This window comes from Shewanella sp. K8 (genome assembly GCF_028823715.1).
Lineage (GTDB): Bacteria > Pseudomonadota > Gammaproteobacteria > Enterobacterales > Shewanellaceae > Shewanella > Shewanella algae.
In genome coordinates this window covers 1-57,671 of the sequence record NZ_JAPEHY010000022.1, presented here as the reverse complement: position 1 = coordinate 57,671, position 57,671 = coordinate 1, and the positions used below count along the sequence as shown (strand labels likewise).

Here is a 57,671-nt window from a genome sequence, read left to right as displayed (position 1 = left end):
CTTATTGGATTGCGTTATGTTATTAATGCCAAACAGAGATTGGCAATGGAGATATAACGATTCGTATGGTGTCCTTAGCGTATCGTTAGGTTCGGAAATGGAATTTCTGACTCCTTATAAAGCCAAGACTTTGATACCGGATGCAATGAAAGAAGCAGAATTTAGCGTCGAGCACGCCAAGTTCTATATTGACCTGCTTGATCGTCTAACCAAATCACTGTCATTGACGGATGCACAAGTGGTTCAACTGGCATTGAATGCTACCGCTGCTCACTTTATGCAAAAACCGCAGATGCCCAAGTCATGGTTCTTCGATACCAGTGCTGTCTGTGTTTACAGTGAGCCGGGAAAGATGTTTGATCTCAAATGTCGTGGAGAGCGTGTGCTGGTGATGGTGGTTGAGACCGGGCTGCAGGCTTCTTTGGTAATGATGTTGGCCAACGAATGTCGACTCAGCGATGTCAAAACCCTGACCCGCTTTGAAACCATCAAGGTGATGCACGATCGTCTGCATCCGCTCAGGGCACAGCAGCAGATAGTTGCTGCCTGACAAAGGTTGTCAGCGAGTATGAACGGGGCCTATGGCCCCGTTTTTGGTTTGTCTTCAGCCTGAGAATGCTTGACTCAAGTGGTCAATCAAGGCCCTGAGTGCCACCGGCATATGCTCTCTTGAGCTATAGAGAGCGTAGGCCGTCATGACTCTCGGTGTCCAATCCGGCAGCAAGCGTTGCAAGCTGCCATCTTTGAGTGCCTCAGCCAGCAGATAATCGGGCAGTTGGGCGATACCGCTGCCGGCCTGAGCCGCCCTGAGTAACACTGTCGCTTCATTGGCCACCAGTTGGCAGTTGACCGCCACAGATTCGTTCTGCTCTCCCTTGGAAAGATGCCAAAGATTGCGATTGAAATGGCGGTAGCCAAGGCACAGGTGTTGGCGAAGATCCCTGGGGTGCTGCGGCGCCGAATACTGTTTGAGGTATTCAGGAGAAGCCACCAGCTGCGAATTCACCTTGATAAGCGGCTTGCCAATCAACAAGGGATCCGGGCTTGAAGCAATACGGATCACCAGATCGACCCTTTCCGCCACCAGATCCACAGCGCGATCGCTCACATCCAACTCGATTTCCACCCCGGGATTAAGCCTGATGAATTGCGCGAGGCTCGCTGCCAGTCGTGCGTGTGCGAACGACATGCTACTGCTTATTCTCAGTTTGCCGGTCAATTGTCTGCGTCTCTCGCTTAGGCTGATTTCCAGTGCCTCACGGGTCGAGAGTAACTGGCGACAATATGTCAGGCACTGATTCCCGGCATCTGTAAGGGTTACACTGCGGGTGGTGCGATTGAGTAATCTGGCGCCCAACCAATCCTCAAGCGCCTTGATATGGCGGGTTACCATGGCGCGCGACATCTCAAGCCGCTCGGCGGTAGCGGTAAAGCTGCCACTGGCGGCCAGATCCACAAAGACTTCGGCGGCGGTTAATCTGTCCATCTGCGATTACTTGTCCGGATTATGCAACAATATTGCGCAATTTTAGCCGTATATCTGCATTAATTGAAATCATAAACTGGCCAACGTTGAAATTCACCGGAGTAAAACCATGCTTAAATCACTCATATTGGCTGCCAGTTTAGTGTTGCCATTTTCTTTACACGCCGAATCGGACGCCCTCGACTTCAAAGTCTATAACGCCGACGGTAACAGCTTTCATGTCAATGCCACCCTGATAAGCGGTGACAAGGAAGCCATTTTGGTCGACACAGGCTTCACCCGCGCCGATGCCTTGCGACTGGCCGCCGAGGTTCTGGACAGTGGCAAGCAGTTGACCACTGTATTCGTCAGCCAGGCGGATCCTGACTATTACTTCGGGGTTGCCACACTCAAGCAGTTTTTCCCTAAAGCAAAATACCTGACGACCCCGGCAGTGCATGCACAAATTTCGGCCAAGCTGGAAGACAAGCTGAGCTTTTGGATCCCCAGAATGGGTAGCAATGCCCCCCTCAAGGCGCAGCTGCCAGAGATATTTAAAGGCCGTCAATTAATGCTTGAAGGCAAGGCGATTGAGATAAAAGGTGACCAGGGAATGCTGGCTGACAGGCCATACCTCTGGGTACCTTCGAGTAAAACCATTCTCGGCAATGTGGCCGTCTCCGGAGGCTTGCACCTGTGGATGGCTGATAGTCAGAGCCAGAGTGAGCGAGCGGCCTGGAAGGCGCAGCTTGCGGAAATGGAGGCGCTTAAACCTGCCAAGGTGATCCCCGGGCACATGTTGTCTGAATCTTTTCTCGAGCAGGACAATATTGCCGCGACACTCAAGTACCTGCAGGATTTCGAACAAGCCGAAGCCGACACGCAAACCAGCGCTGAGCTTATTGACACCATGCAGCGTCTGTACCCGAATGCCGGGCTTGCAATGGCATTGGAGATAGGTGCCAAGGTCAGCAAGGGCGAGATGAAATGGTGAGGCTGCACTACTTTTTTGACCCCTTGTGCGGCTGGTGCCATGGTGCGGCGCCCCTCATTCATGCCTTGAGTGCCAGACTCCCGATATTATTGCATGCCGGCGGCCTGATGGAGGCAACAAGAATAACGCCGGGGCTCAGGCAACATATCCTCAGCCACGACAGCAAAATTGCCAAGCTGACCGGGCAGCCCTTTGGCGACGATTACACTCAGGGTTTGCTTCAATGTCCTGACGCCGTGTTGGACTCGGGACCGGCCATTGCCGCCATCCTGCTGGCCGAAAAGGTGGCGGGGCAGGGATTGGCGCTGCTGGAGATATTGCAGCGTGGTCATTATGTTCAGGGTTTAAGGCTTGCCGAGCCTGAAGTGTTACTGCAACTGCTGAAGGAGCTGCCGAGTCTCCAGGCACTGGGGCGCGAGAAATTGGCTAGCGATCTGACGGCGGTTATGGAAGTAAACTCAGCCGGGCAGATATCGCCGCTGGCGAGCCATATCGCCCAGAGCCGGGCCATGATGGCAAAGCTTGGATTGGCAGGCTTTCCGTCGCTGGTTCTGGAAAGCGAAATCGGTGAGTGGCACCCTGTGCCTTTGAACCGCTTCTACGGCCAGACAGAGGCAATGCTGGGTTGGTTTGACTCAAGTTTTGCCAAACAGCTCTCTGGGATTGACGCCAAGAGAGATAATCCGAAAGCCGCGCCAAGCGCTCCGGCGGCTTGTATCCTGGGAGGCGGCTGCGATTAAGCTTTCCGCATGGATTAGAGAGGGCTTAAAGGCGTTGAAAGGGGCTGCAATCTTAGTCTTGGCTTGAGTAGAAGCAGTGTAAGATTGCGATAAAAGCTGACAGCAGAAGGGGATGAATACCTATTAGCTGCATTCATCCTCTTCTCTTTTTGCCTTTGTTCGTTGGTACTGTGCCACTGCCTTATGTTGGCTTTGCTTTAATCCTGTGCCGCTTTGGCCTGGGTGTGGCGTTTGGCCAGGTTGGCATGGATATCATCGAGGGACAGTTGCTGATCTTCCAGCAGTACCAAGAGGTGATAGAGGAGATCCGAGGCTTCATTCACCAACTCTTCGCGATCATGAGTGGCCGCCGCCAGCGCGGTTTCCAATCCCTCTTCGCCCACCTTCTGGGCAATGCGCTTGGTACCACGCTGAAACAGCGAAGCTGTGTAGCTCTCGTTGGGGTCTTCTTCCTTTCGGGAGGCGATAAGGCTTTGCAGGCGATTGATAAAGGGGTGCACTTCGCCGCAGGCCGGATTATCCCAGCAGCTGTCAGTCCCCTTGTGGCAGGTGGGACCTATGGGGTTGGCCTGCAGCAGCAGGCTGTCGTTGTCACAGTCCACTCCTATGCTGACCAATTGCAGCAGATTGCCTGAGCTCTCGCCCTTGGTCCACAGCCGCTGTTTGCTGCGGCTGTAAAAGGTCACCAGGCCTTTGCTCAGGGTGACATCCAGGGCTTCGCGGTTCATATAACCCAGCATCAATACCTTGCCACTGTGAAAGTCCTGTACTACGGCCGGCAGTAATCCCTGTTGTTTATCCCAGTCCAACTGTTTGAGCCAGTCGGCATTGTTTGTCTCGGTTGTCATATCAAATACCTGTATTGGGTTGTGGGGCATTAAGGAAGGTGCGAACAAGTCCCATGTGTGCTCTGCGCCGGCTTACGGGCTTGGATGCAAGGCGTGGTTCGTAGCAAATGGTCCTAGTTCTTTGCAAGAAGCCTTCCTTAGCTGCGAATGGCGACGCCACTTTGCTTGAGAAATGCTTTCAGCGCCTGGATCTCTATGATCCCCTTGTGAAATACGCTGGCGGCCAAAGCGGCATCGACCTTGGCCTTGGCGAAGACCTCGAGAAAGTGCGCCATGGTGCCGGCACCGCCGGAGGCGATAAGCGGCACATCACAGACGGCTCTCACTTTGGCGAGCTGCTCGATATCATAACCCTGTCGCACCCCATCCTGGTTCATCACATTGAGGACGATTTCGCCGCAGCCCTGGCGCTGCACCTCTTCGACCCAATCCAAGGTGTGCCATTGAGTGTCGCGGGTCGCCGCTTCATCGCCGGTAAACTGTTTCACCTTATAGCTGTTGTCATTGGCATCGAAGAAAGAGTCTATACCCACCACTATGCACTGGCGGCCGAATTCATCCTGCAGCCTGCGAATAAGGCTGGGATCCGACAGTGCCGGTGAATTGATGGAGATCTTGTCGGCACCGAATGCCAGCAGCTCGCGTGCCTGGGCCAGGGTCTTGATGCCACCGGCCACGCAGAAGGGTATGTCTATCTGCTGCGCCACCCGGCTGACCCAGGACTTATCCACCACCCGCGAGTGGGCGCTGGCGGTGATATCATAGAACACCAGTTCATCGGCGCCTTCGGTAGCATATCTGGCCGCCAGCGGCACGATGTCACCTATGGTTTCGTGGTTACGAAACTGCACGCCTTTGACCACCTTACCGTCCCGTACATCGAGACAAGGGACTATACGTTTTGCCAGCATGCGATCGCCTCCTCTACGCTGAATTCACCGGTGAGCAAGGCCTTGCCGATAATCAGGCCGCTGGCGCCGGAATCCCTGACCGCGGCCACATCATCCAGACTGGCGATACCGCCGGAGGCCTGCCAGGCGATATCGGGAAAGGTCTGCGCCAACTCGCGGTACAGGGCTGTGTTGGCGCCCGTCATGGTGCCATCACGACTGATGTCGGTGACCAGGGCATGTTTAAGGCCCAAAGGGGCAAACAGGGCCACCAGAGATTCCAGGGTTTTGCCACCGCCACTCTGCCAGCCGTGAACCGCCACTATTTTCTCGCCCGCGGCATTGATATTGACATCCAGCGCCAGACAGATGGCATCCGGGCCGTATTGCTCGAGCCAGGCGCCAACCAGTTTGGGTTCACGCACCGCCAATGAACCTATCACTACCCGGGAAACCCCGGCCTTGAACAGTTCATCGAGCTGACGCTGACTGCGCACGCCGCCGCCCACTTGCAGTGGTGTATCCAGGGCGGCCGCGAGTGACGCTATCAGGCTGCTCTGGCAGCGCTCAGGGTCTTTGGCGCCGGTCAAGTCCACCAGGTGCAAGAGTGAAGCGCCCTGGGCTTGATAAGCGAGCAGTTGAGCCTCAGGTTGCAGGTTGAAGCGGGTCTCCTGTTGGTAATCGCCCTGAAACAGGCGCACTACCTGACCTTCTATAAGATCGATTGCCGGTATAATCATGCTGCAGCTCCGTTAAAATCATCCTGGGTCAGAGTGAGAAAGTTAGCCAGGATAAGGCTGCCGATAGCGGCGCTCTTTTCCGGGTGAAACTGCACTCCCATAAAGTTGTCTTTGGCAATGGCGGCGCTGAAACGCTCGCCGTAACAGCATTCGGCTATGGTGGCCGCCGAAGGCGCGGCGCAAAAGGAATGGACGAAATAGCAGTAGCTGCCTTCATCGATACCGGTAAACAGCGGGTGTGCCTGGCCGTTGGCATCAAGTACGGGGCTCAGTTGATCCCAGCCCATATGTGGACTGGGCAACCCCTTGCAGTCGAGCTGGCGTATAGTGCCCGGGATCAGCCCAAGACACAGGCATTCATCGGCATCCTCGCCACTTTCCTGCGAGCTGTCACACATGAGCTGCATACCGAGACACACTCCCAGCACCGGCTGTTTCAGCGCCTTGATAACAGGAATTAACTGCTTTTCAGTGAGCGCCGCCATGGCGGCTCTGGCTGTGCCCACGCCGGGAAGTACCACTCTTTCGGCGCTGCGGATAGCCTCGGCATCATCACTGATACAGACGTCGGCGCCGAGGCGCTCGAAGGCGTATTTCACCGAGCTCAAGTTGGCGCAGCCGGTATCAATTATCACTGTCTTGGCGACGGCTTGGGTCATTACAACACTCCCTTACTGGAAGGCAAGGCATCGCCTTCAACCTTGATGGCCTGACGCAGAGTGCGCCCCAGTACCTTGAACAGCGCCTCTACCTTGTGGTGGTCGTTATCGCCCTCGCAGCCAAGGTGCAGAGTGCAGCGCAGGCCGTCGGCAAAGGAGCGAAAGAAGTGCGCTACCATCTCTGTGGCCAGCTCCCCGACTTTTTCCCGCTCAAATACGGCGTTGAACTTGAGGAAGGGACGACCGGAGAGATCCAGCAGGCAGTCGCCGCGGGCTTCATCCATGGGCAGGGAAAAGCCGAAACGGGCAATACCGCGTTTATCACCCAGCGCCTGACGCAAAGCATCGCCCAGCGCCAGCGCGGTATCTTCCACACTGTGGTGATCGTCTATCTCCAGATCGCCGTCAACCTTGACTGCCAGTTTGAAATTGCCGTGGGTGGCAATTTGATCCAGCATGTGATCGAAAAAGCCTATGCCGGTATCTATTTCACTGCTGCCGACGCGGTCGAGATCCACCTCGACCCGAATGTCGGTCTCTTTGGTGGTGCGTATCACAGTTGCCTGGCGACCCCGGCTCAAGAGCGCATCACAGATATCGCCCCAGTTGAGCTTTTCCCTGTCATAGCGATAGCCGCTCAAGCCCATGGCCTCGGCCAGAGCAATATCGGTTTCCCGATCACCAATAACTGCCGAGCGGGTGAAATCCACCAGGCCCTGGGTCAGAAACTCTTTTACCAACCCGAGTTTGGGTTTGCGGCAACTGCAGTTTTCATCGTTGAAGTGAGGGCAAATCAACACCTCGCTGAAGTTGACCCCCTGGCTTGAAAAAATCTGCATCATCAGATTGTGGGGCGCATCGAAGTCTTCTTTCGGGAAGGAGGGGGTGCCCAGGCCATCCTGATTGGAGACCATCACCAAGCGGTAACCGGCGCTTTGCAGTTTGAGCAGCGCCGGAATAACGCCGGGTTCAAACACCAGCTTATCCAATCTGTCCACCTGTTTGTCGGTTTGCGGCTCTTCAATAAGGGTGCCGTCGCGATCGATAAAGAGTATTTTCTGGCTCATTGATGTTTCCTTGTGCCGGCCGCTGCCGGGCTGATTATTATCGTTATTGCACCTGGCTCAGGGCGGCGAGCAGCCGCTCGGTATCTGAGTCATCGCTGAAACTGAAACGTATGGCGTCTACAAGACGCGGATCCCGGTAGCTGCGGGCGACTATGCCAAAACGCTGCAACTGCTCACGCATCTTGGGGGCATCGGCGAAATACGCCAGCAGATAGTTACCGCCACTTGGCAGTACCCGGGCACCGAGTCTTTCCAGCGCCGCAGTCACTCTTTGCCCCTGGGTCTTGAGCAGCGCCACATCGGCCTGCATTCTGGCTATGCCCTCAGGGCTTAATGCCGCAGCCGCCAAGCGTGCCACAGGAACAGGTACCGGGTAGGGGGCCAGCACCTGTTTTACCATCTCGATAATGCCTTCATTGGCCAGCATAAAGCCGCAGCGGGCTCCGGCCAGGGCAAACGCCTTGGAGAGGGTGCGCAGCACGACCAGGTTGGGATACTCCTTGAGCAAAGAGGCGGCGCTCAGCTCGGGACTGAATTCAATATAGGCTTCATCCACTACCACTAGCGTGTCTGGCATGGCCTCGAGCACCCGCAGAATTTCATCCCGGCTTACCCAGGTGCCAGTGGGGTTGTTGGGGTTGCAGATAAACAGCAGTTTGGCGCCTTGAGCCTGGGTTAACGCTTTGGGCAACTGAAAGTTATCATCCAACGACAGCGCCTTGACCTCGACATTGAAGGTCGCGGCGCTGATGGCGTACATGCCGTAGGTGGGGCCAAAGAGAGCGATACTGTCTGCCCCCGGGGTGCAAAAGGTGCGGATCAGCAACTCTATCGCTTCATCGGCGCCGCGGCTGCAGATGAGCTGCAAATCTGAGACTCCGGCATAGGCGGCATAGGCGGCTATCACCTCTGGCGGCTGGCACTCGGGGTAGCGATTGACCCGGTCGATATCCGTGTGGTTGAAGGGGGATTCGTTGGCGTTGATCCAGACTTCCCCTTGGCCGCCAAGGCGCCTGGCGCTTTGATAGGGCTCGAGCGCCAAAAGCTCGGGGCGGGCCAGAGCGGCGGCCAGCTCGCGGCTTTGGCGGGTAACGGCTGCAGTGCTGTTCTTTGGATCCTCTGTGGGGGTATTGATGGCTGCAGGCATGGCTTTTATTCCTCCATACTCGCGGACGGCGCGCGCGATGATGAAACACTCTCGGATAAAGCACTTGGGGATGAAACACTCTCGGTTGAAGCTTCTGCTCCGGATACCCCAAGAGAGGCCAGACGCAGGGCAACGGCATTGCTGTGAGCGTCAAGTTGCTCTGCCTGGGCCAGGGTCATTACCGAGGGCCCCAAGGCGCACAGACCTTCGGCGCTCAGCTCCTGCACGGTAAAGCGGCGGCAGAAATCTGCCAGTGACAGGCTGGATACCGAGCGGCTGTAGCCGTAAGTGGGCAGCACATGGTTGGTGCCGCTGGCGTAATCACCCACAGATTCCGGGGTATAAGGGCCGAGAAACACAGAGCCGGCAGCGCGAATTTGTGCCAGCAGCGCTCTTGGGCTGCGGGTCTGGATGATCAGGTGCTCGGGGCCATAGCGGTTGGAAACGGCTGCGGCTTTATCCAGTGAATCGAGCAGTAAAATACGGCTTTCGGCCAATGCCTGGCGGGCAATATCGGCGCGGGGCAGGGACGCAAGCTGCTTGTCCAGCTCTTGGATGACGGCTTTTGCCAGCGATTCACAGCTAGAGAGCAATATCACCTGAGAGTCGGGACCGTGCTCGGCCTGTGACAGGAGATCGGCCGCCACAAAGGCTGGACTCGCAGTCTCATCGGCGATGACCAGCACTTCGGATGGCCCCGCCGGCATGTCGATACTGACCCGCGCCCTGGGATCCTGGGACAACTGGCGCTTGGCTTCGGTGACGTAACGGTTGCCGGGGCCAAATATCTTGTCCACCGGTGCTATGGTTTCCGTGCCCAATGCCAGCGCGGCAATGGCCTGGGCGCCACCGGATTGGTAAATCTCTTCGATGCCGCATTCGCTGGCGGCGTAGATGATGGCGCTGTCTATCGGAGCCGGGCTTATCAAGACCCGGCGGCGACAACCTGCGATTCGGGCCGGCAGCGCCAGCATCAACACAGTGGAGATCAGCGGCGCGCTGCCGCCCGGTATGTAGAGGCCGACGCTGTCTATGGGCTCACTTCGGAGCTCACAGCGCACTCCGGCCTGGGTATTGATATCCAAAGCCTGGGGTTGCTGCGCGCTGTGGAACACATCTATGTTGGCCATGGCGGTCTTGATGGCGTCTTTGAGCTCAGGGCTAACGTCCTGGGCAGCGGCCTTTATTTGCGCCTGACTGAGGGCGATATTCTCAAGGGGGATATTATCAAAGCGCTCGCTGTACTCCCTGAGGGCTTGGTCCCCCTTGGCGGCGACGGCCTCAATGATCTCGCCGACGCTCTGCTCGAGCACTTTGCTGCTTACCAAGGAGGAGCGCTGGAGCGCGGCGGCCTGCTCGCTTTCGCTCAGTTTGTCCCATACCAGATACTGCATGCTTCACCCCATCATCTTTTCAATTGGCATTACCAGAATCGAGCTGGCACCGAGCTTGGTCAGCTCTTCCATTGTGTCCCAGAACAGATCTTCTGTGCTGACCGCGTGGATGGCGACCCGGTTGCTGTCATCGTTGAGCGGCAACACAGTGGGGTTCTCGGCGCCGGGCAGTAGGGCAACAATCTGCTCCAGGGTTTCAGTGGGAGCGTGCAGCAGGATATATTTGCTTTCCCGGGCGCGGATGACGCCGTTGACCCGGCTCATCAGCTTGTCGATCAAGGCCTGTTTGGCCGGGGTTTGGGTTTGCTGTGATTGGATGACACAGGCCATAGAGCGGAAGATAACTTCGGTCTCGTACAAGCCATTGGCTTCCAAAGTGGCGCCGGTGGAAACCAGATCGCAGATCCCGTCGGCGAGTCCGGCACGGGGGGCGACTTCTACCGAACCCTTGAGCATACAGTCGCGATAACTTATGCCTTTATTTTGCATAAAACGGCGAAGCAGGTTGGGGTAGGAAGTGGCAATTCGCAAGCCTTCCAGTGAGGCGGCGTCCTGATAAGGGAACTCACTGGGTACCGCCAGCGACAGACGGCAGGCGCCGAAGTCCAGTTGTCTGAGTTTGTTGCAGGCCGAAGGTTTGCCCAGTGTCTGCCGTTCTATCTGCTCCTCTTCCAGCACATTCTCGCCAATGATCCCCAAATCGACCACGCCATCCATGACCAGGCCGGGAATGTCGTCATCACGCACCCGCAGCAGATCCAGTGGCATATTGTCGGCGTGGGCTATCAGACGCTGTTCGTTAACGGTGAATTTTACGCCGCAGTTTTTCAGCAGTTGTTGTGATTCTTTCGAAAGCCGGCCCGATTTCTGGATGGCGATGCGCAGTCGATTTGAAGTCATAGTGGTCATTCCTGTTGGTCAATTCAATCTTGGTTAAAAACTCAAATCCGGAAACGAAAAACCCCCGGAATTCCTTCCAGGGGTTTTCAGATCTTATGAATCAACCGCCAGAAGGAATGAACCTTCGGCAGTCAGCTCCGAAGGCTACCGCTCGTGGTGGTGATGGTGGATAGCGTTGCGAAGCTGTGTCATGTAATAAATCCTGTGATTTCACGCTGTAATTTGGCAGCGCATAAACATTCAATTCTGAGCCGATTCGGCTGGTGTGTTTTTAAGCTAATCCCTTTGGCTGGAATTTGCAACACCCAAAATCAAAAAATGTCTGCTGCTTGAAAAGGATTCATCAAGCGGCCCGCTTGGGCATAAGTTTGCGAATCGTTAGCTAAAGAGTTGGTGTAAGTGGCTATGTTAACTATGTCAGCTATGTCAATGCCAACTCTGTCAACTATGCCAACTCTGTCGGGTAGAGCGGCTTGGCGATAAGGTTTGTCCCTTGTATCCGTCACTCAAATAGCGATAATGCACGCCATACCCCAGGGCAAAATGGAGCACAATGCGTAATCGACTCGTCAGCGAAACGGCACTGGCCTTTGCCCCGGGCGGCCCTTTGGCCACCAATATCAGGGGCTTCAAGCCTAGAGAGCAACAACTGGAGATGGCCCGCGAAGTGGCCCAGTTACTCCATGGCTCAAGCGGCGCTGCAGTGCCTTTGGTGCTCGAAGCCGGCACCGGGGTTGGCAAGACCTTCGGTTATCTGATCCCGGCGCTGCTCTCCGGCAAGCAGGTGATTGTCTCCACCGGCTCAAAGAACCTGCAAGAACAGCTATTCTATAAAGATCTGCCGGCCTTGCTGCAGATGCTGGATCTGCAAGTTCGGGTGGCGCTGCTCAAAGGGCGCAACAATTATCTGTGTCAGTTGTTGCTGGAGCAGCAGTTGGATGGGGCCCAGAGCCGCAGCCCGGAAGTGCTCGATGATCTGCTCAGGATAAATCAATGGGCCGCGGCCAGCACAGATGGCGATCTCGGCACTCTGGCTACGGTTTCCGAACAGTCGCCGGCACTGGCGCTGGTGGCTTCTTCGAAAGAGCGCTGCACCGGCAAGCGCTGCGCCTTCTATGACAGCTGTTTTACCCGCAAGGCCAGACAGAAGAGCCTGGAAGCCAGGATTATCGTGGTTAACCATCATCTGTTTTTTGCCGACAGGATCCTCAAGGATACCGGCTTTGCCGAGTTGTTGCCCGATGCCGATGCGGTGATTTTCGATGAGGCTCACCTGCTCGCCGATATTGCCGTAACCTACTTTGGTCGCCAGCTGTCGCTCGCGGCCATGCAGCGAGTGCTTGAGCGGGTGGAAACGGTATATCAACAGGAACTCAGGGATACTTCACAACTGAGCGATCTCGCCAGGCGCTGCGGCTCTCGCCTGGCGGATTGGGCGCAGATGACCCAGGCGTCCGGGCAAAGCGACTGGCGCCCCTTGTTGGCCGATAAAGAACTTGCGAGGCAATGCTGGCAGCTGCTCGAAGAGTTTCGGGCGCTGGAGCGGGTAATGCTGGCCAATATCGGTCGCAGTGATGAACTGGATGATTGCCTGGAAAAATGGCTAGATTACTGTGTGCAGCTGGAGCAGTTTTTCAACTGTGAAGACCAAAGTGCGGCTTACAGCATAGAGCAGGGCAGTCGCCTGCCGACGCTGAGAATGGCGCCTATTGATGTTGCCAAGGCGTGTCAGGCGCTGTTTGAGGTGCAAACCCGATGGCTATTTACCTCGGCAACGCTACAGGTGAATCGCAGCCTGAACCATTTTTGCCGGACATTAGGGCTTAAGGGGGCCAGGGAGCTTATTCTGGACAGCCCCTTTGACTATCGGCGCCAGGCTATTTTGTGTGTTCCCAGGGAGCTTGGGGATGTGCGCTCTGAAGGGGATTATCAGTTTCGGCGCCTGCTTGAGGTGTGTGAGCAGGCGATTAATGCGGCCAAGGGCCGAACCTTTATTTTGTTTACCAGTCACAGGATGCTCCAACGGGTGGCGCAGGCGCTTCATGGTCGCAGCCGCTATCCACTCCTGGTGCAAGGCAGCGCCGGCAAGCAGACTCTGCTGAAAAAGTTTCGTCAGCTGGGTAATGCCGTGCTGCTGGGCACTGGCAGTTTTTGGGAAGGCGTGGATGTGCGCGGCAAGTTACTCTCTTGCGTGATAATCGACAAACTGCCCTTTGTGTCTCCGGACGATAATCTCTATCGCGCCAGAGCCGCAGAGATCAGTAAGCGACAGGGTGACCCCTTTATGGAGTTGGCCTTGCCCCAGGCTGTGATAGCACTCAAGCAGGGTGTTGGGCGGCTCATTCGTGACGAGAGCGACCGCGGTGTGCTAATTCTCTGTGATAATCGCATCGTCAATCGCAGTTATGGTCAGGCATTTCTCAACTCCTTGCCGCCCATGTACAGGACCCGCGATTTGCAATCTGCCTTGTCTTTTCTTGAAAGAATAGATTGATTAAAAACAGTTGGATACTGTATTTGAGAGTATTAATTCAATTTTTGGAACAAATAAATTGATAGTAAAAAGGCGCCTAAAACTAGGCGCCTTTTGCTCTCTGTCTCTCTGTACTAGCTATTAGCCGCGATCTGCGGCCAGCCAGGAAGCAAATTGCTTGGTGTAGTAACTGACAATCAAGCTGGCACCGGCGCGTTTGAACCCGACAAAGCTTTCGGTAACCACAGCTCTTTCGTCCAGAGCGCCGGCCAGAGCCGCGAACTTGATCCCGGCATATTCACCGCCCACATGATAAGCCGCCAAAGGCAACTCGGTACGCTCTCTCAATTGTGACAACACATCCAGATAAGGCGTACCTGGTTTCACCATCAGAATATCGGCGCCTTCCTCTTCATCGAGCAGAGCTTCCAACAGCGCTTGCCGGCCATTGGCGCTATCCAGTTGATAACCTTTACGATTGCCGCTGAGTTCACAATCTACCGCCGCCCGGAATGGGCCGTAGAAAGAGGAGGCAAACTTGGCCGAGTGGGCCAAAATGGCGACATTTTCAAAACCGGCCGCATCCAGGCCCTCGCGTATGGCCCGGATCTGGCCGTCCATCATGGCCGAAGGGGCCAGCATGTCGGCACCGGCGCGGGCAGCGCAGACAGACTGCTTGACCAGGTTTTCCACAGTCGCGTCATTACAAACTTCATTGTGCTCAACCACACCGCAGTGGCCGTGATCTGTGTACTCGCAGAAACAGATATCCGGGATCACCAGCATCTCGGGCGCTTCCTGCTTGATGGTGCGGATCATCCGTGCCAACAGGCCGTCATCGTTCCAGGTATCGCTGCCGATGGCATCTTTATGGTGTGAAATACCAAAGGGCATCACATAGCGGATCCCGAGGGTCTTCAGCTCACGGATCTCAGCTGCCAGCATGCTCTCGGGCAATCTGCTGATCCCGGGAAGGGTGCTGATGGCCACAGGCTCAGTAATGCCTTCTTCGATGAAAAGCGGGTGTACCAGATCTGTCAGGGAAACTTGCTGCTCGCGAACCAGATCCCGCATGGCTTCTGAGCTGCGAAGACGGCGAAGGCGACGAAGAGGTTTGGTGAAGCTGCCGTGACGGCAATGACTGTCTGACATGAGATTTCCTTTACTGCTATGGTGGGTGCCTGTTTGCCGAATATTGTCCCAAGACCCGGTAACCAGCACTAAGCTATTGAGGTTAAAGGGGCGCGAGTGCCCAAGTGCCCAAGTGCGCCTAGGATACCCTTTGCAGGAAACGCGATACTATGACAGGGATCACAGTTCATCCAGGCAGATGTTGGCAGGTGCAATACTGGTCTCACAGGGATGTGTTCCCTGTTGCCAATGCTGTTTGTCGAGCTTGGCGGTACAGCCACTGTCTTCCATCAGGGCCCGCTCACCGTCTGCGCTGCAAAGCAACAAGAGGGCATGATCCTCGATACGAAACAGGTGCAGTTGGTATTGACTGAATGGCTCGAGCAGGGAGGCGTCATGGGTTGTGGCCAACGCCAATAAAGTTTGGCCGTCGAGGTTGGCCGGATGATTTTCATAACGTATGGTGGCTTCGGCCGCGCTGGTCACCTTGGTCAGTGCCGGTGCCAGTTGTTGGTATTCCTGATCATGCCTGTCACCGAGTCCGCAGCCACCAATTGTCGGTAGCAGCACCAGCAGCAGGCAGACGATTGGGCCTTGATGGAAAATTGATTTCATCCTTGAATCCTTATCTACAAATAGTGCTAGGTCGGCGTTAGTTCTTGCCAAAAGGCCAGTTTACCTGCGGCATCCCGGCCCGTGTCCAAATTCCAATCTTTGATACTTTCCAGATAGGCGCTGTCTTGCTCCAGCACACCGCTGGCGATAAGCTGCCAAAAGTGTTTGACGTTTTCTCTGGCGCGCAGAAAAATTGCGTCATAGTGCATATCGCCCTCAGGGGTAGCTAGGGTTAAATACGTTTTTTCAATCTGCTCTTGGTTCGGGTAGAGGACGGCGAACTTGACGCCCAGGTGGCGGGCAAACGGTAGCAGTCTGTTGCCTTCCTCGGCAATCTTGTCCACCACAGTGATAAAGCCTTTATGCCAGTCATTGATGGCCGGCGGGTTACTGGCCCATTCCTCTATATAAACATCTTTGAAGCAGTTGTCCCACAATTTCTCTATGACAGGATCCAGCTTCTGGCCTGTGGCATCGCAGCAGGCGGCAATGCCGGAATCCAAGTGTTCGGACAGACCGATTGCCCCGAGATTGAGCTTGGGATAGATGTAGGCATCCTGATGCATTTCACAATGCCTGTGGGCATCGGCGTTTTCTTTGTAGGGGCCTACTTTCATCTCAATAACCGGATGGACAGTGACATCTGTGATCACATGGGCACAATAGCCCAGCAACCAGGCCAGGCCCTTGTCGCGTTCTTCCCCTTCACTGCAGGCCAGGTGACGAACGCCGGCTTTGAGCATTTCGCCGCTATGCTGGTAATGCATCTTGTCGGCCCAACTTTTGGCCTGTTTGCGGTCATTGAGAGCGAGATAGGGATAATCCGGGCTGACAGCCCCGAGCTCGCAGTACTTGAAGTGCTTCAGTAAGGCGCGAATAGCGTCCTTGGGCATATGGGTAACCGCCTCCAGCTCAAGTGGCTGTCTGAGGCTATTGACCAGTGTGAGGTGTGCATAGGCGCCTGGCATTCCCTGGCCTCCAATCCTTTGCTGTTGCGTGCTGTTCCTTGGGGTTAACCTTAGCCGCTGAAGGTGAAAACGGCCATAGCCCGAAGCTACTATCAAGCGCAATTCACTCAAGAGTAAATCAGACTGGCCGTTTTCCTTGGTTGATACCCGGAAACCACCCTTAGGAAACGGCCGGTGAGACCTGGGCTTTACTGCGGCGAATATGGCGTTCCACCAGAGCGCCTATCAGGTACATCATCAAGTAACCGCAGCCGAGGGCGAGGATCACCGCCACCACATTGGCCGTCAGTTGCCTGAGCAGGAAGAAGGCGCCTACCAGAGTAATGATGCCGGCCATGCGGATCAGCAAACTGGCATTGAAGTAGCCTTCGGCTTTGATATAGGCCAGTTGATAACCGTTGAGCATCAGAAAAATGAAGAAAATGGCATAATGCAGCAGTACCGGCACGGCGCCGTGATACTGGGGCGGAAACAGCATTCTGAATAGACTCTCGCCGCCCAGCAGCATGACAACAAAGAAACTGATGCTGACAATCAGCGCCAGCTTGTAGAGCCAGTGTTTGATGGCGCGGATCTGTTCATTGTCCCGGGCGCGAACACAGACCGCCAATTCCGGCAATACGAAGCGGTAGATAGGGAATACAAACAGCAAGGTCATGTAGGTAAATACCGGCCTGACCACCACTTGGAAATCCCCCAGCTCTTCGACACTGAAATAACGTATGGTCAGCAGTACGGTAATATAGATCATCAGAATGCTGGAGCCTGCCTCGAGCGAGGCCGTGACACTTCGCTTCATAAAGCTTTTCAGCGCCGGCTCCAGATTGACCTTGGCGAGCGGCGCGGTGGCGATTTGACGCCGCCTTCTCAGATACATAAAGGCCGCGATAATCAGAGACGACAGCGTCGTAGCGTAAAAGAGTGCCCCCAGTGGCGCCATACTCAGCCCGTAGTAACACAGGGCAAAGGCCAGCACCAAAGACAGCGGCTCCATCCAGGTTACCTTGTTACTGATTTCATAGAGACGATACATGGCAACCAGGTTGGTAAAGTACACCTTGAGCCCCATGCTGACTATGATGCCCACCAGTTGCAGGTACTCCACATCTATGGCGAGTTTGTGCTTGATATAGGGCAGTATGATGCCCCAGGTCAGCAGCACTACAAGGATCAGCACATAGCGGAAAATATTGATGATATCCCTGTCGTTGCGGGTCTGGCTGTAAGACACCACCATAGACGAGCGAAAGCCTGTCATCAGGATCAGTGACAGCGAGATGATATCGATAACCGTGTGGTAGATAGCCAGATCCGCCTTGGGAACCCAGCTTGCGAGCCAGACTTTAAAGGAAAACCCAATTGCTATGCTGATGAGCGTGGCCCAAATACCGGCGACAAAGGCACGTTTCAACCGCGAAACTGCGGTTTCATTGGAAGACTGAGAGAGGCTGGACATAACAGACGCTAACCGAAAAGGGGACTCCATATTAGTTGAGAACTGTTCTCATTGTCCATGATAAGGATCACAAGGGCAGATCCGGGCTTGGTTTCGGCGTATTTGATGGTATGATCCCGCCGCTATTAACTCGCCGAAGGCCATACCTTCGCCCATCAAGGTTGAACCCATGACATCGACTACACTTGCCAATTCTCCTGTTATTCTGGCTCTGGATACCTGTACCGAACTCTGCTCAGCGGCGCTGGCATGGCAAGATGGCAGCATTGCGGAATCTGTCGATGCGCCCCGTGAACACAGCCAAAGATTGCTGCCCATGATAGAGAACTTGCTGAGCCAATCCGGGCTCAAGATGCAGGATATCGGCCTTATCGCCTATGGCCGTGGGCCGGGGAGTTTCACCGGTATCCGTATCTGCACCTCTATGACTCAAGGGTTGGCGCTGGGGCTGGATGTCCCTGTAATCGGCATCTCTACCTTGGCCGCCATGGCGCAGCAAGCGATAACTGAACATGGTGCGCAGCAGGTGATTTGTGCCATAGATGCCCGCATGGGCGAAATCTATTGGGCGGCGTTTGAACAGGAATCCGGTATGGCCAAACTGGTTGGCATAGAGCAAGTGAGCGCCCCTGAGACAATGACCTCGCCCTTTGCCAATACGGACAAGGTGTATTGCTGCGGCACCGGGTTTGATGCCTACCCGGCACTTTTACAACATGCCGAAAACTTGACCTTGCTGGATGCGGTGAAATATCCTCAAGCCAGTGCTATGCTTGCTTTGGCAAGCCTAGGTTGGCAACAAGGGCAGGCCACCTCGGTCGATGAGCTGGCGCCTGTGTATTTGCGAGATACAGTTGCCTGGAAGAAACTGCCGGGAAGGGAATAGGGCTTCAGGCGGGTTAACTGCCTCAAGGGCTTGGGGCAAACGGGGATCAAACCAGTATCATGATGATCAAGCAGACGGGACATCCGGGTGCAGTTCAAAGTCTGTCGCAGGCGGTAGCCGGCAACAGGCCTCCTGAGCGTGCCCAGCAAACCGTTGAGACTCAGGATGAAATCCTTGTCAGCCCATCCAGGCAGTTGGTCGAGTTTGACAGCCAAGCCCTTAACGACAAATACCAACAAAGAGAGCAGATGAAGCGGGAAACCGCAGGTCATTCTGATGCTATCGCCCTCTATCTGAATACCCAACACGCCGCGCAGCGGGACGCTATCTCAGCCATGGTGGGCATAGATGTCTACGCCTGACAGTCCCGCAGCCGATAACGCTTTTGTAAAACCTTCCCGTTCTCTGCCGTTACCGGGAAGAGGCCAGTTTCTGCTGGAACTCCTACTGGCCTTGATGTTGACTCATCTGCCCTATGTCTCTGTCCCCTTCAAATGGTTGGAAAGCTATTTCCATGAATTGTCCCATGCGCTGGCAACGCTGTTAAGCGGCGGGATTGTCAGCCATATCCAACTCTTTCCGAGTGGCGCCGGTTTCTGCTTCAGTCAGGGCGGCTGGCCGCTCCTTATCGGATTCAGCGGTTATTTGGGGGCGGCCTTTTGGGGCTGCCTGCTTTACCACCTGGCCACTTGGCCGCGGGGGATCCGTATAAGTTTTGCCTTTATCGGCGCCTTGGTGCTGCTCACCATACTGCTGTGGGGGCGGGACGTACTGACCCTGAGTATCCTCATTAGCCTGAGCGTTCTGTTTCTGCTGCCGCTGAAATTTGGCGGCAATCGATTGCTCAGCGGCAGCCTGCGCCTAGTGGCCTTGATGGTGATGCTCAATGCGCTTGCCAGTCCTGCTGTGTTGCTGGGGCTGTACGATAGGGGGGATGCGGTATTGCTGGCTGAGCACAGCTGGGTGCCTGCGTTCGTCTGGGTATTGCTGTGGTTCGCTTCCGGCTTATTGGCGCTACTGCTTTGCTGGCGCCGCATAGATGGAAAATCAAACTGATCCTTGGCAAGTCTGCCGCTCACTGTTAGCTTGAACTGCAATCTTATTTGGCACCAGTGCGTGCCAAAAAGTCGTTTCGGCGGGTCTGTTGCCGCGGCATAAATCCACATTCAAAGGAGAAGGGAAATGGAATACAAGCAATTTAATCGCAAGCTGGCAACGCCGCTTGGCAAGGCTTTGTTGGTGGCTGGCATGCTGCTTGGCAGCGGTGCGGTGCAGGCTGGCGAACCAGCTTTGCTGGAGGCGGTTAACAGTGACTTTCGCCGGGAAGCCAATGTCGAGCGCGACCAATATCGTCATCCAGAGCAGACACTGGCTTTTTTCGGGATCACTGCGGAGCAAACCGTGATTGAGCTCTGGCCAGGCGGCGGCTGGTACACAGAAATCCTAGCGCCTATGTTGGCGGACAAGGGGCAGTATATTGCCGCCGGTTTTAACACAGCGCCGCAAGAAGACACCTCGGGCAGCCGTTATCGGGCCAAAGCGGGCAAGCGTTATCTAGAATGGTTGCAAGCCCACCCCAAAGAGCTTGGCAAAATCGAACTGGTGGTTTTGGATCCTCCCGCACAGGTTAAACTGGGAGAAGATGCCAGCGCCGATGCTGTACTCACTTTCAGAAACCTGCATAACTGGGCCAGTCAGGGGCAACTGCAAACCGTGTTTCAGTCTGCCTTTAATGTACTTAAAGATGGCGGCGTCTTTGGTGTGGTTGAGCACAGGGGCAAAGCCGGTAACGGCCCTGACAGCGGCTACATGATGCAGGATGAGATGATAGCACTGGCAGAAAAGGTGGGCTTCACCTTGGAAGCCAGTAGTGAGATCAACGCTAATGCCAAGGACAGTAAGGATTACCCCAAAGGCGTCTGGACCTTGCCGCCGACATTGCGACTGGGTGAGCAGGACAGGGACACTTATCTCAAGATAGGAGAAAGTGACCGTATGACACTCAAATTTATCAAAAAAGCGAACTGATACACTGACAACAGAGGCATTATGTGGCAACCTTCCGCCCCCGTAAAAGCACTGAAGATCCCGCTGCGGCACCTCACGCTGGCGGCCCAATGGTGGGGAGCGGAAGATAAGCCGCTGTTACTGGCATTGCATGGATGGCTGGATAACAGTAACAGCTTTGCCCCTTTGGCCGAGAAGCTGATGAATGATTATCGTATTCTTGCCATTGATTGGCCTGGACATGGTTTATCGGAACACAGGCCAGGGCGTTATCCGCTGCACTGGATTGATTATCTGTACGATCTTGAGCTGCTGCTGGACAGCTTGGCCGGTGATGCGCCAGTCACTCTGTTGGGGCACTCCCTTGGGGGGATCGTTGCCAGTGCTTATGCTGCAGCGTTTCCTGAACGAGTCGATAAGTTGCTGTTGATTGAAGCCTTCGCTCCTCTCTATGAGGCGGTGGAGCAGGCCAAACCCAGGCTGAGAAAAAGCTTTGCTGCCCACAAGCGTATGCTCGGCAGCAAACGTAGCCAAGTGGTTTATGACAGTATCGAGCCGGCCATCAAAGCCAGAGTGCAGTTGACCGGATTGGCCGAGCCCTGGTCCAGATTATTGGTGACGCGCAATATGCAAATTGATGCGCAGAGTGCCAGTTGGCGCAGTGACCCAAGGCTACGACTCGACTCGCCGATGCGACTTTGTTTTGAGCAGGTAGCATCCCTGATGCAGGGGATCGCCATCCCCAGCTTACTTATCACGGGTGAACAGGGATTTCCTGGACTGGTGCAGAGTTTACCTCAGGCCCGCGCCTGGTACAGGGATTTGCAGATAGTACAACTACCAGGGGATCACCATCTACATATGGGGAACGCCGATGAGGTAGCGCAAACTCTGGCCGGATTTCTCCAAGGTAGAAAATCCAATCCGGGGGACTAGGCAAATAAAAGCTTTTATGTGATGATGATCAAAATTTTAAACGCCCGTATGATTTTTGCGGCGCGAAAGTTAACTACCAAGAGTCGAGGCCAAAGGCCTTAATAAGAACTTTATAAAAATACTCAGTGCTTTGCCCGCAGACGCTGCGGGCTTTAACGACAGAGAGAGTCGTTTCCGCTGAAGACGGAATTTTAGGAGAGATTTGTGGACCAGCCCTGGATTAACAGTTTGCCTGCCGACGTGCCTGCCGAAATTGATGCCAGCCGCTATGCTTCCTTGCTGGAGATGTTGGAATCAGCGGTCAATACCTATGCCGACCAACCCGCATTCGTCAATATGGGCGCAACCCTGACGTACCGAAAACTGGAAGAGCGCAGCCGTGCCTTCGCCGCTTATTTGCAAAATGATCTCAAATTGCAAAAGGGCGATCGGGTGGCGATCATGATGCCGAACCTGCTGCAATATCCCATCGCCCTGTTTGGTGTGTTGCGGGCCGGCATGGTAGTGGTCAATGTCAATCCGCTCTATACCCCAAGAGAGCTCAAGCACCAGTTGGTCGACTCCGGCGCCAAGGCGATAGTGGTGGTGTCCAACTTTGCCAGCACACTGGAGCAAGTGGTCGATCAAACTCCGGTCAAAAACGTGATTATCACAGGGCTTGGCGATCTCTTGAGTGCGCCTAAGCGTACCCTGGTTAATTTTGTGGTGAAGTACATCAAACGCCTGGTGCCCAAATACTCTCTGCCACACGCCATCTCTATGCGCCGGGCACTGCGAGCCGGTAAAAAGGCACAGTACGTCAAGCCTGTGGTCAAGAGTGATGATATCGCCTTTTTGCAGTATACCGGCGGTACCACTGGCGTTTCCAAGGGCGCCATGCTCAGCCATGGCAACATAGTTGCCAACGTATTGCAGGCCAACGGTGCTTATGCCCCTTTGCTCAACGACGGCAAAGAGTTTGTGGTAACCGCCTTGCCGCTTTACCATATTTTTGCTTTAACGGTGAACTGTTTGTTGTTCCTGCATAAAGGCGCCAACAATTTGCTGATCACCAATCCCAGGGATATCCCGGGATTTGTGGCCGAGCTCAGAAAGACGCCTTTCACTGCTCTCACTGGGGTGAACACCCTGTTCAACGCCTTGGTCAACAGCGAAGAGTTTGCCGCTCTGGACTTCTCCCGCCTCAAACTCTCTATTGGTGGCGGTATGGCGGTGCAGCGCGCCGTGGCTGACAAATGGCAGAACATCACCAAGACTCGCTTGCTCGAAGGCTATGGCCTGACCGAAGCTTCACCTCTGGTAGCTTGCTGCCCTTACGATCTGGCCGGTTACAACGGCTCTATCGGCTTACCTGCACCTTCGACGCAAATTCAAGTGCGGGGTGATGACGGTCAGGTATTGCCTCAGGGTGAGACGGGCGAACTTTTTGCCAAGGGGCCTCAGGTGATGTTGGGATACTGGCAACGTCCGGAAGAAACCGCCAAAGTGATCGACAAAGACGGTTGGCTGGCCACAGGCGATATCGGCTATATGGATGAAAAAGGCTTTTTCTATATTGTCGATCGCAAGAAGGATATGATCCTGGTTTCCGGCTTCAACGTCTTCCCCAATGAAGTGGAAGAGGTGGTGGCCTTGCATCCCAAGGTGGTTGAAGTGGCCGCCGTGGGCGTGCCGCATGAGGTCAGTGGTGAACTGGTGAAGATTTTTGTGGTGGCAAAAGACAAATCTTTGACCGAGAAGGAGCTTATCAAGCACTGTCGCCATCATTTAACAGGATATAAGGTGCCGAAGCTGGTAGAATTCAGGGACGAATTGCCGAAAACCAACGTAGGAAAGATCCTGCGCAGAGAACTCAGAGATGAGGCCAAATCTGCATAATATAGAGAGCCGGCGCCAGCCGGCTCTTGTGTTTCCGGGACCTGGAAACTCGCGCAGGATGGGAGTTGAATTTGCAAGATTACCTGTATGTAAAAGATGACGCCACTCTGGCGCAGCTGGTGGAACAGTATCGCGAGGCTAAATTGCTGGTACTGGATACCGAATTTGTACGCACCCGCACTTACTATGCTTGTTTAGGGCTCATTCAGGCCTATGACGGCAAGACCCTGGCTCTGATAGATCCCTTGGCCATCTCGGATCTGTCGGGATTTTGGGCCTTGCTGACCGATGAGAAGATCACCAAGTTGTTGCATTCCTGCAGTGAAGACTTGGAAGTGTTTGCCCGCCAAGGCCAGTGTCAGCCCAAGCCTTTGTTTGACAGCCAATTGGCGGCGGCCATTGCCGGCATGGGCCATGGCCTGGGTTATGCCAAGCTGGTGCATGAGTGCCTGGGAGTGGAGCTCGACAAGGGCGAGTCCCGCACCGACTGGCTGAAACGACCGCTATCAGAGGCGCAGCTCAGTTATGCCGCCAATGATGTCTATTATCTCTACCAACTCTATCCTCAGCTGCAGCAGAAACTGGAGCAGCAGGGCAGGCTCGAGTGGGTATTGGAAGAAAGCCAGCGCATGACAGAAGGGCGTCTGGACGCGCCGGATGAAGACACGGCCTATCTTAGGGTCAAGAACGCCTTTCAGTTGAGTACACCACAATTGACTGTGCTCAAGGTGCTGGCGGCTTGGCGTTTGCGTAAAGCGTTGGCAAAGGACATGGCGCTGGGTTTTGTCATGAAAGATCATGCCCTTATCGGCTTGGCTAAGCGTCAGCCAAGAGGGATCAATGATGTGCTTTCCATGAAAGAGCTGACGGATCATGAAAAGCGTCTCTACGCCAAAGATGTGCTCAAGGTCATGGCCAAGGCGGATATGAGCAATCTGCCGGAGCCCTTGGATGTGTTGGCTCTCAAGCCGGGATACAAGAGCGCCTTCAAGAGCATTAAGCAGTGCTTGACCGAGATTGCTGAATCCGAAAGTGTGCCTATGGAGTTGCTTGGATCCAAGCGTCATATTCACGAATATCTTGAGTGGGTATGGGACGGCAAACAGGAGCCCACACCCTTGGTGTTGCTGGGCTGGCGTGGCCAGCTGGTGGCTGACAAATTGGCCAAGCTGGCACTCTGAACCTGGTTGATGAAAGTGAAAAGGCGCCCAAGGGCGCCTTTTTGTGACTGCAGCAGTACTTTACATAGATACTTTATTCATACTTTGGCTTCAAATGTATGCTCTTGAACCTCTTTGCTTTTTATCGAAAAAGCTTGCCTCAAGGGCGGTCCGGCAGAGTTACATTGAGCTCGAGTACCGACAGGTTGTCATCGTTTTGATCCAACTGCACAGATACCTGTTCTTCAGAGATATGCACATACTTGCGGATCACTTCAATTATCTCCTGCTTCATCTGCGGAAAGTAATCCGGTGCCCCGCGCTCGCCGCGTTGATGGGCAACGATGATCTGCAAACGTTCCTTGGCGGTTGCCGCGGTGCTGCTTTTCTTGCTGCTTCTGAAATAATCGAGTAATGACATAATTTAGCTACCAAATATTCGTTTAAGGAATCCCTTCTTCTCTTCCGCGACGAAACGCAGCGGAAGCTCTTCACCCAGCAGACGAGCCACAGTGTCCTCGTAGGCCTGTCCGGCATCGCTGTCGTGATCTATGATCACCGGCACCCCTGAGTTGGAAGCCTTGAGCACTGCCTGAGACTCAGGAATAACTCCGAGCAGTTGTATTGCGAGAATTTCCTGCACATCTTCCACACTGAGCATTTCGCCGGTTTTCACTCTGGCAGGGGAGTAGCGAGTCAGCAGCAGATATTCCTTGATGGGCTCAAGCCCTTGCTCGGCACGACGGCTACGGCTTTGCAGCATGCCAAGGATCCTGTCTGAGTCTCTGACCGAGCTGACCTCAGGGTTGGTTGTCACTATGGCAATATCGGCAAAATAGAGTGCCATCATGGCGCCGGTTTCAATACCTGCCGGAGAGTCACAGATGATGTAGTCAAAGTCTTTGCTCAAATCATCAAGTACCCTGCCGACACCTTCTTTGGTCAGGGCATCTTTGTCCCTGGTTTGGGAAGCCGGTAAAACGAACAGTTTATCGCAGCGTTTATCTTTGATCAGCGTTTGGTTCAGATTGGACTCGCCGTTGATGACATTGACAAAATCGTAAACAACCCGACGCTCACAGCCCATGACCAAATCCAGATTACGCAGGCCGATATCAAAATCGATAACAACAGTCTTGTGTCCTTTAAGCGCCAAGCCGGTAGCGATAGCCGCGCTCGATGTGGTTTTGCCCACACCGCCTTTACCTGAGGTGACAACAATAATTTGTGCCATGTTCTATTTTATCCTTTCCATCTGCCTTATCCGGGCAGCGATTCAACGATTAATGACTCACCGCTGAGCCTGATACAACCACTCTTGGCGGTACAGTGTTGCTGCAGGTTTTCAGTCAACCAGTACTGTCCCGCAATCGAAACCAGTTCAGCTTCCATGGACTGGGCCAGGATCACGGCATGTTTATCACCGCTGGCTCCAGCCATTGCCTTACCACGCAGTGCCCCGTATACATGAATGCTACCATCTGCAATGACTTCTGCGCCATTCCCTACTGCACCAAAAACGATTAAATCACCGTCTTTGGCATAGATTTGTTGCCCGGAGCGCACGTTTTGTTTGACTATCTTGGTGACTCTCGGGGGGGGCGGTGGCAATTCCGACTGTTTCCCGGCTTTGATGCTGGCCAATCCCTGCGCCTTGGCGGCTTCATTGAGTGCCTTATCGGCGGCAGTCACACCAACTATCACCAGTTGTCTTTCGGTCAGTCCCTGGCGCAGCCCTTTGAGATCTATGTCCGTGCCGTTGACTTGACTTAAGTTGAGCACCAGTGGAGCGTTGAGGAAAAACTGGGGAGCCTGGGCGAGCTTGCCATCGAGCTCTTTAAAAAGGGCGTCCAGATCTGGGGTATTGATATGAAGTACAGAGAGCGTAAAAGAAGAGCCCTTTAGCTCTAGACTAGGTTTTGGCATCCCGGCGTCATTCTCCAGAAAATGAGCAGTCAGATTGCGTGACAGCGTTATATTCCAAGGCGTCCATGTTATAGTGTGCCCTGATGAGTGGCAAGTTTGAACCCATGGAAATTGATACAATTATGATCTGTGCTGTCTATAAGAGCCTGAAAAAAGCCGACACCTATTTATTCGTCAACAAGAAAGGCCAGTTTGATGATGTACCTGCTCCCTTGATGCAGGTATTTGGGCCGCCACAACTGGTAATGCTGTTGCCGCTGCAGAAAAGGCAGCAACTGGGTATCGCCGATATCAACAAGGTAAAAGCAGAACTGGCGGAAAAGGGCTATTATTTGCAATTGCCGCCACCGCAGGTGGATATGCTGAAGGAGCTGAGACGCAGCAAGGGCCTGGATGATCATTCTGCTTAAGGAATAACGCGTTTTATGGATAGACTTTCCCTGGTGTTTATTTCGCTGCTGGGCGCGTCGCTGACCAATGTCTGTGCAGCGACCGAAGGCAGTTTTGAGCTGTATCTTGATAAATTAAAACAGGACGCAGCAACGCAAGGGATAGATCAACTCGTATTGGATAAGGCCTTCAGCCAGATAAAATTGTTTAAAAAGGCCTCCAATGATGACAAGACAGCCCCCGAACCGCCAAAGGATCTGGAGCACTATATCCCCAAGGCGATCAGTGAGGAGATGGTGGTAAAGGGTCGGGTACTGGCCGAAGAATATCGACCGCTGCTGGTCAAACTTGGTAAACAATATCGGGTGCAGCCCAGGTTTATTCTGGCCCTTTGGGGGCTCGAGTCGGATTTTGGCAATCAGCAGGGCGGTTATCCTGTGCTTTCCGTGACGGCGTCACTGGCCTATGAGGGACAAGAGGTTTACCGCGATGAGTTTTTTGCGGCGCTGAAAATTCTCGCGTCACAATCGCTCGACTTTAACGAGCTCAAGGGCTCGAGTACCGGTGCCATGGGGCCTTTAGGATTGAGGCCAAGCGCCTATCTGCAATACGGCAGCGACGGCGACGGTGATGGCAAGATCGATATCTGGAACAGCTTTGCCGATGGCTTGGCATCTGTGGCCAACTACCTGCAGCAAACGGGCTGGGATGACACCCAAACCTGGGGACGCCAGGTCAAAGCGCCCGAGTCCATAGAGAACAGCCAACTTGGAGTGGATTATCAGGCGAGTTTCAGCCATTGGCAGCAGTTGGGCGTTCGTCGTTACGATGGCGGCGATCTGCCTGGCCGGACCGATATGCAAGTTTCATTGATCATGCCAGATGGTGTCACCGGAAGGCACTATCTGGTATACCAGAACTACCGCGCCTTGCGAAGCTGGCAAAATTCAGACTATTTCGCTTTGGCGGCGGCTTATCTTTCCGAGCGGATCAAGTATCCACCCCGGAAATAGTGTAAAATAGCCATCACGCAAGCTTTCAAGAACGAACCAACAAATTTATGTCCTTCTGGTTAACCAAGACCCTGGCCGAAATGACTCCGGATGAGTGGGAGTCTCTCTGTGATGGCTGTGGGAAATGCTGTCTCAATAAGCTCATCGATGATGAAACCGATGAGCTTTACTATACCAATGCGGCCTGCAAATTGTTGTCTGATAAAGACTGCAGCTGCATTCACTATGAAAAACGCTTTGAATTTGTGCCTCTGTGCACCGCGGTGACGGCGACGAATATCGGTGAGCTGGACTGGCTGCCGGATAGTTGTGCTTATCGGCGTCTGTATCTGGGGCGGCCATTGCCTTCCTGGCACCCACTTTTGACCGGCTCCAAGGATGCGATGCACGAAGTAGGGATGTCGGTGAAGGGCAAGACGCTTTGCGAGAGTAAAGTGCGCGATCTTGAAGATCATATTGTACTCTGGCCACTGAAGGACTTGGATTGATGTCATCCAGACATCAAGAGTAAAAAGCCAAACACGATTGTTTGGCTTTTTTATGTTTATAGGAAACCCGCTAGCTTGAATTGAATACCTAGTTACGGCCCTTGCTCAGAATAGGTACAACATAGAGCATCAGTGCTACCAGATATGTGGCAAAAGCAACAATCATCCACTGCGACATAGTGATGCCGATAAAGCTCCAGGGAATATCAGTGCACATGCCTGTTGGCATAAATATCGAAGGCAGCCATTCATGCAGTGGCATCCAGGAGGGGAAGTCCGGCAGGAATGAACAGGTGGAAAAAGGCGATGGGTTTTGCTGCATATCGTTGAGTTCAATGGCCAATCTCAGCCCCCAACTGGCGCTTAACCCCCACAGCAAGGCCGCCACAAGTCGCACTGGACGTACACTCGGTGCAAGAAAGCCTATGATGCCGGCCAGCAGCAATCCCAATACGGCCAAACGCTGGTAGATACACATGACGCAAGGTTCGAGCTGCATCACATGTTGAAAGTACAACGCAGCCAGCTCCAGAGACAGGGCGCTGAGCGCCAGAATTCCCCAGGCCATGCGGGAGTGGGCGAAACGTATCATTGCTGTCAAAACTATTCTCCATTGATTACCCATCAGTCCAAGGCGAGGTGGGGTAACTCCTCAGATGGATATGACACCCATAAAAAAACGCCCTAGAGGGGCGTTTTTTGGACTCTACTGAAACCAAAAGGTTCAGTCAATACATAGACTAATGGCCTACGGCCGCACCCTTACCCAGTACTTCCTGGGCACTGTGGTGCAGGATCATGCCTGAGTCGTAGAAGTATTGGGTCATCTGCTCCAGGAAACCTGTCTCAATTGCCAGTACACCAACAATGGACAACACGATAGTGTAAGGCAGTGCCATCCATACCATGCGGCCATAAGAGAGACGAATGAGGGGAGCCAGAGCGGAAGTCAGCAGGAACAGGAAGGCCGCCTGACCGTTAGGGGTAGCCACTGATGGCAGGTTGGTTCCTGTGTTGATGGCAACGGCAAGCAGGTCAAACTGATCGCGGGTGATTTGGCCATCAATCAGCGCGGCTTTCACCTCGTTGATATAAACGGTACCCACAAACACGTTATCACTGACCATGGACAACAAGCCATTGGCAACATAGAAGATAACCAGCTGCATATTGCCTTCAAAGCCGAGAGCCCATTGAATAACAGGAGCAAACAGGCCTTGGTCAATAATCACACCCACCACGGCGAAGAATACTGCCAGCAGAGCGGTAAAGGGCAGGGCTTCTTCGAAGGCTTTACCCAGAGCGTGCTCATCGGTAATACCGTTGAAGGCTGTGGTCAGGATGATAACTGAAAGACCAATAAGACCAACCGATGCCAGGTGGAAGGCCAGACCGACAATCAGCCATACACCGACCAGAGCCTGGATAACCAGCTTCATCTTATCTTTGCTGGTTCTGTGGGCATCTTCATGGGCGGCAAATTCCACCAGAATTTTGTGTACAGCGTCTGGCAGTTGGGCGCCATAACCACAGATACGGAATTTTTCCACCAAGACACAGGTGAGGATACCGGCAAAGAATACGGGTACAGTCACAGGTGACATCCGCAAGGCGAATTCAGAGAACTGCCAGTTAGCCTGGGCGGCGATGATCAGGTTTTGCGGCTCACCTACCATGGTGCACACACCACCGAGGGCGGTACCGACACCGGCGTGCATCAACAGGTTACGCAGGAAGCCCCGGAAGTCTTCCAACTCCTGGGCGTTAAGCTGGTCATTCCCGTCAGAGGTATGGTCATGATCGGCGCTGAAATCTTTACCGGATGCGACCTTATGATAGATGGAGTAGAAACCGACTGCTACAGCGATGATAACCGCAATAACAGTCAAGGCATCGAGGAACGCAGACAGGAAGGCTGAGGCAACACAGAACATCAGGGATACGACCATTTTGGAACGCACCTTGGTGATCATCTTGGTAAATACATAAAGCAGCAACTGCTTCATAAAGTAGATACCGGCCACCATGAATACCAATAGCAGCAGTACTTCGAGGTTGGCTTCAATCTCGTGCAGTACCTGGCTGGGACTGGTCATACCGATAAACACGGCCTCAATCGCCAATAAACCACCGGGTTGCAGAGGATAGCATTTAAGCGCCATGGCCAGAGTGAAGATAAACTGCACGACCAAAAACCAGCCCGCAACAAAGGGGTTGATACTGAAGAGTATCGGGTTGATGATAAGAAAAATCAGTATCGCAAGCTTGTACCACTTGGGCGAGTTGCCCAAGAAGTTACTCATAAAAGCCTGAATCGGTGTAGCAGGCATGTCTTCCTCTCTAATCTGTTATAAGTGAATCTGTTATTAAGTGTGGTAGTTACGTCTTTGGTTGACGAACGGTAAAATTTGCGTAGTTCAGTCTAGCCTAAAGATAAACTCAATGTAATGATTAGGGTATACAGGGATTTCAAAAAGCGGATCTCTAACGCAAAATTCAGTGACAACTGATTTGAACCTGGTCACTTTTATAGCGGTTTTTGAGAGCTTGGCAGGGTGGGATTTTTCATCAGTGATCTGGTGGTTTTCATTTTTCGTCGCTCTGGTATGATCTGTGGCCAGAATAATGCTAACAATCGGAAAACCGGGCTGATGATAATCAATGCCAAAGGACCTGCAAGTTTTGCAGAGAAATATATAGTGCGTTCAATCTGGGAAAATAAATTTCCCCCCGGCTCCATACTTCCTGCGGAGCGGGAATTATCAGAGCTGATAGGTGTGACCCGTACAACCCTCAGGGAAGTGCTGCAGCGTTTGGCCCGTGACGGTTGGTTGACGATTCAACATGGCAAACCCACCCGGGTGAATAATTTCTGGGAAACCTCTGGCCTGAATATTTTGGAGACCATTGCCGATCTGAATCCCGAAGGTTTTCCGGTATTGGTTGACCAACTGCTGTCGGCCAGAACCAATGTCAGTGCCATCTACTTCCGTGGCGCACTGCGACATAATCCTGATACGGCGGTGGAAGTGCTGTCAAAAATCCACGAGCTGGAAGATGATGCCGAGGCCTATGCCGAATTTGATTACCAGTTGCATCACACCTTGGCGTTTTCATCAGGTAACCCGCTGTACGTGCTGATCCTCAATGGTTTCAAGGGGCTGTATGCCAGAGTCGGGCGCTACTACTTCAGCAGTCAGGAAGCAAGAGCCTTGGCACTGGCCTTCTATCAAAAGCTTGAAATCCTGGCTAAAGATAAAAACTATACCCAGGTGCCTGCTTTGATGCGCGCTTACGGTATCGACAGTGGCATTATGTGGCAGAAACTGCGCGATGCCATGCCGCTGGAGATGGCCCAGGACAATCAATAGTTGCCGATGATCCGTTGGCACATAATAAAAAAGACCGCTATCGGCGGTCTTTTTTATTGTCCAGGATTTTCTATGCTAGATTAATTCGCTTCTGTCCGGACACGAGGCCAGTACTCTTATCTCGCCATCATCTTCTTTCTGCTCCAGAGTGACATCAAAGCCCCAAAGCCGGTGCAGGTGTTTGAGCACTTCCCGGCAACTGTCTGCCAGAGGGATGCCCTTGCTGGGGATGTACCTCAGTGTCAGCGAGCGATCGCCATTGACCATGACATTATGAACCTGGATATTGGGTTCATTATTGGACAGGTTATATTGTGAAGACAAAATTTGCCTGATCTCCCGGTATCCCTGTTCATCATGAATGGCAGATACCGACAGATAGTTTTTGCTTTCATCATCAAGCACACCAAACAGCTTGAACTTGCGGATGATGGTGGGGGAAAGATACTGGCTGATGAAGCTTTCATCCTTGAAGTTTTCCATGGCGAAATGCAGCGTTTTCAACCAATCGCTGCCGGCGATATCCGGGAACCAATATCTATCCTCGTCTGTTGGCTGTTCGCAGATACGGCGAATGTCGCAGAACATATTGAACCCCAGGGCATAGGGGTTAATGCCGTTGTAATAAGGGCTGTTGTAGGGGGGCTGAGCCACCACATTGGTGTGACTCTGTAAAAACTCCAACATAAATCTGTCGGTAACCAGACCTTCGTCATAGAGGTGGTTGAGCAAGGTGTAATGCCAGAAGGTGGCCCAGCCCTCGTTCATCACCTGGGTCTGGCGTTGCGGGTAAAAATACTGCCCCATCTTGCGTACGATACGCACCAACTCCCGTTGCCAGGGCTCCAGCAGCGGAGCGTGCTTCTCGATAAAGTAGAGAATGTTTTCCTGTGGCTCTGACGGAAAACGTTTTTGCTGTTTGGCTTCCTCCTTGGTCTGCTGAGAGGGGATGGTGCGCCAGAGATCGTTGACCTGGGTTTGCAGATAGGCCTCGCGCTCTTTCTGGCGTGCCTGCTCTTCACGAAACGAGATTTCTGTTGGGCGCTTGTAGCGGTCGACGCCATAATTCATCAGGGCGTGGCAGGAGTCCAACAGGTTTTCCACCTCATCTATGCCATATTTACGCTCGCATTCACTGATGTATTGCTTGGCAAAGACCAAGTAATCAATGATGGAGCCGGCATCTGTCCAGGTGCGGAACAGGTAGTTGTTTTTGAAGAAACTGTTATGGCCAAAGCAGGCGTGAGCTATCACCAAGGCTTGCATGGTGAGGGTGTTTTCCTCCATCAGATAGGCGATACAGGGGTTGGAGTTGATGACTATCTCATAGGCCAGCCCCATCTGGCCGCGCTTGTAACCCTGCTCGGTTTCGATAAAACGCTTACCGAAGGACCAGTGAGTATACCCTATGGGCATGCCTATGCTGGCGTAGGCGTCCATCATCTGCTCGGCGGTGATCACCTCTATCTGATTGGGATAGGTCCCCAGACGATAATGCTCCGCGACCCGGGCGATTTCCTTTTCATAGGTTTCCAGCAGCTCAAAAGTCCATTCAGGCCCGTCACTCAATGGCTGGCGTGTTTTCTTTTTGCTCATAATCGCTTCCCCCTAAACCGCCTGCTTCTTGAACAACTCTCTGAATACGGGATAGATATCCTCTGCCTGACGAATATGTTGTACCGCCATATTGTCGAATTGTTTTTGCAGGGTTTCATATTCACGCCAGAGCGTCTGATGCGCCCTGTTGGTGATTTCTATGTAGCTGAAATAGCGTACTACGGGCAGCAGTTGTGTTTCGAGGATCTGATAACAGGTGGGTGAATCATCGGCCCAGTTGTCACCATCGGATGCCTGGGCGGCATAGATATTCCATTCATTGGCCGGATAACGCTCCTGTTGAATTTCGTACATCAGTTTCAGTGCACTGGAAACTATGGTGCCGCCCGTTTCCTGGGAGTAGAAGAACTCGTGTTCATCCACTTCTTTGGCCTGGGTATGATGACGGATATAAACGACCTCAAGATTCTTATAAGTGCGGGTCAGAAACAGGTACAGCAATATATAAAAGCGTTTGGCCATATCCTTGGTGGCCTGATCCATGGAGCCGGAGACATCCATAAGACAGAACATCACCGCCTGACTGGTGGGCACTTCCCGCTTGGCAAAGTTGTTGTAGCGCAGATCGAAAGTGTCGATAAAGGGCACCTTGGCGATGCGCTGTTTAAGCTCTTCAATCTCCTCTTTGAGCTGCAATATCCGCTCGGCACTGGCACCCGGAGTGTTTTCCAACTCTGCCAGTTCGTTTTCCAGTTCATGCAGTCGCCGTTTCTTGTCTGCGGACATGGCGGTGCGCCGCGCCAGAGAGGATCTCAAAGAGCGGACGATATTGATATTTGAGGGCACACCATCATTGGTATAACCGGCTCGGTAAGTTTGATATTCCACCAGTTTGTTCAGGCGGTTTTTCTGCAGGTTGGGCAACTCAAGATCTTCAAACAAGAGCTCGAGGTACTCATCTTTGGAGATTTGAAATACAAAGTCATCCTGACCCTCGCCTGAGTCCGAGGCATCGCCCTTGCCGCTGCCACCACCGCCGCCTCCCTGAGGCCTGTCTATCTTGTCGCCGCGGGTAAACTGGTCGTTGCCCGGATGCACTCGCTCACGGACGCCGCCGCGACCCTGATGGAATACGGGTTCGCTGATGTCCTTGGTGGGGATACTGATTTTTTCTCCCTTGTCGACATCTGTGACGCTACGGTGAGTGACGGCATCACTAACCGCTTTTTTAATTTGTTGTTTATAACGGTTAATAAACCGCTGACGGTTAACCGTGCTCTTTCCTTTGGCATTCAACCGCCTGTCGATAAAGTTCGCCATACGCACCTCCCAAAGCAAATACCGGGGCCCGAAAGCCCCGGAAAGGGCACAGCTATGAGGACTTACGTACCCGTAAGTACCACTCGGACAACAGGCGCACCTGTTTCTTGGTGTAGCCTTTCTCCATCATACGATTGACAAAATCATCATGCTTGCGCTGATCGTCTGTGGAGGTCTTGGCGTTGAAAGAAATGACCGGCAGGAGATCTTCCGTATTTGAGAACATCTTCTTCTCTATCACGGTTCTGAGTTTCTCATAGCTGGTCCATTGCGGGTTGTTGCCATCATTATTGGCCCTTGCCCTGAGCACAAAGTTGACTATCTCATTGCGGAAGTCTTTGGGATTACTTATCCCGGCCGGCTTTTCAATTTTCTCCAATTCGGCGTTGAGTGCGGCCCGGTCAAACAGTTGGCCGGTTTCCGGGTCTCTGTATTCCTGATCCTGGATCCAGAAGTCGGCATAGGTGACATAGCGGTCGAAGATGTTCTGACCATATTCCGAGTAAGATTCCAGATAAGCGGTCTGGATCTCCTTACCGATAAACTCAACATATTTAGGGATCAGATAGCCCTTCAGAAACTCCATATACCTTTCTGCGGTATCGGAAGGGAACTGCTCTTGCTCTATCTGCCGCTCCAGTACATAGAAGAGATGCACCGGGTTGGCGGCAATTTCAGAGTGGTCGAAGTTAAAGACCTTGGAGAGGATTTTGAACGCGAAGCGGGTCGACAGTCCGTGCATCCCCTCATCGACCCCGGCATAGTCTCGATATTCCTGGTAAGACTTGGCCTTGGGATCGGTATCCTTGAGGCTTTCACCGTCATAGACCCGCATCTTGGAGTAGACAGAGGAGTTCTCCGGGGTTTTGATCCTTGAGAGCACGCTGAATTGAGCCAAGGTCTCCAGTGTGCCTGGGGCACAGGGCGCCTTGGTCAGTTCTGAATTGGCGATAAGCTTGCGGTAAATCTGGATCTCTTCCGACACGCGCAGACAGTAAGGCACCTTAACGATATAAACACGGTCGAGGAAGGCTTCATTGTTTTTATTATTTTTAAAGCTGCTCCATTCAGACTCGTTGGAGTGAGCCAGAATAATGCCGTTAAAGGGCAGGGCCGATAAGCCTTCGGTACCGTTATAGTTACCTTCCTGAGTGGCGGTCAGCAGTGGGTGCAGCACCTTGATCGGCGCCTTGAACATCTCCACAAACTCCATTAAACCCTGGTTGGCACGGCACAGTGCTCCTGAATAGGAGTAGGCATCGGCATCATTCTGGGCAAAGTGCTCCAGTTGGCGAATGTCGACTTTGCCCACAAGAGAAGAGATATCCTGGTTGTTGTCATCACCGGGTTCAGTCTTGGCGATGGCAATTTGATCCAGCACCGAAGGGAATACCTTAACGACCCGGAAGCGGGAGATATCGCCGCCAAAGTCATGCAAGCGCTTGACCGCCCAGGGCGACATTATGCTGCGCAGGTAACGGGTCGGGATCTGGTATTCTTCCTGCAGCAACTTGCCATCTTCCTCGGCATCAAACAGGCAGAAAGGGTGGTCGTTGACCGGACTTCTGACTCCATCGGCGCTAAGAATATAGATGGGGACTTGCTGCATCAAAGCCTTGAGCTTCTCTGCCAGCGAAGATTTACCGCCACCGACAGGTCCCAGCAGATAGAGGATCTGCTTGGATTCTTCCAGCCCTTGGGCCGAGTGTTTAAGGTAGGAGACTATCTGCTCTATGGCATCTTCCATGCCGTAGAAGTCTTTAAACGCGGGATAGCGAGAGATTAAGCGGTTGGAAAATATCCGGCTCAGAACCTGATTCTTGGAAGTGTCGACCACTTCCGGCTCGCCGATGGCGATAAGCAGTCTTTCTGCAGCCGAAGCGTAGGCGCTGCGATCTTGCTTACAGATATCGAGAAACTCCTGTAATGTGTATTCTTCATCGAGTTTCTTCTCATAGCGCTGTTGGTAGTGCTCAAATATGCCCATTTTAAACCCCCTGAAACGCCAAATATGTCTGGGAAGGGAACTGTCTTTAGCAGTTGCCTACCATTAATCTTAGACACTAATTCATGCTTCATGTCAAAAAACATAAATAAAAACAAAGGCAAATAGTTGCAAAAGCAATAGTTGCACTTGTGAATTGCTGCCGGAGGGTGAGCTTGTTGATGTGCGGTCGGCTTGTTGGAGAGTGCTTATGGGCAATAAAAAAGGAGCCATAAGGCTCCTTTTCAGGCACTCAGTTTGAGTATTATTAACCGGCGAAGTTTTGGTTAACAAAGTCCCAGTTCAGCAACTGCCAGAAGTGCGCCATGTAGTCAGGGCGAACATTACGGTAGTCGATGTAGTAAGCGTGCTCCCAAACGTCAACGGTCAGCAGTGGGGTCACTGAAGCATCAGTCAGCGGAGTGGCCGCGTTGCTGGTGTTAACGATAGCGACAGTGCCATCAGCCTTTTTAACCAGCCAGGTCCAGCCGCTACCAAAGTTGTTGACAGCAGACTCAGTGAACTGAGTCTTGAAGGCTTCAAAAGAACCGAAAGCAGCATTGATAGCTTCGGCTACAGCACCAGTGGCTTCGCCGCCGCCGTTAGGCGCCAGACAATTCCAGTAAAAAGTGTGGTTCCAAACCTGAGCGGCGTTGTTGAAAATACCGCCGCTGGAGGTTTTTACGATCTCTTCCAGGGTCTTGCCGGCAAATTCAGTGCCTTCGATCAGACCGTTCAGCTTAACCACGTAAGTGTTGTGGTGCTTACCGTAGTGGTATTCGATGGTTTCCTGAGAAATGTGGGGTTCCAGTGCGTTCTTGGCATATGGTAATGCAGGTAATTCGAAAGCCATTAGTATCTCTCCATGGACTTGGTTTATCATTTTCAGACTTGCTCACTGCCATCTATTGTACCGATAAAATTTGTGAAGTGAATCATTGTTTGAGTGATTGAGCAGATTGACATCATTGAAAAATCAAATGACTAAATAACCTTACAAATAGTGTGATTTTGTTCTGCGTTTCTCTCGCGTACAATAGTGAATCAAATATAGTGTCGTACTCAGGAACGTAAATGGAAACTGTTGAAAAAATTAAGCAGCAAATCGCTGAAAACCCCATCATCCTTTACATGAAAGGTTCGCCCAAATTACCCAGCTGTGGTTTTTCCTCTCAGGTGGCTCAAATCATGATCAATATCGGCGAGCAGTTCGCGTTTGTTGATATTTTGCAGCATCCTGATATCCGTGCTGAACTGCCCAAGTATGCCAATTGGCCAACGTTCCCTCAGTTGTGGGTTGAAGGTGAGCTGGTCGGTGGTTGCGATATCCTGACCGAGATGTACCAAAAAGGTGAGTTACAGACCTTGATCAAGGACACTGCTGCCAAGTACAAGCAGGATGAAGCCTAAGGTTAATTTCAGTACCTTTAAGCATTTAAAAGATGAGGCCGGATATATTCCGGCCTTTTTTCTGCCCGTTTTTGCGCGCCTATCTTCGATAGGTGTCATCATCTTAAATTACCTTTCATTTTAACAATCTACTCTGATTTTTGTTTTATTGGCCACTTATCTGCCGATTAAATCCTGTTGTTTGCAGCATAAAAGACTACCAAAGCAGTTTGGGGTAACCTCAAAACAAAACAAGATTGCAACAAATGTATTATCTGTATCGTTTTATTACTTACCAAATGTGACTGGTCAGGCTTGTTGTATATGCAATTAAGGCTTTTGCGATGATTCAAGGCAGGGAATTGTATTGAGAAAAATTTCGACTATTTACTGTGATGTATCAGTGTGGAAATAATTAAAAGTGTGACACCCATCACACTTTGCGAGATGGGTAATGTTAATTAATATGCTGAAAATTAACAAAAAATCAAAGTTTATTTTTTAACAACTCTCGGTAATTGGCTGCATATCTATTCGCTGTAGGATAGGTGGGTTCTATTTGTCATTAAATAAAACAAATGTAAAACATAAATTAAACATTTGCGGGTTTGTCAGATTAAAATCCTGTTATTGACGATGTTGAAACGAGGCGACAGTATCTTGGCAACGCCGTGTTAATAAGCGCGGTGAAAATAAAAACAAACCAGGAAGTAAGGGAGTTTAAAATGACAAGAACCAATAAGCTGACTGGCGCAGTCAGACTGGCTCTGTTTGCTGCGGTTTCAACGGGAGCTGCATCTGTGTCTCAGGTGGCTTACGCCGCAGAAGACGGTGCCAAGGTAGAACGTATCGAAGTAACAGGTTCACGTATCCAGCGTCAGGATATGGAAACCGCTTCTCCAGTGACAGTGATCAGTGCTGATGCTATTCGTGCAGAAGGCTTCACTTCTGTTGACCAACTGCTGCAGGCTCAGACCTCTATGGCCGGTGCGGCTGTAGGTTCAACCACCAACAATGGTGCCAATGGCGCGGCTCAGGTTGATCTGCGTGGTATGGGTGCTGAACGTACTCTGGTACTGCTCAATGGCCGCCGTATGGTGAACTCAGGCTCAGGTGCAGACAGTGCAGTGGACTTGAACTCAATCCCAGTAGCGATGATTGCCCGGGTAGAGATTCTTAAGGATGGCGCCTCGGCGGTATACGGCTCAGATGCTATTGCCGGTGTGGTCAACATCATCACCAAGAAAGATTTTGAAGGCTTCCAGCTGGATTTCAACGGCAGCGGAACCGATAAGGGCGACGGTGAAAACGGCGAACTGAGCCTGCTGTACGGTTTCAACACAGACAACGGCGGTAACTATACCTTTGGTGCGGCTTACTCTGACCGTCGCGGTGTTATTCAGGGCGACCGTGACTGGACCGAGCCAGGTGCCAGTTCCTTCATTCCAACCGGCTCTCTGGCTGGTATGGTTAAAGATGCCAACGGCAACTGGGTTGAGCGCAGCACAGGTTACGACTATACCCAAGACAGCTGGTTCCAGACGCCTAGTAAACGCTATAGTCTGTTTGCCAACATGATCCAGGAGCTGGGCAATGAATTGGTACTGACAGGTGATATTCTGTACACCAAGCGTAAGTCAGATCAGCAAATGGCCGCTCAGCCTGCCGATATTATGCTGGGTGTTTGTGGCCAAACAGGGATAGATCCTGACCGTTGTATCACCCTGGATCAGTCCATGCTGGACGCCGGCATCAAGGCCGATAAAACCGGCCGTGTTAACTACCGTCGCCGTACCAATGATGTGGGCGCTCGTATCTACAACCAGGACATCGATACTCTGCGCGCCTCTATTGGCCTGCAGGGCACACTCGATGTCAACACAGGTATGACTTGGGATCTTTCCTACACTTATGGCAAAAACAAGGCCGATACCTGGGTTGAAAACTCCATCAATGCCAAAAAGATGGAAGAGTCCGTCTATAACAATCTGGATGCCTGGCTCAGTGGTGCCCCGCTGACTCAAGAGATCATCAATGACATCGGCTTCACCGAGCGCAATGATGGTGGTAATGAACAACACGTTGTTGCCGGCGTATTGAGTGGTGAGCTGTTTGATCTGAGTGCCGGTCCTGTCAGCTTCGCTATCGGTGCCGAATACCGTTACGACAGCGGTTATTACAACCCTGATCCTGTGATTGTTGCCGGTGAAGGTACTGCCGCCCAGCAAGACCCAACTGATGGTAATTACGACGTTATCTCTATCTATCAGGAAGTCAGTGTACCTTTCACTGAAAAACTGACCGGTGAATTTGCCCTGCGTTTCGATGACTACTCAACTTTCGGCAAGGCAACGACCTGGAAGATAGGTCTGACCTATGAAGCCACAGATGATTTGATGCTGCGCGCCGTGGCGGCTACCGGTTTCCGGGCGCCAAACGTCAGCGAACTCTACGGTGGTAACACAGGGTCTTATGACTATCTGGATGATCCATGGGGTAATGAACAAGATCCACAGATCCTGGTTAACTACACCTCAGATACGGGTCTGAAACCGGAAGAGTCTGAGTCTTACACTGCCGGTCTGGTTTACTCGCCACGCTTTATCGATGGCATGTCTCTGACACTGGACTACTGGCGCTTCCGGGTGAGCAATGCCATTACCCGTCTGGATGCCCAGAAAGGCTTGAATGACTGTCATGCCAAAAACCAAGTTGCTTGCGATACCTTCAAGATCACTATGGATGGCGATCTGTCCAACTTCACCAACCCTCTGACCAACGTGGGTAGCCAGAATACCAGTGGTATCGATTTCAACCTGGCTTACAGCTTTGAAGGTCTGGGGCTGGATTGGAAGATCAACAATGACCTGACCTATCTGCTGGAGTTTGAGCAAGATGGCGTTGCCTATGACGGTACTATCGATGGTAACTTTGGCGCTTATGCAGAAGTTCGTAACAACTTCAGTATTCAGGCAAGTCGTGGCGATTGGAGTTTGATGTATTACAACCGTTATATAGGTAAGATGGATGATATCTATACTGATTACGATCAGAATGATAAACCGTTCACTGCAGTTGCAAAGGCTGATGCTGTAATGTACCACAACATTGTCGGTACTTATCACTTCACGGATGGCTTCACAGCTTCACTGGGTGTTAAGAACTTAACTGATGAAGAACCTTCATTTGTGTCCAATGGTAGTGATGCGGGTACGGTACCTGAAGTCTATGACACTATCGGTCGTCAAATCTACGGTGGTGTGACTTACAAGTTCTAAGCCATATCATGGAATGAAAAAAAGCGCCTTCAGGCGCTTTTTTAATGTCTGATGGTTTAACCCAAGCCGTGCTCAGCCGAGCTCATTTGAATGAGCTCGATTTTGTAACCGTCAGGATCTTCAACAAAAGCGATTTCAGTGGTTCCGCCGGCAACAGGGCCAGGGGCACGGATAACCTTGCCACCGGCGGCGCTGATGGCGTCACAGCGGGCGTAGATATCTTCTTCGCCTATGGCAATATGACCAAAGGCATTACCCATATCATATTGCTCTGTTCCCCAGTTGTAGGTGAGCTCTATGACTGCCTGGCCGGTTGATTCTTCGCCGTAGCCGACGAAGGCGAGGGTATATTTATATTCAGGGTTTTCTGATTGACGCAGCAGCTTCATTCCCATGATTTCTGTGTAGAAGTGGATGCTGCGTTCAAGGTTACCGACCCTGAGCATGGTATGGAGAACTTGTGACATTGCTACCTCTTTTGGTTCTATAACGGAAACCCAGTTGAGCTTCCGTAGCGTGGATGATCAAGCGAGATCCGGGGAGATGGGAATCACTCCCAAATAGAGTGGTTCCGGCCGCCGTTAACTTGATAGCCAGTTCACAAATCCATGAAATAAACATGGTATTTGTGTCTGCTTCATTAATAATGGTGTCAACCCTATCTTAGCTGGATGCAGGAGACAAGCATGACTACAGAATTGAAAATGGCTATTGGATCTACCTTGGTAATTGCAATCGTTTTCGCCGCTATGATTGTACAGATTTTTTGATTGGCGCTGAGCAAGAATATGTAAGCCAATGCCGCCTTAGGGCGGCATTGTCGTTTCTGGATTAATCTTCCGGATAGATTTTTTCTTTGAATTCACACAGATCTTCAATCAAACAACTGCCGCAGCGGGGCTTTCTGGCGATGCAGGTATAGCGCCCGTGAAGAATAAGCCAGTGGTGAACGTCAACTTTGAACTCGGCTGGCACCACTTTGAGCAGTTTATCTTCCACTTCCTGCACATTTTTCCCCGGCGCAAAGCGTGTGCGGTTGCTGACCCGGAATATATGGGTGTCCACGGCTATGGTTGGCCAACCAAAGGCGGTGTTGAGCACCACATTGGCGGTCTTGCGACCAACCCCAGGTAGTGACTCCAGCGCCTCGCGGTTTTCGGGGACTTCGCCGTTGTACTTCTCTACAAGGATCTTGGACAGTGCCACCACATTGATGGCCTTATTGTTATAAAGCCCTATGGTCTTGATATATTCCTTCAGCCCTTCAACCCCGAGATCGGCAATCGCCTGTGGGGTATTGGCCACCGGAAACAGCTTGTCAGTGGCCTTGTTGACACTGACATCTGTTGCCTGCGCCGAGAGCGTTACCGCAACCAGTAATTCAAAAGGGCTGGAATAATTCAGCTCTGTCTGGGGATGAGGATTGTTGTCCCGCAGGCGTTCGAGTATCGCCCGTCTCTTGTCTTTGTTCACTCAATAACCTCAGTTGACTTTGGTGATCCTGGCGCGCTCCACAGGGGCAGTTTGCACTCTGGGTTGGCGCTCAGCGAGTTTCTTGTCGATCACGTTTTTCAGCGCAATCAGCAAACCCATTCCCAAAAAGGCGCCGGGCGGTAACATTGCCAGTAGGAAGGGAGTGTCTACTTGCCAGACTTCAATGCGCAGGCTCGCAGCCCAAGGTCCCAGCAGCTGCTCTGCACCGTCAAATAGGGTACCTTGCCCCAGTATTTCCCTGCCTCCGCCGAGCACCATCAATACCAAGGTAAAGCCAATACCCATCATTAAGCCATCAAAGGCGGCGCTCATTGGTGAGTTGCGTGAGGCAAAGGCTTCGGCGCGGCCTATGATGACACAGTTGGTCACTATGAGTGGCAGGAAAATACCGAGCGAAACGTATAGGCCATAGGCGTATGCGTTAACCAGCAATTGTACGGCAGTCACCAGTGCGGCAATAATCATTACGAATACGGGAATGCGGATCTCTTTGGGCACAAAATTGCGTACCAGGGATACTGTGGTGTTGGAACCTATCAACACCAGCGCAGTTGCGAGCCCAAGCCCCAAGGCGTTGGTAAAGGTGGAGGTCACTGCCAGCAGAGGACAGAGTCCCAACATCTGCACCAGTCCGGGGTTATTTTTCCACAAGCCTTGCCAGGCGATATCGCGATATAAACTCATTGGCTTGCCTCACATGTCTGTGATTGGGAAAAAATGGTCTTCTTATTGGCTTCAAAGAAGGCCAGGGTGTTTCTCATCGACTTGACGTAGGCCCTGGGGGTAATGGTCGCCCCGGTAAACTGGTCGATTTCACCGCCGTCTTTTTTCACATACCAGGCCTTGTCATCACTGCCTTGAAGCTTTTTGCCGATAAATCTGTCCACCCAATCAGATTTCTTGCGCTCAATCTTGTCACCCAGCCCTGGGGTTTCCTGATGCGACAGAGTGCGAACACCAAGCACAGTGCCATCTGTCTTGATACCTATGATCAAGCGTATTTCACCATTGTAGCCATCCGGCGCTATGGTTTCGATGGCAATAGCGACCGGCTCGGCATCTTGGGTGGCGATATAAGCCGGCATGGGCTGAGTTGTGCCCAGGGCGTCTTTATCCTGCAATAGAATGCAGCTTTCCTCGAGCGGATTGTCGTGCAGTTCATTGGGAATGATCTGCTCCAGGGTGCGCCTGAGTTCCAACTTTTGCTGCGCCAGGATCGCATCTCGGGTACTGTCATTGACAACCGCCACCACCGCGGTGCATATCAGGGCAAACAGGCCCAAAAGCAGACCATTTTTCAACATGGATTTTTGCACTGTCTATCTCTCTTGCTATCAATGTCCGGCGCGATGGCCATAGGCTCGGGGTTTGACATAGTAGTCGATCAAAGGGGCGCACAGGTTGGCCAGCAACACCGCAAAAGCAAAGGCGTCAGGGTAACCCCCAAAGCTTCTAATAAGGTACACCACCAGGCCGATAAGGGCGCCGAAGATAAATCGGCCCTGATTGCTGGCCGGCGCGGTTACAGGATCCGTGGCGATAAAGAAAGCCGCCAGCATGGTGGCGCCACTGAACAGGTGAATAAGCGGGCTGACATGGGTATCTGGCCCAAGCGCATAGGCAAAGCCGCTGCAGATAAACAGCGAGGCCAGTACACCGACACTGATATGCCAGCGGATAAGCTTCATCTTCAACAGCGCCAGACCACCGCACAGGTAGGCCAGGTTGACCCAAAACCAGCCACTGTTGATAGTGCCGGCAAAAATTGGTTTTTGCAGGCTCTCGGTAGTGGTCATTCCCATAGATAGATCCGTTTTCAGCGTATCGAGTGGTGTCGCCATGGTGACGCCATCGATACCGAGCTGGAAGTACTCGGCAACGCTGCCTTGGCTGGCGCCGAAAATCACCTGCAAACTGGTGAGAAAATCCGGAGAGTGCTGGGCAACAGTCGCCGGTGCGACCCAACTGGTCATTTGTACCGGGAAGGCCACCAACAGCAGTACATAGGCGGCCATGGCCGGATTGAACAGGTTGTTTCCCAAACCGCCATACAGCTGTTTGACCATGATGATGGCAAAACTTGTACCTATCACCACCATCCACCAAGGGGCGAGTGGCGGTACGGCAATACCGATAAGAACTGCTGTCAGAGCCGCGCTGTTATCCGACAAAGTCGAAAGTACCTTGCGCTTACGCAACTTGAGGATGGCGGCCTCTGAAATCAAAGCGACCGTCACAGCCAGCAGTACCTGAATAAGGCTGCCCCAACCAAAAAATACACACTGCACTACCAGGCCGGGCAGGGCGCAGAGCAGCACCCTTTGCATCACAGTGCTGGTTTGCAGCGGCCGGCTGACATGGGGGGAGGAGGCTATTTTAAACGCCATATCAATCTTTCTCCTGTGCGCTGAGCGCCTTCTCTTTGGCCTTTTGTTTGGCTTTGGCTACTGCCCTGGCAATACGCGCCTGTTTACTGTCATCAGACGGGGTACTACCAGCGGACGAGGGCTCGGTAGCGGTTGTCGACTCGCTTGGAGGCCGACTTTCAGCCGAAACAGGCGTATTTGCCGCGCCTTTGTCCTGTGGTTGTTCACTTGCCGCCGCGGCTTTCTTGGCCTTGGCTTTGGCAACCGCTGCCGCGATACGAGCCTGCTTGCTATCATCGCCTGCGGTTTGTTTTGCTGCTTGGCTTGCGACTTGGTTTACTTCGGCACCTTGCGCTTGTTCCCCACCATTATCATCGGCCGCAATTGATTTCGCTGACTCAGACGCCGCCGCGGCTTTCTTGGCCTTGGCTTTGGCAACCGCCGCCGCGATACGAGCCTGCTTGCTATCATCGCTTGTGGCTTGTTTTGCTGCTTGGCTTGCGACTTGGTTTACTTCGGCGGCTTGCGCTGATCCTCCGTCGAAATCCGTTGCTGGAGTTGACTCAGATGCAGTCGCGGCTTTCTTGGCCTTGGCTTTGGCAACCGCTGCCGCGATACGAGCCTGCTTGCTATCATCGCTTACGGTTTGGCTTGCTTCGGAGGCTGTCGCTTGAGTGCTGCTGGCCTGTGCATCTTGAGTTTCGCAAGTGCCAGTTTCGGCCTGCCCTGAGGCTGCAGCGGCCTTTTTCGCCTTGGCGCGGGCGATAGCGGCTGCGACCTGAGCTTTCTTGTCCGAGCTAGGTGTTGTGCCTTCAGCTGCATTATCTGTAGTCGCATCAGCAACTTCTTCAGCAGGAACAGTGCCTTGTGCAGCGGCCTTTTTGGCCTTGGCCCTGGCAATCGCTGCCGCGACATCGCTCTTTCTCTTGTCCGCCTTTGGCTGGATAACTGCCGAGTCAGTTTCCACGGCTTTTTCTACCGGGCTTTCGGTGGCCACCACAGAGGCTTCTGCGGCTTTTTTCGCCTTGATCCTGGCCATGGCTTCGGCAACGGCGTCTTTCTCACCACTGCCCATGGCGGCGCGGCGCTTATCGGCTGCGGCCTTGGCTTTGGCTTCCCGGGCCTGTTTCTCGGCCTCCAGCCGTTTGAGCCTGGCATCGAATCTTTGCTTGGCCTGCTCGGCCAGCTGTTTCTCTTCGTGATTACGCTTAATGGCCGCCTTGGCAACTCGGTAATACTCCACCAGAGGAATATCCGATGGACAAACATAACTACAGCAGCCACATTCGATGCAGTCTCTGAGGTTGTAGGCGCTGGCCTTGTCATATTCCTCGGCTTTACTGTGCCAGTAGAGTTGCTGGGGCAATAGAGATGCCGGGCACACCTGAGCACATTCACCGCAGCGAATGCAGGCCTTCTCCTCGGCTGGAGGGCTGATCTCGCTGGCAGATGGCACCAGAATACAGTTACTGCCTTTGAGCAGCGGCACCTTAATAAGGGGTAAGGTGTGGCCCATCATGGGGCCGCCTATGATGACGGTATCCTGACCGCTGGGGGTGAAGCCACTTTGCTCAAGTATATGGGCTATGGGCGTGCCCAGTGGCACCCAGTAATTACCCGGCTTTGGAATATTGCCGCCGGTCACTGTGACGACCCGCTCTATGAGAGGCTTACCCAGGCAAACGGCTTCACGAATGGCGAAGGCGGTGCCTACGTTGTGCACTACTATCCCAAGTTGCGCCGGAATGGCGCCGGAAGGCACTTCCTGCCCGGTAATGATCTGGATCAGCTGCTTTTCACCGCCGGAAGGGTATTTGGTCGGGATCACAGTGATCCTGATACTTCCCTTGGGCAGGTGGCAGCTATCAAGCGCCTGCTGCATTGCCTGTACGGCTTCGGGCTTGTTATCCTCAATGGCGATAATTACCCGTTTGGGATTTAGCAGCCCGTGAACAATTTCAATACCATCCAGAATTTCCCTGGCGTGTTCGCGCATCAATCTGTCATCGGCGCTGATATAAGGCTCGCATTCCACGCCGTTGATCAACAGCAGTTCAATCTCACTGGCGGGGTTGAGTTTGATGTGAGCCGGAAACATGGCGCCGCCCAATCCGGCTATCCCGGCCTGGCGAATGCGGCTGAGGATCTGCTCGCGGCTCAATGCTGCGATGTCTTGCTGATCAAAATCTATGGCTTGATCCTGGCCATCGGCTTCCAGCACACAGGTCAATACCGGCAGGGCTGAAGGGTGGTTGCTGGGTCTTTGCTCTATGGCGCGAATTATGCCTGAGGTTGGGGCATGCACCGCCAGATACATGGCGCTCAGTCCGAGGGTCAGCGCTTGGCCCTTGAGCACTCTGTCGCCAACTTTGACTTCGAGCACGGCGCTGTCACCAACCTGAGGTACGGGCAATAAGAATTCACTGGCAAGCGGTAGACGCCCAATAGGGCTGCCATTGGAGAGGTCTTTCATCTGCGGCGGATGAATTCCGCCGGTCAGGCGCCACTGAGTTCCTTTATCCAACTGTTCGAGTAATGTCAGCACGGCTTGTCCTCTTCCACCAACTTCACTGGAATTGCGTTAAGCTGCCAGTCCCAGGTTTTCAGATCCTGTTTCACCGGGATCATATCGATACAATCCACAGGGCAGGGTTCAACACAGAGATCGCAGCCGGTGCAGTTGCTGGTCAGGACTGTGTGCATCAGCTTGCCCGTTCCTATAATGGCGTCTACCGGACAGGCCTGAATACACTTGGTACAGCCGATACATTCCTCTTCACGAATGTAGGCGACCTTTTTGACCTGGGTTTCAACACTGGCATCGAGAGGCTCGGGATCGACCCCCATAAGATCGGCCAGTTTCTCCATAGTGGCGGTACCGCCCGGAGGGCAGCGATTGATCTTCTCGCCGTTGGCTATGGCCTCGGCATAGGGGCGGCAACCAGGGTAGCCGCATTGACCACACTGGGTTTGTGGCAACAGGGCTTCGACCTGATCCACTATCGGATTGCCCTGAACTTTAAACTTCTCGGCAGCGAAGCCGAGTAAAACGCCGAATACCAGCGCCAGCAGAGACAATAAAATGACTGCAATTAGCATGGAAGACATAACTCTATTTGACTAAACCGGTAAAGCCCATGAAGGCCAGCGACATCAGGCCGGCGGTGATCATGGCGATGGCACTGCCTTTGAAAGGCGCTGGGACATCGGCCGCTGCCAGACGTTCGCGCATCGCCGAAAACAGGATAAGCACCAGTGAAAACCCGGCGGCAGCGCCAAAACCATAGATGGCACTCTGCATAAAATCGTGGTTTTCATTGATGTTCAGCAGGGCTACACCCAACACGGCACAGTTGGTGGTGATAAGCGGCAGGTAGATCCCCAGCGCCCTATGCAGAGTCGCACTGGTTTTCTGTACCACCATTTCGGTGAACTGTACCACCACGGCGATAACCAGAATAAAGCTCATGGTGCGCAGGTAGCCCAGATCGAATGGCAGCAGCAGATACTGGTTGACCAGATAGCTGAGAATGGCTGCCAAGGTCATGACAAAGGTGGTTGCCATGGACATACCTATGGCAGATTCCAGCTTGCTGGACACCCCCATAAACGGGCATAAGCCAAGGAATTTCACTAATACAAAATTGTTGACCAGCACAGTGCCAATCAACAACAGGAGATACTCACTCATCTCATTACAGGCGTTGTGATTTCTTAGCGGTTATTATCAGTGTTTCAGTGGTCATAAACAACATATAGAAAGCAGGGTTTACCTTCTTTGCGCCCGTATTTGGCCATAAATGGCATTAATTTCTGTTCATTTCGGCGGGATCCAACTGTTGTGGCTTGGCGATGTAGAAGCCCTGCATGCCATCGACCAGCAATTTCTCCACCACCATCTTCTCTTCCTGACGCTCGATGCCGCAGGCTATCACCCTGACACCACTGCGACGGGCCACATCGACCAACATACGGACAAAGAACTGGTTATTGGTGTCTTCATCTATGGCCTGGGTATAGCTGGGATCCAGTTTGATATAGTCGGGGCGCACCTCTCGGAAGAATTTGAATGAGGTAAAGCCCATGCCGAAGCGTTCTACCGATACCCTGCAGCCGACGCTGTGCATGGCGCGAACGAACTTGTGACTGGCGGCCAGATTGCCCTGCATACCTGCTTCATTGATCTCAAACACCAGCCTTGAGGCCAATCTCGGGTGTTTGGAGAGCAGATCTCGGGCCCAGGCTATAAAGTTTTCTTTGGAGGCTGAACCCGGGCTCAGATTGACACCGATATTACCGCTGAGGTTTGGCAGGCTCTGCAGTAGTTTCAAGGCGCTGAGCAGTACCAGTTTATCCAGTTCCTGACTCATGCCGTGACGTTCGGCCATGGCGATCACCGTGGCTGTAGGTAGAAACTTGCCTTCACTGTTGTAAAAGCGTGCCAGCAGCTCTCGATAACCATCTACCTCGCTGCGACAGGGTTGAATGGGTTGTTGGTAAAACTTGAGCGCCCGGCGCTTCAACAAGTCTTCAATGGCCAGTTTCCAGCGGTTATCCCCGAGTTTTTCATCCAGCATATTCTTATCCTGGAACTGCACCGCATTAGGGCCCAAGGTTTGCGCGACGTTGGCGGCGGTATCGGCCATGGCGAGAATACCCATGGGATCTTTGTCGCTGGCGTAGGCCACTATACCTGTATGGGCAATGGAGTCTGTTTGCAGTTCTGCTTGATACTCTTCCAGCTCACGCTTGAGCTGGGTGGCAAAGGTTTGCGCGTCTTTCAGCACAATTGAGGGGATAAAGATGGCAAAGTCAGTACTGGCAATACGAAAGCTTTCGCTATTTTTGTAGCCCTGGAGTGCCCGGCGAATGCAAACCGCGACACGGGCAAGATAGTCATCGCCGCCCTGACGGCCGTGCAGTTGATTGATATGACCAAGCTCAGTGGCTTTTACCAGGATTAACACTCCAATTTGTGATTTGCCGGAAAGAGACAGTTGCTGCAGTTTTTCGGTGAAGTGCTGGCGGGTGCCAAAGCCGGTTACCGGATCTTCATAGGCGAGCTTCTTCAGTGCCAGGTTTTCCGACTCAAGTTTGTCAAACTGCTGCTTGAACAGCTGCCGACTTTGCTCCAATGCTTGCCCCAAGGGCTTGAGTTCACCCCGAAAGCGGCTCTGTGCCAGAGAATCAAACTGGCCTTGGGACATCTTGGTTAAATACTCTGCCGCATATTTGAGGACGCGTTTATGACGGCCCATCATCAAGGCAAAGATTAACGCCAGGGCCAGATAAAGAGGCAGTAAGCGTAATCCTGCTAGCCAGAGTGTATGGATCCCTTGATCTCTAAGAGGGCTGAGGTCGGGCTTAAGTAAAACCCGCCCGGAAGCGGAGCGGTATTGGGATTCGAGTTGCAACGGCAACAAATAATATTGCCAGTTCATCTCAGGCAGGAAACTGCCTCTGGTAAGATTATTTTGGCCGTCGGCGTCATCTGTATATTGGAAAAACTGCAGCGGCGCAGTGTCCTGCAGCTGCCGGTAAAGGATTGCGGCATCATCTGCGTCCTGGGCTTGCTCCTGCGCTTGTTGTAATCGCTGCAACAGGGCATTACCTTCCTGCTCCAGAATCTGCCGCTCCTGCTGTAGCAGCACCATGCCGGTAGCCAGAAACCCCAATAATAGTAACAGTTGAAAAAAGCGCGAAATGCCCATCTTTATCTGAGTTCAGACCAATGTCGAGACGATTGTCGAAATTGTATACGTATTTGTTATAAATACAAAACGCAGAAAGAGGTGAGGTGGCTCCCCTGACTGGACTCGAACCAGTGACATACGGATTAACAGTCCGCCGTTCTACCAACTGAACTACAGGGGAATAGAATATGATGCTGAGCGAAAATCGAAGTGGCTCCCCTGACTGGACTTGAACCAGTGACATACGGATTAACAGTCCGCCGACCAGTGACATACGGATTAACAGTCCGCCGTTCTACCGACTGAACTACAGGGGAATCGCAATTTCTCGCTTGTCTCGCTGAGAACGGAGCGCATAGTAAATCGCTCTGTGGGTGGAGTCAACTCGCATCCCCAAAAAAAGTGTCATTAAGCTGTTAATTGCTTATCTAATGCTCACAGTGATGGATAAAACTGCTTTATGGATATTTTTTGCTTAAAAAATAACGGCTAAACACTTATGTGCCAGGCGTTTGACTCAGACCTCTTGCCATTTGCAACAAGGATATCGACCTTAATGAGCCCTTTTCTAGCGATTGAGCTGCCATGCCATAGATAAATATCATGGGGGATTATGAAAGGGGCATCAAACTGAGCGCTTCAAGCAAGATAGAACACCGCTCAAAAAAGGGCAGCACAATCATTTTGTGTTCATTTTTGGTGCAGCTTAATCCGCTTTGTGAGTACCACACTTTCATATGTTCTTTTATTACAAAATACCCACCAGGGTAGGATAAATGGAACTGGATGCCTCAAGCCCCCATGGCTAAAGGGTTACACTGACTTATCCACTAAATCTGTGGATAAACCTGTGAGCTTCCCCGCTTTATGGGCTGCAAACCCTTGTGGCATCAGCATTGAACTTAAAATGGTCAATTTGGGAGGCTAAAATATAAACATAACAAAAACAGCAAGATATAAAAGTCAAGCCGCTTTGGTTTGCTTGGTGATTTTTGTAACAAAGCTGTAAGGAAGTATCTGCCAATCCTTGTGCATTAAATCCATCTCAGTGATTCATTCGGATGGATTTTTTATATTTGGCCGCCACATCTGCCGTCTCGTTGCTGAGTTTCAGCACAAGCTGCTGCTGACATCATGTTGGCAGGAGTAATGCGGCTTTTGGCTTGGCGTAATTCGGCCCAATGAGTAAAATGAAAGGCTTAACCGAAGGAGCATTAAAGTGTCAGCTACGCCGTTTCGTTTGGAGTCTCAGTATTCTCCTGCTGGAGATCAGCCCACCGCCATTGCCAAACTGGTTGATGGCCTGGAATCCGGGCTCGCCAACCAAACTTTGCTGGGGGTTACCGGCTCAGGAAAAACTTTCACCATTGCCAATGTGATTGCCAATCAAGGGCGGCCAACCATCATTATGGCGCCCAATAAAACGTTGGCGGCGCAACTCTACGGTGAGATGAAAGAGTTTTTCCCCCATAACGCGGTGGAATACTTCGTTTCCTACTATGACTACTACCAACCGGAAGCCTATGTGCCTTCGACCAACACCTTTATTGAGAAGGATGCTTCGGTCAACGCTCATATCGAGCAGATGCGGCTCTCGGCCACCAAGGCCTTGCTGGAGCGGCGTGATGTGGTGTTGGTGGCCTCGGTCTCAGCCATTTATGGTCTTGGCGACCCTGATTCTTACATGAAGATGCTGCTGCACCTGCGCCAGAGCGACATCATGGGCCAGCGGGATATATTGCAGCGGCTCAGCGAGTTGCAATATAGCCGCAACGATATTGAACTGCAGCGCGGTACCTTCAGGGTGCGCGGTGAGGTAATAGATATCTTCCCGGCCGAATCGGACCGGGATGCTATTCGGGTCGAGTTGTTCGATGATGAGATAGAGCAGCTGTCGCTGTTCGACCCCTTGACCGGTCAGGTGCGTAAACGCATTGCCCGGGCCACGGTTTACCCCAAGACTCACTACGTGACCCCGAGAGAAAAAATATTGGCGGCCACAGAGCAGATAAAGGCCGAGCTCAGAGAGCGCCGTCAGCAGTTACTGGATGCCAATAAGCTGATTGAGGCACAAAGGATCAGCGAGCGGGTGCAGTACGATGTGGAGATGATGACAGAGCTGGGTTATTGCTCCGGTATCGAAAACTACTCCCGTTATCTCTCCGGGCGTGCACCGGGAGAAGGGCCGCCGACTTTGCTGGATTATCTGCCGCCGGATGGTCTGCTGATCATCGACGAGTCCCATGTAACCGTGCCGCAGATAGGTGCCATGTACAAGGGCGACCGTTCGAGGAAAACCACTCTGGTGGAGTACGGTTTCCGCCTGCCATCGGCACTGGATAACAGACCGCTCAAGTTTGAAGAGTTCGAGTCCTTGATGCCGCAGACGATTTATGTGTCGGCCACACCGGGCAGTTATGAACTTGAACGCAGCGGCGGCGATGTGGCAGAGCAAGTGGTCAGGCCTACTGGTTTGTTGGATCCCGAGCTGGAAGTGCGGCCGGTGGCGATTCAAGTGGATGATCTGCTGTCTGAGGCCAACAAGCGCATTGCCGTCAACGAACGTGTGCTGGTGACCACGCTGACCAAGCGGATGGCGGAAGATCTCACCGAATATCTCGATGAACACGGCGTTAAGGTGCGTTATTTGCACTCGGACGTGGATACCGTGGAGCGGGTAGAGATCATTCGCGATTTACGTAAGGGGGTATTCGACGTGCTGGTCGGCATCAACTTGCTCAGGGAAGGGCTGGACATGCCGGAAGTGTCTCTGGTGTGCATACTCGACGCCGATAAAGAGGGCTTCCTGCGCTCCGAGCGCTCGCTTATTCAGACCATAGGCCGCGCAGCCCGTAACATTAACGGCAAGGTGATCCTTTACGCCGATAAGGTGACTCCTTCAATGGCAAAGGCCATGGATGAAACCAATCGTCGCCGCGAGAAACAGCACGCCTTCAACCTGGCCAATGGCATAGTGCCCAAGGGCTTGGTGAAGAAGATCACAGATGTTATGGATGTGGGAGATTCCCCCTCATCGGCAGCACCCCAGCCGGGTGCCCGCAAGGTGGCGGAGCGCAAGTCGGCTTATCAGGTGGACGCTGCCAATCTGGCGCATGAAATCGACAGGCTGGAAAAACAGATGCACCAGCATGCCAGGGATCTGGAGTTTGAGCAGGCCGCTGCGCTGCGTGATGAAGTGGCAAGGCTCAGAGAGGAGCTTATCAAGGCCTAAAGCACACATGGGGCTTGTTCGCACCTTCCCTAAAATCGCCCCATTGACAAAGAACCCGGCAAAAGCCGGGTTCTTTATGCTGTTCATCTGTCAACGACTTTAAAAAGCTTGATTTAAAAGCCTAATTTAAAAACCCCTATTTAAATGCTTAGGCTTGGCATCAAAGTTTCGGCGCTTTATAAGCACTCAGTCGCCACAAGCCAAACAGTGCGATACCGCCAATCAGGCCAACAAGATGCGCTTCAACCGCGACTCTGGCGCCAATCAGTGCGCTGACTTCAGCGGCCGCCCCTTGCCATTGCTCCCAGCCGACCTTGGCGATAACGCCAGCAAGCAGCAGGTAACCGGAACTGCGACCGCTGCGAATATCGGCCAGGGCGCCGAAGGCAAACAGGCCGTGCAGTATGCCACTTAGCCCCACATAACCCATAAGCTTTGGGTAGCAAAGATAAAGCTCTACACCTTCAAACAGACACAGTGCCAGGGTCAATATCAATACGCCCAGGGCGTTATAGTGTTCCTTATGCAGATAAAGGATCACCCAAAACCCGGCGAGGTTCATCAGCAGATGCCAGAAGTTGGTGTGCAGCAGATTGCCGCTGACAAGCCGCCACAGCTCACCTTGTTCTATGGCGCTGCGGCGAAATGCCAACAGCTCAGTGAGCGGCAGAGAATACAGCAGCAGTGCCAGGGCTGTTAACACTGCGCCTGAAAAATAAGCGGAACTCGGCTTCACGCAGTCTTGGCCGCCAGTATAGCCTGGATGCTGTCCGGGCTCGCCAGATACTCATCCAATCCTTTTTGACGCAATAAACAGGCGGGGCAGGTGCCACAACCTTTGCCAAGAATGCCGTTATAGCAGGTAAGGGTTTCATCCCTTACCAGTGGCAGTTGCTGGTATTTATCTGCCAGTGCCCAGGTTTCGGCCTTGTTGAGCCACATGAGTGGCGTAACCAAACGCAGCTGTCTGTCCATGCCTTGTACCAGCGCAGACTCCATCGCCTTGATAAAGTCATTACGGCAGTCCGGGTAGCCGGAGAAGTCGGTCTCGCAGACACCTGTGATGACGGCATCGGCGCCTATCTGATAGGCGTAGATCCCCGCCAGGGTCAGAAACAGAATATTGCGTCCGGGAACAAAAGTATTGGGCAGACCATTGTCCATCAAGTCGTTTGACACCGGGATATTGTCGCGGGTGAGGGCCGAGATGGCCAACTCATTGAGCAGAGTAACATCCAGCACCTTGTGACTGGCGGCGCCGAGTTTTTGCGCCAGTTGTTTGGCAACTTCAATCTCCTGGCTGTGGCGCTGGCCATAGTCGAAGGTGATGGCATGTACTTCATCATACTGAGCCAAGGCCTGAATAAGGCAGGTGGTGGAGTCCTGACCGCCGCTGAAAACGACTATCGCCTTGGAAATAGCTGGCTTAGTGCTCCGGGGCGGCTCTGCGGTTTGGGTTTGCGGTGCGTTTGATTCTGATGACATAAGCGATTGATTGGATGAAGACATAAGTGTCTATTCAAAGGGATGACTCAATTGTCACAGTTTACCCTAATTTGGCCGGCTGTCAGCGCCGGCGGGGTAAAAAACGGAAAATTCGCTCATCCTTGCGCTTGGGGCCAAATTCCTCTATAAATGCCGCCCCGGCAAATATGAGGAACCCCGATGTACTACCCCGTCAACGAAGTCTTTGAAACCCTGCAGGGAGAAGGTGTGTTTACCGGCGTTCCGGCCATTTTTGTGCGTTTGCAGGGGTGCCCTGTGGGGTGTCCTTGGTGTGATACCCGCCAGACCTGGGACAAGCTTGAGCATAATCAGGTGAAACCTGCCGATGTGATCCGCACCGATGGCAGTATCGGTCGCTGGGCAGAGCATGATGCCAAGTCTTTACTGGAGGCGTTCAAACAGCAGGGATTCAATGCTAAGCATATAGTGATCACAGGTGGTGAGCCTTGTCTCTATCCGCTCACTGAAATGACAGAAGCATTTAATGCCGCAGGCTTTCGCACTCAAATTGAAACCAGTGGCTCCTTTGAGGTGAATTGCAGCGCAGATACCTGGGTCACAGTCTCGCCCAAGGTCGGTATGAAGGGGGGGATGCCGGTACTGCGTCAGGCGCTGGAGCGGGCAAATGAGATTAAGCATCCGGTGGCGACCGAGGCTCATATTGAGGAACTGGATCAACTGCTGCGGGGATTGGATCTCAAAGACAAGGCTATCTGCCTGCAGCCCATCAGTCAGAAGAGCCGGGCGACGGCGCTGGCGATGAAAGTCTGTATCGAACGCAACTGGCGTTTGTCTATCCAGACTCACAAGTATCTGGATATCGATTAATCCGTAGTGATAATCGACAAAAAGCCGCATTGATGCGGCTTTTTGTTATCTGAAGCGCGTTGTTAGCAGCAGAGTTCACCCGTGGTTTCAAACAGCTTCAGTTTGTTTTGATACTGGCTGATATCCCCTATGTTGGCGGCTATCCACTCGGGGTTGTAATAAGTGTCCAGATAGCGCTCACCGGGATCGCAGATCAGGGTCACTATTGAGCCCTGGCGGTTGTCGCGTTTCATTTCGGCCGCTAGCATCAGGGCGCCATAGAGGTTGGTGCCGGTCGAGGCCCCGGTCTTGCGGCCGATGATCTGTTCCAGCCAATGGATTGTCGCCACAGAGGCGGTATCGGGGATCTTCAACATGGAGTCGACAACCCCCGGGATAAAGGAGGGCTCAACTCTGGGCCGGCCTATACCTTCAATCTTGCTGCCTTGCTCGCAGGTGATGGTCGCATCTCTATGTTGAAAATAGTCATAGAACACTGAGTTATCCGGGTCGACCACACACAGCTTGGTGCAAAGCTGTTGATAGCGGATATAACGGCCAATGGTGGCCGAAGTGCCGCCGGTACCCGGGCTCATCACAATCCACTCGGGAATAGGGAAGGGCTCGCGCTGCATCTGATCGAAAATGGCATTGGCAATGTTATTGTTGCCGCGCCAGTCGGTGGCACGCTCGGCATAGGTGAACTGATCCATATAATGGCCATTCAGCTCCCGCGCCAGCCGCTCAGACTCAGCGTAGATTTCGCTGGAGTGATTGACAAAGTGACAACGGCCGCCATAAAACTCTATCTGCTGTATCTTCTTGCGGGCGGTGGACGCCGGCATAACCGCAATAAAGGGTAGCCCCAGCAGGCGGGCAAAGTAGGCCTCGGAGACAGCGGTGCTGCCGGATGAGGATTCAATGACAGGAGTATCCTGTTTGATCCAGCCGTTACACAAGGCGTACAGAAACAGTGATCTTGCCAAGCGGTGTTTGAGGCTTCCGGTTGGATGGGTGCTTTCGTCTTTAAGATAGATATCCACTCCGGCTACCGCCGGCAGTTCCAGTTTTATCAAATGCGTGTCGGCACTGCGCTGAAAATCGGCTTCGATTTTGGCAATTGCTTCGTTTACCCAGAGATCGGCCATTGTTGTTCTTCTTTCTTATAACAGGATGGTCTTAATCATAACCAAAGGTAATGACAATGGATAGCGAAAACTCAGGCGTATTCAGGTACAGCCACATGCTAGATAATTGATTGTTATGGAATTAAACGCAGTGGGTGTAGGTAAAACGCTTGGAAGATTGACTAAAGGAATATAAAAGAAATGGTGGAGGGAGAAGGATTCGAACCTTCGAAGGCGGAGCCGTCAGATTTACAGTCTGATCCCTTTGGCCACTCGGGAACCCCTCCACGATTTCACTTTCGTGTCTTTTAAATTGTAGGCAAATGGTGGAGGGAGAAGGATTCGAACCTTCGAAGGCGGAGCCGTCAGATTTACA

The 57,671-nt window shown here is 52.7% G+C and carries 53 protein-coding genes and 3 tRNA genes; 19 read left to right on the top strand and 37 right to left on the bottom strand.

All coding sequences use genetic code 11. The annotated features are described in order from the left end of the window. The first annotated feature begins 16 nt into the window (after positions 1–16). A complete protein-coding gene (locus ON072_RS13055; protein ID WP_025011151.1) occupies positions 17–550 on the top strand; it encodes a cell division protein ZapC in 534 nt (177 codons plus the stop codon). A gap of 54 nt (positions 551–604) precedes the next feature. On the opposite strand, the gene ON072_RS13050 is transcribed toward ON072_RS13055, so the two are convergent. After that, a complete protein-coding gene (locus ON072_RS13050; RefSeq protein ID WP_025887725.1) occupies positions 605–1,486 on the bottom strand; it encodes a LysR family transcriptional regulator in 882 nt (293 codons plus the stop codon). Positions 1,487–1,595: 109 nt separating this feature from the next. Between ON072_RS13050 and ON072_RS13045 the strand changes: the two genes are divergently transcribed. Together ON072_RS13045 and ON072_RS13040 are read left to right on the top strand one after the other, a co-directional pair. After that, positions 1,596–2,459, top strand: a complete 864-nt coding sequence (locus ON072_RS13045) for an MBL fold metallo-hydrolase (protein WP_208159876.1) — start codon at positions 1,596–1,598, stop codon at positions 2,457–2,459. Then, entirely contained in the window at positions 2,453–3,199 is a 747-nt protein-coding gene (locus ON072_RS13040; protein WP_208159875.1) for a DsbA family protein, read from the top strand. The genes ON072_RS13045 and ON072_RS13040 overlap by 7 nt, the downstream gene beginning before the upstream one ends. Positions 3,200–3,396: 197 nt before the next feature. Here the strand turns inward: ON072_RS13040 and hisIE are convergent, their stop codons facing one another. The 8 genes from hisIE to hisG all read right to left on the bottom strand — a co-directional run bounded on the left by hisIE (position 3,397) and on the right by hisG (position 10,844). After that, positions 3,397–4,047, bottom strand: a complete 651-nt coding sequence (hisIE, locus tag ON072_RS13035) for a bifunctional phosphoribosyl-AMP cyclohydrolase/phosphoribosyl-ATP diphosphatase HisIE (RefSeq protein ID WP_025887726.1) — start codon at positions 4,045–4,047, stop codon at positions 3,397–3,399. Between the two features lie 137 nt (positions 4,048–4,184). Beyond that, positions 4,185–4,958 carry an imidazole glycerol phosphate synthase subunit HisF gene (hisF, locus tag ON072_RS13030; RefSeq protein WP_107004905.1) on the bottom strand — a complete coding sequence of 258 codons (774 nt, stop codon included), beginning with the start codon at positions 4,956–4,958 and terminating at the stop codon, positions 4,185–4,187. Next, positions 4,940–5,677: a 1-(5-phosphoribosyl)-5-[(5-phosphoribosylamino)methylideneamino]imidazole-4-carboxamide isomerase gene (gene hisA, locus ON072_RS13025; protein ID WP_144167616.1), complete on the bottom strand. Its 738-nt coding sequence runs from the start codon at positions 5,675–5,677 to the stop codon at positions 4,940–4,942. Before hisA ends, hisF begins: the two co-directional genes overlap by 19 nt. Continuing rightward, complete coding sequence (gene hisH / locus ON072_RS13020; protein WP_261752611.1) at positions 5,674–6,336, bottom strand: imidazole glycerol phosphate synthase subunit HisH; 663 nt, start codon at positions 6,334–6,336, stop codon at positions 5,674–5,676. The genes hisA and hisH overlap by 4 nt, the downstream gene beginning before the upstream one ends. After that, positions 6,336–7,403, bottom strand: coding sequence for a bifunctional histidinol-phosphatase/imidazoleglycerol-phosphate dehydratase HisB (gene hisB, locus ON072_RS13015; RefSeq protein WP_261752610.1), 1,068 nt, complete (start codon positions 7,401–7,403; stop codon positions 6,336–6,338). Before hisB ends, hisH begins: the two co-directional genes overlap by 1 nt. Positions 7,404–7,446: 43 nt before the next feature. Next, on the bottom strand, positions 7,447–8,550 hold the full coding sequence (hisC, locus tag ON072_RS13010; protein ID WP_261752609.1) for a histidinol-phosphate transaminase: 1,104 nt from the start codon (positions 8,548–8,550) through the stop codon (positions 7,447–7,449). 5 nt (positions 8,551–8,555) lie between these two features. Continuing rightward, positions 8,556–9,944 carry a histidinol dehydrogenase gene (gene hisD, locus ON072_RS13005; RefSeq protein WP_261752608.1) on the bottom strand — a complete coding sequence of 463 codons (1,389 nt, stop codon included), beginning with the start codon at positions 9,942–9,944 and terminating at the stop codon, positions 8,556–8,558. A 3-nt stretch (positions 9,945–9,947) separates the two neighbouring features. Continuing rightward, positions 9,948–10,844 carry an ATP phosphoribosyltransferase gene (hisG, locus tag ON072_RS13000; RefSeq protein ID WP_025011635.1) on the bottom strand — a complete coding sequence of 299 codons (897 nt, stop codon included), beginning with the start codon at positions 10,842–10,844 and terminating at the stop codon, positions 9,948–9,950. Positions 10,845–11,397: 553 nt separating this feature from the next. Between hisG and ON072_RS12995 the strand changes: the two genes are divergently transcribed. Beyond that, complete coding sequence (locus tag ON072_RS12995) at positions 11,398–13,338, top strand: ATP-dependent DNA helicase (protein WP_261752605.1); 1,941 nt, start codon at positions 11,398–11,400, stop codon at positions 13,336–13,338. Positions 13,339–13,458: 120 nt separating this feature from the next. Here the strand turns inward: ON072_RS12995 and hemB are convergent, their stop codons facing one another. From hemB to ON072_RS12975, 4 genes are all read right to left on the bottom strand, one after another. Beyond that, entirely contained in the window at positions 13,459–14,469 is a 1,011-nt protein-coding gene (gene hemB, locus ON072_RS12990) for a porphobilinogen synthase (RefSeq protein ID WP_101059951.1), read from the bottom strand. Positions 14,470–14,628: 159 nt separating this feature from the next. Further along, entirely contained in the window at positions 14,629–15,063 is a 435-nt protein-coding gene (locus ON072_RS12985) for a hypothetical protein (RefSeq protein WP_025887734.1), read from the bottom strand. Between the two features lie 26 nt (positions 15,064–15,089). Next, positions 15,090–16,031: a zinc dependent phospholipase C family protein gene (locus ON072_RS12980; protein WP_109247940.1), complete on the bottom strand. Its 942-nt coding sequence runs from the start codon at positions 16,029–16,031 to the stop codon at positions 15,090–15,092. A gap of 160 nt (positions 16,032–16,191) precedes the next feature. Further along, the gene (locus tag ON072_RS12975) at positions 16,192–17,487 is read right to left on the bottom strand and encodes a hypothetical protein (protein ID WP_109247941.1); all 1,296 of its coding nucleotides are present in this window, start codon (positions 17,485–17,487) and stop codon (positions 16,192–16,194) included. Between the two features lie 169 nt (positions 17,488–17,656). Between ON072_RS12975 and tsaB the strand changes: the two genes are divergently transcribed. From tsaB to rnd, 7 genes are all read left to right on the top strand, one after another. Next, positions 17,657–18,373, top strand: coding sequence for a tRNA (adenosine(37)-N6)-threonylcarbamoyltransferase complex dimerization subunit type 1 TsaB (gene tsaB, locus ON072_RS12970; RefSeq protein ID WP_045283834.1), 717 nt, complete (start codon positions 17,657–17,659; stop codon positions 18,371–18,373). A gap of 59 nt (positions 18,374–18,432) precedes the next feature. Then, entirely contained in the window at positions 18,433–18,735 is a 303-nt protein-coding gene (locus ON072_RS12965) for a hypothetical protein (protein ID WP_208124790.1), read from the top strand. Further along, positions 18,722–19,429 (top strand): M50 family metallopeptidase, encoded by a 708-nt coding sequence (locus tag ON072_RS12960; protein WP_261752599.1) that lies wholly within the window; start codon positions 18,722–18,724, stop codon positions 19,427–19,429. The genes ON072_RS12965 and ON072_RS12960 overlap by 14 nt, the downstream gene beginning before the upstream one ends. A gap of 126 nt (positions 19,430–19,555) precedes the next feature. Continuing rightward, positions 19,556–20,401, top strand: coding sequence for a class I SAM-dependent methyltransferase (locus ON072_RS12955; RefSeq protein ID WP_391564755.1), 846 nt, complete (start codon positions 19,556–19,558; stop codon positions 20,399–20,401). Between the two features lie 21 nt (positions 20,402–20,422). Next, positions 20,423–21,316 carry an alpha/beta fold hydrolase gene (locus ON072_RS12950; protein WP_261752597.1) on the top strand — a complete coding sequence of 298 codons (894 nt, stop codon included), beginning with the start codon at positions 20,423–20,425 and terminating at the stop codon, positions 21,314–21,316. A 204-nt stretch (positions 21,317–21,520) separates the two neighbouring features. Beyond that, positions 21,521–23,194, top strand: a complete 1,674-nt coding sequence (fadD, locus tag ON072_RS12945; protein WP_025887746.1) for a long-chain-fatty-acid--CoA ligase FadD — start codon at positions 21,521–21,523, stop codon at positions 23,192–23,194. 71 nt (positions 23,195–23,265) lie between these two features. After that, complete coding sequence (gene rnd, locus ON072_RS12940) at positions 23,266–24,375, top strand: ribonuclease D (protein ID WP_261752613.1); 1,110 nt, start codon at positions 23,266–23,268, stop codon at positions 24,373–24,375. A gap of 139 nt (positions 24,376–24,514) precedes the next feature. Here the strand turns inward: rnd and minE are convergent, their stop codons facing one another. The 3 genes from minE to minC are packed head-to-tail and all read right to left on the bottom strand — an operon-like array spanning position 24,515 to position 26,280. Continuing rightward, a complete protein-coding gene (minE, locus tag ON072_RS12935) occupies positions 24,515–24,775 on the bottom strand; it encodes a cell division topological specificity factor MinE (protein ID WP_028781478.1) in 261 nt (86 codons plus the stop codon). A 3-nt stretch (positions 24,776–24,778) separates the two neighbouring features. Continuing rightward, on the bottom strand, positions 24,779–25,588 hold the full coding sequence (minD, locus tag ON072_RS12930) for a septum site-determining protein MinD (RefSeq protein WP_261752593.1): 810 nt from the start codon (positions 25,586–25,588) through the stop codon (positions 24,779–24,781). A gap of 26 nt (positions 25,589–25,614) precedes the next feature. Further along, positions 25,615–26,280 carry a septum site-determining protein MinC gene (gene minC, locus ON072_RS12925; RefSeq protein ID WP_028781479.1) on the bottom strand — a complete coding sequence of 222 codons (666 nt, stop codon included), beginning with the start codon at positions 26,278–26,280 and terminating at the stop codon, positions 25,615–25,617. Between the two features lie 122 nt (positions 26,281–26,402). Here minC and ON072_RS12920 point away from each other — a divergent pair, with 122 nt between their 5' ends. The 3 genes from ON072_RS12920 to ON072_RS12910 are packed head-to-tail and all read left to right on the top strand — an operon-like array spanning position 26,403 to position 28,171. Further along, positions 26,403–26,690 carry a YcgL domain-containing protein gene (locus ON072_RS12920; RefSeq protein ID WP_025011626.1) on the top strand — a complete coding sequence of 96 codons (288 nt, stop codon included), beginning with the start codon at positions 26,403–26,405 and terminating at the stop codon, positions 26,688–26,690. A gap of 15 nt (positions 26,691–26,705) precedes the next feature. Beyond that, the gene (locus ON072_RS12915; protein ID WP_045283829.1) at positions 26,706–27,683 is read left to right on the top strand and encodes a lytic murein transglycosylase; all 978 of its coding nucleotides are present in this window, start codon (positions 26,706–26,708) and stop codon (positions 27,681–27,683) included. 47 nt (positions 27,684–27,730) lie between these two features. Continuing rightward, positions 27,731–28,171 (top strand): YcgN family cysteine cluster protein, encoded by a 441-nt coding sequence (locus ON072_RS12910; RefSeq protein ID WP_025887752.1) that lies wholly within the window; start codon positions 27,731–27,733, stop codon positions 28,169–28,171. An 88-nt stretch (positions 28,172–28,259) separates the two neighbouring features. Here the strand turns inward: ON072_RS12910 and dsbB are convergent, their stop codons facing one another. After that, positions 28,260–28,772 carry a disulfide bond formation protein DsbB gene (gene dsbB / locus ON072_RS12905; protein ID WP_219013017.1) on the bottom strand — a complete coding sequence of 171 codons (513 nt, stop codon included), beginning with the start codon at positions 28,770–28,772 and terminating at the stop codon, positions 28,260–28,262. Between the two features lie 139 nt (positions 28,773–28,911). Beyond that, a complete protein-coding gene (gene nhaB, locus ON072_RS12900) occupies positions 28,912–30,501 on the bottom strand; it encodes a sodium/proton antiporter NhaB (RefSeq protein WP_025887756.1) in 1,590 nt (529 codons plus the stop codon). Between the two features lie 321 nt (positions 30,502–30,822). Between nhaB and fadR the strand changes: the two genes are divergently transcribed. Further along, entirely contained in the window at positions 30,823–31,542 is a 720-nt protein-coding gene (fadR, locus tag ON072_RS12895; protein ID WP_219013018.1) for a fatty acid metabolism transcriptional regulator FadR, read from the top strand. A 75-nt stretch (positions 31,543–31,617) separates the two neighbouring features. On the opposite strand, the gene ON072_RS12890 is transcribed toward fadR, so the two are convergent. The 4 genes from ON072_RS12890 to sodB all read right to left on the bottom strand — a co-directional run bounded on the left by ON072_RS12890 (position 31,618) and on the right by sodB (position 37,256). After that, the gene (locus tag ON072_RS12890; RefSeq protein WP_144166636.1) at positions 31,618–33,138 is read right to left on the bottom strand and encodes a SpoVR family protein; all 1,521 of its coding nucleotides are present in this window, start codon (positions 33,136–33,138) and stop codon (positions 31,618–31,620) included. A 12-nt stretch (positions 33,139–33,150) separates the two neighbouring features. Then, positions 33,151–34,419 (bottom strand): YeaH/YhbH family protein, encoded by a 1,269-nt coding sequence (locus ON072_RS12885; RefSeq protein ID WP_187575545.1) that lies wholly within the window; start codon positions 34,417–34,419, stop codon positions 33,151–33,153. Between the two features lie 52 nt (positions 34,420–34,471). Beyond that, positions 34,472–36,406, bottom strand: coding sequence for a PrkA family serine protein kinase (locus ON072_RS12880; RefSeq protein WP_025011620.1), 1,935 nt, complete (start codon positions 36,404–36,406; stop codon positions 34,472–34,474). 265 nt (positions 36,407–36,671) lie between these two features. Beyond that, positions 36,672–37,256, bottom strand: a complete 585-nt coding sequence (gene sodB, locus ON072_RS12875; RefSeq protein ID WP_025011619.1) for a superoxide dismutase [Fe] — start codon at positions 37,254–37,256, stop codon at positions 36,672–36,674. A gap of 221 nt (positions 37,257–37,477) precedes the next feature. Here sodB and ON072_RS12870 point away from each other — a divergent pair, with 221 nt between their 5' ends. Continuing rightward, on the top strand, positions 37,478–37,813 hold the full coding sequence (locus ON072_RS12870; RefSeq protein WP_025011618.1) for a Grx4 family monothiol glutaredoxin: 336 nt from the start codon (positions 37,478–37,480) through the stop codon (positions 37,811–37,813). A gap of 704 nt (positions 37,814–38,517) precedes the next feature. Beyond that, on the top strand, positions 38,518–41,070 hold the full coding sequence (locus ON072_RS12865) for a TonB-dependent receptor plug domain-containing protein (protein WP_261752582.1): 2,553 nt from the start codon (positions 38,518–38,520) through the stop codon (positions 41,068–41,070). Positions 41,071–41,126: 56 nt separating this feature from the next. Here the strand turns inward: ON072_RS12865 and gloA are convergent, their stop codons facing one another. From gloA to ON072_RS12810, 11 genes are all read right to left on the bottom strand, one after another. After that, positions 41,127–41,537 carry a lactoylglutathione lyase gene (gloA, locus tag ON072_RS12860; RefSeq protein WP_107352049.1) on the bottom strand — a complete coding sequence of 137 codons (411 nt, stop codon included), beginning with the start codon at positions 41,535–41,537 and terminating at the stop codon, positions 41,127–41,129. A 364-nt stretch (positions 41,538–41,901) separates the two neighbouring features. Further along, complete coding sequence (gene nth / locus ON072_RS12855) at positions 41,902–42,543, bottom strand: endonuclease III (protein ID WP_025011616.1); 642 nt, start codon at positions 42,541–42,543, stop codon at positions 41,902–41,904. A 9-nt stretch (positions 42,544–42,552) separates the two neighbouring features. Continuing rightward, a complete protein-coding gene (locus tag ON072_RS12850; RefSeq protein ID WP_025011615.1) occupies positions 42,553–43,248 on the bottom strand; it encodes an electron transport complex subunit E in 696 nt (231 codons plus the stop codon). Next, complete coding sequence (gene rsxG / locus ON072_RS12845) at positions 43,245–43,868, bottom strand: electron transport complex subunit RsxG (RefSeq protein ID WP_243888322.1); 624 nt, start codon at positions 43,866–43,868, stop codon at positions 43,245–43,247. Before rsxG ends, ON072_RS12850 begins: the two co-directional genes overlap by 4 nt. Positions 43,869–43,898: 30 nt before the next feature. Continuing rightward, on the bottom strand, positions 43,899–44,951 hold the full coding sequence (gene rsxD, locus ON072_RS12840; protein WP_044734576.1) for an electron transport complex subunit RsxD: 1,053 nt from the start codon (positions 44,949–44,951) through the stop codon (positions 43,899–43,901). A 1-nt stretch (position 44,952) separates the two neighbouring features. Next, the gene (gene rsxC, locus ON072_RS12835; RefSeq protein ID WP_261752577.1) at positions 44,953–47,475 is read right to left on the bottom strand and encodes an electron transport complex subunit RsxC; all 2,523 of its coding nucleotides are present in this window, start codon (positions 47,473–47,475) and stop codon (positions 44,953–44,955) included. Next, positions 47,469–48,038 (bottom strand): electron transport complex subunit RsxB, encoded by a 570-nt coding sequence (gene rsxB, locus ON072_RS12830; protein ID WP_025010231.1) that lies wholly within the window; start codon positions 48,036–48,038, stop codon positions 47,469–47,471. The genes rsxC and rsxB overlap by 7 nt, the downstream gene beginning before the upstream one ends. 4 nt (positions 48,039–48,042) lie before the next feature. Then, a complete protein-coding gene (rsxA, locus tag ON072_RS12825) occupies positions 48,043–48,621 on the bottom strand; it encodes an electron transport complex subunit RsxA (protein WP_025010232.1) in 579 nt (192 codons plus the stop codon). Positions 48,622–48,736: 115 nt separating this feature from the next. Next, on the bottom strand, positions 48,737–50,641 hold the full coding sequence (locus ON072_RS12820; protein WP_144224295.1) for an EAL domain-containing protein: 1,905 nt from the start codon (positions 50,639–50,641) through the stop codon (positions 48,737–48,739). A gap of 87 nt (positions 50,642–50,728) precedes the next feature. Further along, positions 50,729–50,804 (bottom strand) — tRNA-Asn (locus ON072_RS12815). Positions 50,805–50,834: 30 nt separating this feature from the next. Next, positions 50,835–50,940, bottom strand: a tRNA-OTHER gene (locus ON072_RS12810). 902 nt (positions 50,941–51,842) lie between these two features. Between ON072_RS12810 and uvrB the strand changes: the two genes are divergently transcribed. Further along, positions 51,843–53,855, top strand: a complete 2,013-nt coding sequence (gene uvrB / locus ON072_RS12805; protein WP_144224292.1) for an excinuclease ABC subunit UvrB — start codon at positions 51,843–51,845, stop codon at positions 53,853–53,855. A 160-nt stretch (positions 53,856–54,015) separates the two neighbouring features. Here uvrB and rrtA read toward each other — a convergent pair whose 3' ends face one another. Beyond that, the gene (gene rrtA, locus ON072_RS12800) at positions 54,016–54,558 is read right to left on the bottom strand and encodes a rhombosortase (protein WP_245003265.1); all 543 of its coding nucleotides are present in this window, start codon (positions 54,556–54,558) and stop codon (positions 54,016–54,018) included. A gap of 29 nt (positions 54,559–54,587) precedes the next feature. Continuing rightward, the gene (gene queC / locus ON072_RS12795; RefSeq protein WP_144224288.1) at positions 54,588–55,340 is read right to left on the bottom strand and encodes a 7-cyano-7-deazaguanine synthase QueC; all 753 of its coding nucleotides are present in this window, start codon (positions 55,338–55,340) and stop codon (positions 54,588–54,590) included. A 180-nt stretch (positions 55,341–55,520) separates the two neighbouring features. Here queC and queE point away from each other — a divergent pair, with 180 nt between their 5' ends. Next, the gene (queE, locus tag ON072_RS12790) at positions 55,521–56,189 is read left to right on the top strand and encodes a 7-carboxy-7-deazaguanine synthase QueE (protein WP_144224286.1); all 669 of its coding nucleotides are present in this window, start codon (positions 55,521–55,523) and stop codon (positions 56,187–56,189) included. Positions 56,190–56,251: 62 nt separating this feature from the next. Here queE and ON072_RS12785 read toward each other — a convergent pair whose 3' ends face one another. Both ON072_RS12785 and ON072_RS12780 read right to left on the bottom strand, forming a co-directional pair. Then, positions 56,252–57,316, bottom strand: coding sequence for a PLP-dependent cysteine synthase family protein (locus tag ON072_RS12785; protein WP_071476208.1), 1,065 nt, complete (start codon positions 57,314–57,316; stop codon positions 56,252–56,254). Positions 57,317–57,497: 181 nt separating this feature from the next. Beyond that, positions 57,498–57,582, bottom strand: a tRNA-Tyr gene (locus ON072_RS12780). Positions 57,583–57,671: the final 89 nt, after the last annotated feature.

Excerpts from the sequence above, each read along its gene's own strand:
- sodB (WP_025011619.1), bottom strand. The coding sequence starts at position 37,256 with ATGGCTTTCGAATTACCTGCATTACCATATGCCAAGAACGCACTGGAA.
- ON072_RS12870 (WP_025011618.1), top strand. The coding sequence starts at position 37,478 with ATGGAAACTGTTGAAAAAATTAAGCAGCAAATCGCTGAAAACCCCATC.
- queE (WP_144224286.1), top strand. The coding sequence starts at position 55,521 with ATGTACTACCCCGTCAACGAAGTCTTTGAAACCCTGCAGGGAGAAGGT.
- hisB (WP_261752610.1), bottom strand. The coding sequence starts at position 7,403 with ATGAGCCAGAAAATACTCTTTATCGATCGCGACGGCACCCTTATTGAA.
- ON072_RS12950 (WP_261752597.1), top strand. The coding sequence starts at position 20,423 with ATGTGGCAACCTTCCGCCCCCGTAAAAGCACTGAAGATCCCGCTGCGG.
- ON072_RS12890 (WP_144166636.1), bottom strand. The coding sequence starts at position 33,138 with ATGAGCAAAAAGAAAACACGCCAGCCATTGAGTGACGGGCCTGAATGG.
- ON072_RS12885 (WP_187575545.1), bottom strand. The coding sequence starts at position 34,419 with ATGGCGAACTTTATCGACAGGCGGTTGAATGCCAAAGGAAAGAGCACG.
- rsxB (WP_025010231.1), bottom strand. The coding sequence starts at position 48,038 with ATGTCTTCCATGCTAATTGCAGTCATTTTATTGTCTCTGCTGGCGCTG.
- rsxD (WP_044734576.1), bottom strand. The coding sequence starts at position 44,951 with ATGGCGTTTAAAATAGCCTCCTCCCCCCATGTCAGCCGGCCGCTGCAA.
- ON072_RS12995 (WP_261752605.1), top strand. The coding sequence starts at position 11,398 with ATGCGTAATCGACTCGTCAGCGAAACGGCACTGGCCTTTGCCCCGGGC.
- nhaB (WP_025887756.1), bottom strand. The coding sequence starts at position 30,501 with ATGCCTGCTACACCGATTCAGGCTTTTATGAGTAACTTCTTGGGCAAC.
- hisG (WP_025011635.1), bottom strand. The coding sequence starts at position 10,844 with ATGACTTCAAATCGACTGCGCATCGCCATCCAGAAATCGGGCCGGCTT.
- ON072_RS12820 (WP_144224295.1), bottom strand. The coding sequence starts at position 50,641 with ATGGGCATTTCGCGCTTTTTTCAACTGTTACTATTATTGGGGTTTCTG.
- ON072_RS12785 (WP_071476208.1), bottom strand. The coding sequence starts at position 57,316 with ATGGCCGATCTCTGGGTAAACGAAGCAATTGCCAAAATCGAAGCCGAT.
- ON072_RS13040 (WP_208159875.1), top strand. The coding sequence starts at position 2,453 with ATGGTGAGGCTGCACTACTTTTTTGACCCCTTGTGCGGCTGGTGCCAT.
- fadR (WP_219013018.1), top strand. The coding sequence starts at position 30,823 with ATGATAATCAATGCCAAAGGACCTGCAAGTTTTGCAGAGAAATATATA.
- ON072_RS13045 (WP_208159876.1), top strand. The coding sequence starts at position 1,596 with ATGCTTAAATCACTCATATTGGCTGCCAGTTTAGTGTTGCCATTTTCT.
- hisIE (WP_025887726.1), bottom strand. The coding sequence starts at position 4,047 with ATGACAACCGAGACAAACAATGCCGACTGGCTCAAACAGTTGGACTGG.
- hisF (WP_107004905.1), bottom strand. The coding sequence starts at position 4,958 with ATGCTGGCAAAACGTATAGTCCCTTGTCTCGATGTACGGGACGGTAAG.
- ON072_RS12865 (WP_261752582.1), top strand. The coding sequence starts at position 38,518 with ATGACAAGAACCAATAAGCTGACTGGCGCAGTCAGACTGGCTCTGTTT.
- rsxG (WP_243888322.1), bottom strand. The coding sequence starts at position 43,868 with ATGTTGAAAAATGGTCTGCTTTTGGGCCTGTTTGCCCTGATATGCACC.
- minE (WP_028781478.1), bottom strand. The coding sequence starts at position 24,775 with ATGTCATTACTCGATTATTTCAGAAGCAGCAAGAAAAGCAGCACCGCG.
- hisH (WP_261752611.1), bottom strand. The coding sequence starts at position 6,336 with ATGACCCAAGCCGTCGCCAAGACAGTGATAATTGATACCGGCTGCGCC.
- minC (WP_028781479.1), bottom strand. The coding sequence starts at position 26,280 with ATGCCAAAACCTAGTCTAGAGCTAAAGGGCTCTTCTTTTACGCTCTCT.
- hisC (WP_261752609.1), bottom strand. The coding sequence starts at position 8,550 with ATGCCTGCAGCCATCAATACCCCCACAGAGGATCCAAAGAACAGCACT.
- gloA (WP_107352049.1), bottom strand. The coding sequence starts at position 41,537 with ATGTCACAAGTTCTCCATACCATGCTCAGGGTCGGTAACCTTGAACGC.
- ON072_RS12975 (WP_109247941.1), bottom strand. The coding sequence starts at position 17,487 with ATGTCCAGCCTCTCTCAGTCTTCCAATGAAACCGCAGTTTCGCGGTTG.
- ON072_RS12880 (WP_025011620.1), bottom strand. The coding sequence starts at position 36,406 with ATGGGCATATTTGAGCACTACCAACAGCGCTATGAGAAGAAACTCGAT.
- minD (WP_261752593.1), bottom strand. The coding sequence starts at position 25,588 with ATGGCACAAATTATTGTTGTCACCTCAGGTAAAGGCGGTGTGGGCAAA.
- ON072_RS12965 (WP_208124790.1), top strand. The coding sequence starts at position 18,433 with ATGATGATCAAGCAGACGGGACATCCGGGTGCAGTTCAAAGTCTGTCG.
- hisD (WP_261752608.1), bottom strand. The coding sequence starts at position 9,944 with ATGCAGTATCTGGTATGGGACAAACTGAGCGAAAGCGAGCAGGCCGCC.
- hemB (WP_101059951.1), bottom strand. The coding sequence starts at position 14,469 with ATGTCAGACAGTCATTGCCGTCACGGCAGCTTCACCAAACCTCTTCGT.
- ON072_RS13050 (WP_025887725.1), bottom strand. The coding sequence starts at position 1,486 with ATGGACAGATTAACCGCCGCCGAAGTCTTTGTGGATCTGGCCGCCAGT.
- queC (WP_144224288.1), bottom strand. The coding sequence starts at position 55,340 with ATGTCATCAGAATCAAACGCACCGCAAACCCAAACCGCAGAGCCGCCC.
- ON072_RS12910 (WP_025887752.1), top strand. The coding sequence starts at position 27,731 with ATGTCCTTCTGGTTAACCAAGACCCTGGCCGAAATGACTCCGGATGAG.
- ON072_RS12985 (WP_025887734.1), bottom strand. The coding sequence starts at position 15,063 with ATGAAATCAATTTTCCATCAAGGCCCAATCGTCTGCCTGCTGCTGGTG.
- tsaB (WP_045283834.1), top strand. The coding sequence starts at position 17,657 with ATGACATCGACTACACTTGCCAATTCTCCTGTTATTCTGGCTCTGGAT.
- ON072_RS12960 (WP_261752599.1), top strand. The coding sequence starts at position 18,722 with ATGTCTACGCCTGACAGTCCCGCAGCCGATAACGCTTTTGTAAAACCT.
- ON072_RS12920 (WP_025011626.1), top strand. The coding sequence starts at position 26,403 with ATGATCTGTGCTGTCTATAAGAGCCTGAAAAAAGCCGACACCTATTTA.
- rsxA (WP_025010232.1), bottom strand. The coding sequence starts at position 48,621 with ATGAGTGAGTATCTCCTGTTGTTGATTGGCACTGTGCTGGTCAACAAT.
- hisA (WP_144167616.1), bottom strand. The coding sequence starts at position 5,677 with ATGATTATACCGGCAATCGATCTTATAGAAGGTCAGGTAGTGCGCCTG.
- ON072_RS12915 (WP_045283829.1), top strand. The coding sequence starts at position 26,706 with ATGGATAGACTTTCCCTGGTGTTTATTTCGCTGCTGGGCGCGTCGCTG.
- ON072_RS12955 (WP_391564755.1), top strand. The coding sequence starts at position 19,556 with ATGGAATACAAGCAATTTAATCGCAAGCTGGCAACGCCGCTTGGCAAG.
- ON072_RS12850 (WP_025011615.1), bottom strand. The coding sequence starts at position 43,248 with ATGAGTTTATATCGCGATATCGCCTGGCAAGGCTTGTGGAAAAATAAC.
- ON072_RS13055 (WP_025011151.1), top strand. The coding sequence starts at position 17 with ATGTTATTAATGCCAAACAGAGATTGGCAATGGAGATATAACGATTCG.
- ON072_RS12980 (WP_109247940.1), bottom strand. The coding sequence starts at position 16,031 with ATGCCAGGCGCCTATGCACACCTCACACTGGTCAATAGCCTCAGACAG.